Annotated in this window: 52 protein-coding genes, 1 tRNA gene and 11 pseudogenes (1 of these 64 running past the window's edge); 29 read left to right on the top strand and 35 right to left on the bottom strand. The window is 68.8% G+C overall.

Features of this window, described 5'->3' with window-relative positions; all coding sequences use genetic code 11:
- Window positions 1–501 carry the 3' end of an FAD-dependent monooxygenase gene (locus OG729_RS00320; protein WP_405803481.1) on the top strand. 1062 nt of this gene lie to the left of the window's left edge, so only the last 501 of its 1563 coding nucleotides appear in the window; the start codon falls outside the window, past its left edge; it ends in the stop codon at window positions 499–501.
- Window positions 502–843: 342 nt separating this feature from the next.
- A pseudogene (locus OG729_RS00315) lies at window positions 844–1128 on the top strand (DNA polymerase III subunit alpha); the annotation flags it as partial.
- Here OG729_RS00315 and OG729_RS00310 read toward each other — a convergent pair.
- Window positions 1121–1582 (bottom strand): MarR family winged helix-turn-helix transcriptional regulator, encoded by a 462-nt coding sequence (locus OG729_RS00310; protein ID WP_405803479.1) that lies wholly within the window; start codon window positions 1580–1582, stop codon window positions 1121–1123. The pseudogene OG729_RS00315 and the gene OG729_RS00310 overlap by 8 nt on opposite strands.
- 138 nt (window positions 1583–1720) lie before the next feature.
- Here OG729_RS00310 and gap point away from each other — a divergent pair, with 138 nt between their 5' ends.
- The gene (gene gap, locus OG729_RS00305; RefSeq protein WP_405803478.1) at window positions 1721–2725 is read left to right on the top strand and encodes a type I glyceraldehyde-3-phosphate dehydrogenase; all 1005 of its coding nucleotides are present in this window, start codon (window positions 1721–1723) and stop codon (window positions 2723–2725) included.
- Window positions 2726–2760: 35 nt separating this feature from the next.
- On the opposite strand, the gene OG729_RS00300 is transcribed toward gap, so the two are convergent.
- Entirely contained in the window at window positions 2761–2883 is a 123-nt protein-coding gene (locus tag OG729_RS00300) for a hypothetical protein (RefSeq protein WP_405803477.1), read from the bottom strand.
- Between the two features lie 20 nt (window positions 2884–2903).
- Between OG729_RS00300 and OG729_RS00295 the strand changes: the two genes are divergently transcribed.
- The 14 genes and pseudogenes from OG729_RS00295 to OG729_RS00230 form a co-directional block, all read left to right on the top strand.
- Window positions 2904–3161, top strand: a complete 258-nt coding sequence (locus tag OG729_RS00295; protein ID WP_405803476.1) for a hypothetical protein — start codon at window positions 2904–2906, stop codon at window positions 3159–3161.
- 27 nt (window positions 3162–3188) lie between these two features.
- Entirely contained in the window at window positions 3189–4100 is a 912-nt protein-coding gene (locus tag OG729_RS00290) for a cytochrome P450 (RefSeq protein WP_405803474.1), read from the top strand.
- A gap of 137 nt (window positions 4101–4237) precedes the next feature.
- Window positions 4238–5089 (top strand): 1-deoxypentalenic acid 11-beta-hydroxylase, encoded by an 852-nt coding sequence (ptlH, locus tag OG729_RS00285; protein WP_405803472.1) that lies wholly within the window; start codon window positions 4238–4240, stop codon window positions 5087–5089.
- Window positions 5090–5146: 57 nt separating this feature from the next.
- On the top strand, window positions 5147–6601 hold the full coding sequence (locus OG729_RS00280; protein WP_405803470.1) for an MFS transporter: 1455 nt from the start codon (window positions 5147–5149) through the stop codon (window positions 6599–6601).
- A 127-nt stretch (window positions 6602–6728) separates the two neighbouring features.
- Window positions 6729–7529 (top strand): 1-deoxy-11-beta-hydroxypentalenate dehydrogenase, encoded by an 801-nt coding sequence (gene ptlF, locus OG729_RS00275; protein ID WP_405803468.1) that lies wholly within the window; start codon window positions 6729–6731, stop codon window positions 7527–7529.
- Window positions 7487–9301: a neopentalenolactone/pentalenolactone D synthase gene (ptlE, locus tag OG729_RS00270; protein ID WP_405803466.1), complete on the top strand. Its 1815-nt coding sequence runs from the start codon at window positions 7487–7489 to the stop codon at window positions 9299–9301. Before ptlF ends, ptlE begins: the two co-directional genes overlap by 43 nt.
- A 35-nt stretch (window positions 9302–9336) precedes the next feature.
- Window positions 9337–10236 carry a neopentalenolactone/pentalenolactone F synthase gene (gene ptlD / locus OG729_RS00265; protein ID WP_405803464.1) on the top strand — a complete coding sequence of 300 codons (900 nt, stop codon included), beginning with the start codon at window positions 9337–9339 and terminating at the stop codon, window positions 10234–10236.
- Window positions 10233–11246: a polyprenyl synthetase family protein gene (locus OG729_RS00260; protein WP_405803462.1), complete on the top strand. Its 1014-nt coding sequence runs from the start codon at window positions 10233–10235 to the stop codon at window positions 11244–11246. The genes ptlD and OG729_RS00260 overlap by 4 nt, the downstream gene beginning before the upstream one ends.
- Window positions 11247–11355: 109 nt before the next feature.
- Window positions 11356–12369, top strand: a complete 1014-nt coding sequence (gene ptlA, locus OG729_RS00255) for a pentalenene synthase (protein ID WP_405803460.1) — start codon at window positions 11356–11358, stop codon at window positions 12367–12369.
- Window positions 12370–12481: 112 nt separating this feature from the next.
- Window positions 12482–13876 (top strand): pentalenene oxygenase, encoded by a 1395-nt coding sequence (gene ptlI / locus OG729_RS00250; protein WP_405803458.1) that lies wholly within the window; start codon window positions 12482–12484, stop codon window positions 13874–13876.
- Window positions 13873–14871, top strand: coding sequence for a 4-hydroxy-3-methylbut-2-enyl diphosphate reductase (gene ispH, locus OG729_RS00245; RefSeq protein ID WP_405803456.1), 999 nt, complete (start codon window positions 13873–13875; stop codon window positions 14869–14871). Before ptlI ends, ispH begins: the two co-directional genes overlap by 4 nt.
- A gap of 29 nt (window positions 14872–14900) precedes the next feature.
- The gene (locus OG729_RS00240) at window positions 14901–15221 is read left to right on the top strand and encodes a transketolase C-terminal domain-containing protein (protein ID WP_405803454.1); all 321 of its coding nucleotides are present in this window, start codon (window positions 14901–14903) and stop codon (window positions 15219–15221) included.
- Window positions 15222–15420: 199 nt separating this feature from the next.
- A complete protein-coding gene (gene ispG / locus OG729_RS00235; protein WP_405803452.1) occupies window positions 15421–16590 on the top strand; it encodes a flavodoxin-dependent (E)-4-hydroxy-3-methylbut-2-enyl-diphosphate synthase in 1170 nt (389 codons plus the stop codon).
- Window positions 16587–17893: pseudogene (locus tag OG729_RS00230) on the top strand (2-oxoacid:acceptor oxidoreductase family protein); the annotation flags it as partial. The gene ispG and the pseudogene OG729_RS00230, both read left to right, overlap by 4 nt.
- A 124-nt stretch (window positions 17894–18017) precedes the next feature.
- Here the strand turns inward: OG729_RS00230 and OG729_RS00225 are convergent.
- A complete protein-coding gene (locus OG729_RS00225; protein WP_405803450.1) occupies window positions 18018–18566 on the bottom strand; it encodes a TetR/AcrR family transcriptional regulator in 549 nt (182 codons plus the stop codon).
- 102 nt (window positions 18567–18668) lie between these two features.
- On the opposite strand from OG729_RS00225, the gene OG729_RS00220 reads away from it, so the two are divergent.
- Window positions 18669–19181: a carboxymuconolactone decarboxylase family protein gene (locus OG729_RS00220; RefSeq protein ID WP_405803448.1), complete on the top strand. Its 513-nt coding sequence runs from the start codon at window positions 18669–18671 to the stop codon at window positions 19179–19181.
- Window positions 19178–19378 (top strand): hypothetical protein, encoded by a 201-nt coding sequence (locus OG729_RS00215; RefSeq protein WP_405803446.1) that lies wholly within the window; start codon window positions 19178–19180, stop codon window positions 19376–19378. The genes OG729_RS00220 and OG729_RS00215 overlap by 4 nt, the downstream gene beginning before the upstream one ends.
- A 293-nt stretch (window positions 19379–19671) precedes the next feature.
- Here the strand turns inward: OG729_RS00215 and OG729_RS00210 are convergent.
- Window positions 19672–19860: pseudogene (locus OG729_RS00210) on the bottom strand (DUF1524 domain-containing protein); the annotation flags it as partial.
- On the opposite strand from OG729_RS00210, the pseudogene OG729_RS00205 reads away from it, so the two are divergent.
- Both OG729_RS00205 and OG729_RS00200 read left to right on the top strand, forming a co-directional pair.
- Window positions 19858–20049 (top strand): annotated as a pseudogene (locus tag OG729_RS00205) (DUF6009 family protein); the annotation flags it as partial. The pseudogenes OG729_RS00210 and OG729_RS00205 sit on opposite strands and share 3 nt — an antisense overlap.
- A gap of 248 nt (window positions 20050–20297) precedes the next feature.
- Window positions 20298–21518 carry a hypothetical protein gene (locus OG729_RS00200; protein WP_405803444.1) on the top strand — a complete coding sequence of 407 codons (1221 nt, stop codon included), beginning with the start codon at window positions 20298–20300 and terminating at the stop codon, window positions 21516–21518.
- Window positions 21519–21548: 30 nt separating this feature from the next.
- Here OG729_RS00200 and OG729_RS00195 read toward each other — a convergent pair whose 3' ends face one another.
- Both OG729_RS00195 and OG729_RS00190 read right to left on the bottom strand, forming a co-directional pair.
- The gene (locus OG729_RS00195; RefSeq protein WP_405803442.1) at window positions 21549–21680 is read right to left on the bottom strand and encodes a hypothetical protein; all 132 of its coding nucleotides are present in this window, start codon (window positions 21678–21680) and stop codon (window positions 21549–21551) included.
- An 81-nt stretch (window positions 21681–21761) separates the two neighbouring features.
- A pseudogene (locus tag OG729_RS00190) lies at window positions 21762–22319 on the bottom strand (DUF1524 domain-containing protein); the annotation flags it as partial.
- 1198 nt (window positions 22320–23517) lie between these two features.
- Here OG729_RS00190 and OG729_RS00185 point away from each other — a divergent pair.
- A tRNA-Trp gene (locus tag OG729_RS00185) sits at window positions 23518–23595 on the top strand.
- Between the two features lie 112 nt (window positions 23596–23707).
- Here OG729_RS00185 and OG729_RS00180 read toward each other — a convergent pair.
- The 6 genes and pseudogenes from OG729_RS00180 to OG729_RS00155 all read right to left on the bottom strand — a co-directional run bounded on the left by OG729_RS00180 (window position 23708) and on the right by OG729_RS00155 (window position 30096).
- Entirely contained in the window at window positions 23708–25954 is a 2247-nt protein-coding gene (locus tag OG729_RS00180; RefSeq protein ID WP_405803440.1) for a hypothetical protein, read from the bottom strand.
- Window positions 25955–26014: 60 nt separating this feature from the next.
- A pseudogene (locus tag OG729_RS00175) lies at window positions 26015–27471 on the bottom strand (NF041680 family putative transposase).
- Between the two features lie 140 nt (window positions 27472–27611).
- The gene (locus tag OG729_RS00170) at window positions 27612–28223 is read right to left on the bottom strand and encodes a methyltransferase domain-containing protein (protein ID WP_405803438.1); all 612 of its coding nucleotides are present in this window, start codon (window positions 28221–28223) and stop codon (window positions 27612–27614) included.
- Window positions 28220–28867 carry a hypothetical protein gene (locus OG729_RS00165; protein WP_405803436.1) on the bottom strand — a complete coding sequence of 216 codons (648 nt, stop codon included), beginning with the start codon at window positions 28865–28867 and terminating at the stop codon, window positions 28220–28222. Before OG729_RS00165 ends, OG729_RS00170 begins: the two co-directional genes overlap by 4 nt.
- Window positions 28868–29233: 366 nt before the next feature.
- Window positions 29234–29734, bottom strand: coding sequence for a hypothetical protein (locus tag OG729_RS00160; protein WP_405803434.1), 501 nt, complete (start codon window positions 29732–29734; stop codon window positions 29234–29236).
- On the bottom strand, window positions 29728–30096 hold the full coding sequence (locus tag OG729_RS00155) for an ATP-binding protein (RefSeq protein ID WP_405803432.1): 369 nt from the start codon (window positions 30094–30096) through the stop codon (window positions 29728–29730). The genes OG729_RS00160 and OG729_RS00155 overlap by 7 nt, the downstream gene beginning before the upstream one ends.
- Before the next feature lie 181 nt (window positions 30097–30277).
- On the opposite strand from OG729_RS00155, the gene OG729_RS00150 reads away from it, so the two are divergent.
- Entirely contained in the window at window positions 30278–31630 is a 1353-nt protein-coding gene (locus tag OG729_RS00150; protein WP_405803430.1) for a transcriptional regulator, read from the top strand.
- On the opposite strand, the gene OG729_RS00145 is transcribed toward OG729_RS00150, so the two are convergent.
- A complete protein-coding gene (locus OG729_RS00145) occupies window positions 31573–31872 on the bottom strand; it encodes a hypothetical protein (protein ID WP_405803428.1) in 300 nt (99 codons plus the stop codon). The genes OG729_RS00150 and OG729_RS00145 overlap by 58 nt on opposite strands.
- Window positions 31869–32801: pseudogene (locus OG729_RS00140) on the bottom strand (conjugal transfer protein). Before OG729_RS00140 ends, OG729_RS00145 begins: the two are co-directional and overlap by 4 nt.
- A 711-nt stretch (window positions 32802–33512) precedes the next feature.
- On the opposite strand from OG729_RS00140, the gene OG729_RS00135 reads away from it, so the two are divergent.
- Genes OG729_RS00135 through OG729_RS00125 form a run of 3 tightly spaced genes read left to right on the top strand, consistent with a single transcriptional unit; the run spans window position 33513 to window position 36678 of the window.
- Window positions 33513–33920, top strand: coding sequence for a hypothetical protein (locus OG729_RS00135; protein ID WP_405803426.1), 408 nt, complete (start codon window positions 33513–33515; stop codon window positions 33918–33920).
- Window positions 33920–34966 (top strand): hypothetical protein, encoded by a 1047-nt coding sequence (locus tag OG729_RS00130; protein ID WP_405803424.1) that lies wholly within the window; start codon window positions 33920–33922, stop codon window positions 34964–34966. The genes OG729_RS00135 and OG729_RS00130 overlap by 1 nt, the downstream gene beginning before the upstream one ends.
- Window positions 34963–36678 (top strand): hypothetical protein, encoded by a 1716-nt coding sequence (locus tag OG729_RS00125; protein ID WP_405803422.1) that lies wholly within the window; start codon window positions 34963–34965, stop codon window positions 36676–36678. Before OG729_RS00130 ends, OG729_RS00125 begins: the two co-directional genes overlap by 4 nt.
- A 125-nt stretch (window positions 36679–36803) precedes the next feature.
- On the opposite strand, the gene OG729_RS00120 is transcribed toward OG729_RS00125, so the two are convergent.
- Complete coding sequence (locus OG729_RS00120; RefSeq protein ID WP_405803420.1) at window positions 36804–37913, bottom strand: IS110 family transposase; 1110 nt, start codon at window positions 37911–37913, stop codon at window positions 36804–36806.
- A gap of 226 nt (window positions 37914–38139) precedes the next feature.
- Window positions 38140–39059, bottom strand: a pseudogene (locus OG729_RS00115) (IS5 family transposase); the annotation flags it as partial.
- A 200-nt stretch (window positions 39060–39259) separates the two neighbouring features.
- Between OG729_RS00115 and OG729_RS00110 the strand changes: the two are divergent.
- Both OG729_RS00110 and OG729_RS00105 read left to right on the top strand, forming a co-directional pair.
- Window positions 39260–39346: pseudogene (locus OG729_RS00110) on the top strand (GntR family transcriptional regulator); the annotation flags it as partial.
- A gap of 92 nt (window positions 39347–39438) precedes the next feature.
- A complete protein-coding gene (locus tag OG729_RS00105; protein WP_405803418.1) occupies window positions 39439–40653 on the top strand; it encodes an IS30 family transposase in 1215 nt (404 codons plus the stop codon).
- A gap of 177 nt (window positions 40654–40830) precedes the next feature.
- Here the strand turns inward: OG729_RS00105 and OG729_RS00100 are convergent, their stop codons facing one another.
- The 6 genes from OG729_RS00100 to OG729_RS00075 all read right to left on the bottom strand — a co-directional run bounded on the left by OG729_RS00100 (window position 40831) and on the right by OG729_RS00075 (window position 47781).
- Window positions 40831–43728, bottom strand: coding sequence for a hypothetical protein (locus OG729_RS00100; RefSeq protein ID WP_405803416.1), 2898 nt, complete (start codon window positions 43726–43728; stop codon window positions 40831–40833).
- Between the two features lie 917 nt (window positions 43729–44645).
- Window positions 44646–45548 (bottom strand): replication-relaxation family protein, encoded by a 903-nt coding sequence (locus OG729_RS00095; protein WP_405803414.1) that lies wholly within the window; start codon window positions 45546–45548, stop codon window positions 44646–44648.
- A gap of 88 nt (window positions 45549–45636) precedes the next feature.
- Window positions 45637–45894, bottom strand: a complete 258-nt coding sequence (locus OG729_RS00090) for a hypothetical protein (protein WP_405803412.1) — start codon at window positions 45892–45894, stop codon at window positions 45637–45639.
- A 318-nt stretch (window positions 45895–46212) separates the two neighbouring features.
- Window positions 46213–46968: a hypothetical protein gene (locus OG729_RS00085; protein WP_405803410.1), complete on the bottom strand. Its 756-nt coding sequence runs from the start codon at window positions 46966–46968 to the stop codon at window positions 46213–46215.
- 127 nt (window positions 46969–47095) lie between these two features.
- On the bottom strand, window positions 47096–47440 hold the full coding sequence (locus OG729_RS00080) for a hypothetical protein (RefSeq protein WP_405803408.1): 345 nt from the start codon (window positions 47438–47440) through the stop codon (window positions 47096–47098).
- 41 nt (window positions 47441–47481) lie between these two features.
- Entirely contained in the window at window positions 47482–47781 is a 300-nt protein-coding gene (locus OG729_RS00075; RefSeq protein WP_405803406.1) for a hypothetical protein, read from the bottom strand.
- 108 nt (window positions 47782–47889) lie between these two features.
- Here OG729_RS00075 and OG729_RS00070 point away from each other — a divergent pair.
- Window positions 47890–48368: pseudogene (locus tag OG729_RS00070) on the top strand (HIT family protein).
- 29 nt (window positions 48369–48397) lie between these two features.
- On the opposite strand, the gene OG729_RS00065 reads toward OG729_RS00070, so the two are convergent.
- The 13 genes and pseudogenes from OG729_RS00065 to OG729_RS00005 form a co-directional block, all read right to left on the bottom strand.
- The gene (locus tag OG729_RS00065) at window positions 48398–48892 is read right to left on the bottom strand and encodes an integrase (protein ID WP_405803404.1); all 495 of its coding nucleotides are present in this window, start codon (window positions 48890–48892) and stop codon (window positions 48398–48400) included.
- On the bottom strand, window positions 48889–49350 hold the full coding sequence (locus OG729_RS00060; protein ID WP_405803402.1) for a nucleotidyltransferase domain-containing protein: 462 nt from the start codon (window positions 49348–49350) through the stop codon (window positions 48889–48891). The genes OG729_RS00065 and OG729_RS00060 overlap by 4 nt, the downstream gene beginning before the upstream one ends.
- Window positions 49351–49358: 8 nt before the next feature.
- The gene (locus OG729_RS00055; RefSeq protein ID WP_405803400.1) at window positions 49359–49583 is read right to left on the bottom strand and encodes a hypothetical protein; all 225 of its coding nucleotides are present in this window, start codon (window positions 49581–49583) and stop codon (window positions 49359–49361) included.
- Window positions 49584–49620: 37 nt separating this feature from the next.
- Window positions 49621–50193 (bottom strand): hypothetical protein, encoded by a 573-nt coding sequence (locus OG729_RS00050; protein WP_405803398.1) that lies wholly within the window; start codon window positions 50191–50193, stop codon window positions 49621–49623.
- A gap of 10 nt (window positions 50194–50203) precedes the next feature.
- Window positions 50204–50404 (bottom strand): hypothetical protein, encoded by a 201-nt coding sequence (locus OG729_RS00045; protein WP_405803396.1) that lies wholly within the window; start codon window positions 50402–50404, stop codon window positions 50204–50206.
- A 417-nt stretch (window positions 50405–50821) separates the two neighbouring features.
- Window positions 50822–51049: a hypothetical protein gene (locus OG729_RS00040; protein ID WP_405803394.1), complete on the bottom strand. Its 228-nt coding sequence runs from the start codon at window positions 51047–51049 to the stop codon at window positions 50822–50824.
- A gap of 203 nt (window positions 51050–51252) precedes the next feature.
- Complete coding sequence (locus OG729_RS00035; RefSeq protein ID WP_405803392.1) at window positions 51253–51495, bottom strand: hypothetical protein; 243 nt, start codon at window positions 51493–51495, stop codon at window positions 51253–51255.
- Between the two features lie 82 nt (window positions 51496–51577).
- Entirely contained in the window at window positions 51578–52195 is a 618-nt protein-coding gene (locus OG729_RS00030) for a hypothetical protein (RefSeq protein ID WP_405803390.1), read from the bottom strand.
- A 392-nt stretch (window positions 52196–52587) separates the two neighbouring features.
- Window positions 52588–52794, bottom strand: coding sequence for a hypothetical protein (locus tag OG729_RS00025; protein ID WP_405803388.1), 207 nt, complete (start codon window positions 52792–52794; stop codon window positions 52588–52590).
- The gene (locus tag OG729_RS00020) at window positions 52787–53149 is read right to left on the bottom strand and encodes a hypothetical protein (RefSeq protein WP_405803386.1); all 363 of its coding nucleotides are present in this window, start codon (window positions 53147–53149) and stop codon (window positions 52787–52789) included. Before OG729_RS00020 ends, OG729_RS00025 begins: the two co-directional genes overlap by 8 nt.
- A gap of 403 nt (window positions 53150–53552) precedes the next feature.
- Window positions 53553–54758, bottom strand: coding sequence for a DUF932 domain-containing protein (locus OG729_RS00015; protein ID WP_405803384.1), 1206 nt, complete (start codon window positions 54756–54758; stop codon window positions 53553–53555).
- A 386-nt stretch (window positions 54759–55144) separates the two neighbouring features.
- Window positions 55145–55267, bottom strand: a pseudogene (locus tag OG729_RS00010) (hypothetical protein); the annotation flags it as partial.
- 231 nt (window positions 55268–55498) lie between these two features.
- A complete protein-coding gene (locus tag OG729_RS00005; protein ID WP_405803382.1) occupies window positions 55499–55870 on the bottom strand; it encodes a hypothetical protein in 372 nt (123 codons plus the stop codon).
- Between the last annotated feature and the right edge of the window lie 1069 nt (window positions 55871–56939).

Here is a 56939-nt window from a genome sequence, read left to right as displayed (position 1 = left end):
GGCGCGTGGGTCCTGAACTGGACCCGGTCCCAGGTCGCGGCCATGCGCCCGGACCCGCAGTCCCGGGCCCTGCGCGAGATCGTCAGCGACCTGGCGGGGACGGTCGTGGGCACCACGTACCTCACCGCGCGGCTCAACGGTGCCGGGGTGCGGTACGAGCTGCCGGGCGAGCACCCGCTGACCGGCCGCAGCGCCCCGGACCTCGAACTCGCCGACGGCGTCCGCCTCGCGGACCACCTCCACGGCGGCCGGGCGCTCCTGCTCGACCTCACCGACGACCCGGAGCTCCGGGCCCTCGCCGCGGGGTACGCCGGCCGCGTCGACACTCTGACGGCCGGCTGCCCGTCCCGCCCGGAACTGGCGGCTGTCCTCGTCCGTCCGGACGGCTTCACGGCCTGGGCGGCCGACACGGGGGCGCAGGCGTCGACTTCAACGGTCGGGCTGGCGGAGGCGCTGGAGGAGTGGTTCGGAGTGCCGGAGGGCGCGGTGACGCCGGGCTGATCCGCCGCTTCGGGTGGGGCGTGAACTGTGCCCCCTGCCCCTTGTGTTCGTGGTCTTCCACGATGGCCCGGGAATCCGGCCGCCGGGCATCGTGGGAGCCGCGTCGGGCAGCGCCGGCAAGGCCCCCGCACCGGCCGTGGTGCGAGTGCGGACCGGCGCCGCCGATCGTCTTGCCCCGCTTGCGGGAGGCCTCGTGGCCTTCGAGGACGCGGTCGCGGACGTACTCGTGTTTGATCGTCCCCAGGCGAATAGCGCAAGGTCGGAATACTGCCTTTTCACCAGTGGACCCGCAACACCGCCGAGGCAGTCATCGGCTCGATTACGGGCAGCCTCATCCGGCCGGAGACGGGCATGGGCACACCGCGCTTCCCTGAACCGGAAGTCGTCGGTGCCGTCGGGGGAGCGGCGGAGGCATCCCGGCTGCTGCGCGAGCGGTGCGAGGCGGGCATGGTCCGCCGCTGCCTGGATCGCGACACCGCGGCGCTCCAGCGCCTGGAGGAGGAGCTCGCCGTCATCGCCGAGCTCCGCTATGACACCTACTTCCTGACTGTCGCCCAAGTCGTAGCCGATGTACGGGAGATGGGCATCCGCGTCGCCCCCCGTGGCTCTGGCGCGGGCCCTACCGTCCGGCTTCGGCCCCGAGTTCCGCTAGGCGGGTCAGGGCGGGAAGAGCCGCGGCGATCGCCTGTCGTTCCGCGGGCGTCAGTTGGGCGATCAGCGGGATCAGGTGACGGCCCCGGTCCTCGTGCCGGGCCTGGCCGATCTTTCGGCCGCTGTCGGTGATGTGGACGAGGACGGCGCGTCCATCCGCCGGGTCGGGGCGGCGTTCCACGAGACCGTCGCGCTCGAGCCGGGTGACCAGCTGAGTGAGCCCCGGCTGGCTGATCTGCTCGGTTTTGGCGAGTTCGGTCAGCCGCTTCGGACCGCTGACGGCCAGTGTGTCCAGCACGGACAGTGTCGTGAACGACAGCTTCTGCACCGCGGGAAGCCGGATGTAGTAGCGGTTGAAGTTCTCGATCGCCCTGGTGAGGTCACCGACATCCAAGTCGGTGTTGTTTTCGGCCCGCTGAGTAGAAGTCACTCTGGAAATGTATCGCAGACTTATATAAGCTCCTGATCGATTGCGTGCCGGCGCCTCGTCCAGGCGCACGGTTTGCATTGCACCTCGGCGCAACGGCGCGTCACTGGACTTGTAGAGCGCTAGGTGAGGAACACACCAATGACTGTGCGAATCGGCATCAACGGCTTCGGGCGCATCGGTCGCAACGTCTTCCGCGCGGCGGCCGCGCGGACTTCGGAGCTGGAGATCGTCGCCGTCAACGACCTGGGCGACGTGCCCACGATGGCCCACCTGCTCGCTTATGACTCAATTCTGGGGCGCTTCCCCGAGGAGATCACCGCCGAGCCGGGCGCGATCCGCGTGGGTGACCGGACGATCAAGGTCCTCGCCGAGCGCGACCCCGGCGCCCTGCCCTGGGGCGCCCTGGGAGTGGACATCGTGATCGAGTCCACCGGCATCTTCACCGACGCCGCGAAGGCGCGCTCACACGTCGAAGGCGGAGCGAAGAAGGTCATCATTGCTGCTCCGGCCAGCGGCGAGGACATCACGGTGGTGATGGGCGTCAACGACGGTGCCTACGATCCCGAGCGCCACACCATCGTCTCCAATGCCTCCTGCACCACCAACTGTCTCGCCGTACTGGCCAAGGTGCTGCACGACGCCGTCGGCATCGACACCGGCATGATGACCACGGTCCACGCCTACACGCAGGACCAGAACCTCCAGGACGCCCCGCACAAGGACCTGCGCCGGGCCCGGGCCGCGGCCCTGAACATCGTGCCCACATCCAGTGGCGCCGCCCAGGCCATCGGCCTGGTCCTGCCGGACCTCGCGGGCCGGCTGGACGCCTTCGCCCTGCGGGTGCCCGTCCCGACCGGCTCGGTCACCGACCTCACGGTCGTCACCCGCCGCGGCACGACCGTGGACGAGGTGAAGGAGGCGTACGCGGCCGCGGCCTCGGGACCGTACAAGGGCTTGCTGTCCTACGTGGACGCGCCACTGGTCAGCACCGACATCGTGGGCGACCTGGCCTCCTGTGTCTTCGACGCCGGGCTCACCCGGGTGTCCGGCCCGCAGGTCAAGGTCGTCGGCTGGTACGACAACGAGTGGGGCTACTCAAACCGCCTTATCGACGTGGCACTGCTCATCGGGTCGTCTTTGTAGTTTCTCGCCGACCCGGCGTCTGCACCACCCGCACGTCAGCAACGGTCGTCCGCCGAAGCGGCGGCCGCCGCTTCGGCGCGCCCGTAGACCGGCGCGCAGCGCACGCCGACGCCACCGATGCCGTCGGCGTGGCCGGATGCCCGACGAATCCCATGCACGACGCACGAGGACAGACCAAATGAAGGAACTTCCGAGGTTACCGTTCGACAACCCAGCCGTGCTCGGCATCGCGCCCCAGATGCGCGCACTGCAGCAGGAGGGGCCGATCACCGGGGTGCGGACCGCCGGTGAAGATGCCTGGCTGGTCACCCGCTACGGCGAGGTGAGGAAACTACTCGCCGACCGCCGACTCGGTCTCAGCAATCCCAACCCGGAGCAGTCGGCCAAGAGCGCGGCCAGGAATTTCATGATGGCGCTGATGGCCGGAGACGACTAGGACACCGAGGCCACCAACCATCCGCAGATGCGCGAGCTGCTTGTGCCCCGGTTCTCCACGCGCCGGATGCGCCTGATGAAGACCCGGATCGAGCACCACGTGGACGACCTGCTCGACCAGTTGGCCGCCGGCACTGCGCCGGTCGACCTGCACCACACGCTCTCGTTTCCGTTGCCGACCATGGTGGTCTGCGATCTGCTTGGCGTGCCGTTGGCCGACCGGGAGCGCTTCGGGCAGTGGGCGAGAGGCACATTCGACCAGAGCGACAACCAGCATTCGGCGAACACCTTTCAACAGGTTGTCGACTACATGACGGAACTGGTGGCGCGCAAGCGAATCGAGCCGGGCGACGACATCCTGTCCGAGCTGATCGCCGAGAAAGACGGCGCACTGTCCGATGCGGACATTGCCCAATTGGGTAACGCCGTGCTGTTGTTCGGCTACGAGACCACCATTGTGCGCATCGACCTGGGCGTCCTGCTGCTGCTGCGCAATCCGGCCCAGCGTGCCCTGCTGGCCGAGAATCCCGAACTCGCGCCGGCCGCGGTCGAGGAGATCCTGCGCCTGGGCGTTGGTGGCAAGGGATCCAACGCGCTAATACCCCGCTACGCGCACAGCGACATCACCGTCGGCGAGACAGTGATCCGGACCGGAGACGCGGTGATGTTGGCCATCGGCGCGGCCAACATTGACGGCCGGGCGTTCCCCGACAGCGACCTGTTCGACCTGGCCCGGGTCAAGCCCAAGTCGCACCTGGCATTCGGGCACGGCACCCGGCACTGCATCGGCCGCGTGCTAGCCCGGATCGAGCTGACCGCGGTGTTCGAGCGGCTGTTCCGCAGACTGCCCAACCTGCAGCTCGCGGTACCCGAGGAGTCGCTGCGCTGGCAGGAGCACCGGATCACCGGCGGGTTCGATGAACTCCCCGTTTCCTTCTAAGTGGCATTGCACGAGCGAAAACACAGCCGTCCACCGTTCATGGTCGTAGGTGGCATATGCCGCAAGATCGAAGCCGTCGCCCCGCCCGGATGTTTGACGCTCCTTCCCCCCACGCACAGTCACGAGGACAAGGGACCATGACGGACACATTCAGCGACTACGTCGACTGCACGCCTCTTCTCGACGACCGTGAGGCCCTCGACCGGTTCTACGACGAGCACGGCTACCTCTATCTGCGCGGCGCTCTGGACCGTGAACTCGCGCGGACCGCCGCCGAGCAGATGCTCGAGGGCCTGATCGCACTCGGCCACGCCGCCCCCGGCACCACGCTCGACACCCTCACCATAGAGTCCTTCGAGGCGGTCGACGAGGTGGCGATGCACGACTACGTCAAGTACGACGACCTGTGGAACCACCCCTCGACCCTCAAGGTCTGGGAGAAGGTCTTCGGCGAGCCCGTCTTCGTCTTCAAGTCGACGACGATCCGCTACTACCCCTCCGCCGCGGGCTCCGCGGAGCCGAGCTTCCTGACGCCGCTGCACCAGGACGGTTTCTACATCGGCCCGAACAAGGACTTCCGCACCGCCTGGATGCCGCTGCTCGCGACGACCCGCGGCATAGGCGGCGTCGCCGTCGCCGACGGCAGCCACAAGAAGGGCCCGCGCGAGCACGTCGTCACCGAGAACTTCCGCCGCTTCGGCCACGCCGTGCGCGGTATCCCGGCCGAGGAGTTCGGCGCGGACGAGCAGCTGCTGTTCTCGCCCATGGATCCGGGCGACGTGATCATCTTCCACGCCTTCATGTGTCACAAGTCCATCCCGAACGTCTCGTTGAACCCGGCCGGCATGCGGATGTCGATGGACACCCGCATCCAGCCCGCCTCCTCGCACCGCGGGTTCAACTCCCTGACCCCCTGGCCGGAGTCCGCGAAGGACGCCTCCAAGGGAATCCTGTCGAAGATCACCGGCACCCCCACCACCACCGAGTGACGTTGTTACCTCGTACCCGCCTCAACCGTCCCCCACAAACGTCTGGGTAGGCAGCGCATGACGAAACGCGAGGGCCTCCCCCCTCTGAAGGAGCCCAACGCGACACCGGAGCCCTCAGCCGGCACGGAACCGGCCGCCGCGGGGCTCAGTGGCATCGCCCTCGTGGTGGTGCTCACCGGATACGCCCTGTCCATCGTGGACGCCTCCATCGTCAATGTGGCGCTGAGCTCGATCAGTGACGACCTCCACGGCGGCCCCGCCGCACTGGAGCTGGTGGTGTCCGGCTACGGCCTCACCTACGCCCTCGGCCTGGTGCTGGGCGGACGGCTGGGCGACGCCTTCGGCAGACGGCGCCTGTACGCCTACGGGCTCGCGGCGTTCACCGTCACCTCGGCGCTGTGCGGACTCGCCCCGACCATCGAGTTCCTCGTCACGGCCCGGCTGCTGCAGGGTGCCGCCGCCGCCATGCTCGTACCGCAGGTGCTGGCGACGATCCAGGCGGTCACCGAGGGCCAGGCGCGCGCCCGTGCGATCGGCATGTACGGCGCGACCGCGGCCCTCGGCATGGTCATCGGGCAGATCCTGGGCGGGCTGCTGGTCTCGCTGGACGTCGCCGGGATCGGCTGGCGGATGGTCTTCGTGATCAATGTGCCGATCGGAGTGGCCGCGCTGCTGGCCGTCCGGCGCGTCCCCGCGACGAGGGCCGACGCGAAGCCGGGCTTCGACCCGCTGGGCACCGTGCTGTTCGGTGTCACCATGGTCTGTGTCCTGGCCGTGGTCGTGGCGGGCCCCGACCTCGGCTGGCCGCTGTGGCTGTGGTCGTTGCTCTTGGTCGCCGCGGTGGGAGCGCTGGCGCTGGTGCGGGCCGAACGCGGACTGGAGGCGCGGGGCGGCTCACCGCTGCTGTCCCCGTCGGTGCTGTCCCATCCGGGGATGCGCAGAGGACTGGCGGCGATGGTGCCGTTCTCGGCCGGCTTCGGCGCCTTCCTGTTCGTCTACGCGCTGATCGCGCAGGGTCACTTCGGCTTCGACGGGCTCGCCTCCGGCGGGGGGATGGCGCCGTTCGCCGTGGCGTTCTTCGTGGTGGCGCAGTTCACCGCGAGGATCGCGGCGGCCCTGGGCGGCCGGATCGTCACCCTGGGCGCTGTCGTCCAGGGCGCGAGCCTGCTGCTGCTGGCGCTGGTGCTCTGGCTGGGCTGGCCGCATCCCTCCCTGGCGCTCGTGCTCGTCGGGATCGCCCTCTTCGGCGTAGGCGCGGCGCTGATCGGCCCGACGCTGTTCCGGATGATCCTCGCCGATGTACCCCCCGCGCAGGCCGGCATGGGCAGCGGTGTGCTGGTGACCAGCCAGCAGATGGCGACCGCGCTGGGCGCGACCGTCGGCGGAACCCTCTATCTCTCCCTGGCCGGTTCGCTGTCGACGGTGTCGGCGGCCGTGCTTGTTCTCGCCCTGTTGGTGTGTTCCTCGGTGATCGTTCTCGTGATCAGCCTGAAGCTCCCCGACCCCAGCTGACACCCGCGCCCCTCGAACGGCGCGATCTGATCCAGACCTTCTCGCTGGCAACGGCGCGCCGTCCTTCGGCGTACCCGCGCGCAGAAGCGGAGACAGCCAAGTGCACTTACAGACAAGGACAGCCGTGGTGACCGGCGCGGCCAGCGGCATCGGCCTCGCCCTCAGCGCCCGCTTCGCACGGGCCGGCGCCGGCGTGGTCATGGCGGACGTCGAAGGCGACGCACTGCACCGCCGGGCCGCCGAACTCACCGCACAGGGCGCTCAGGTCACCGCCGTGACCGCCGAACTGACCGACCCGGACGCCGTCGAACGGCTCGCGGACACGGCGTTCGACCTGCTCGGCGACATCGACGTGGTGTGCAACAACGCCGGGGTCCTCGGCCCCGTGGGACAGCCCCTGTGGGAGGTGCCGCTGGAGCGGATGCGGCAGGTCTTCGAGGTGAACCACTGGGCGCACGTCCTGGTGGCCCGCGCCTTCGTCCCCCGGCTGCTGGAGCGCGGCCGGCCCGCCCATCTGATCCACACCGCCTCGATGTCCGCCTTCGTCGTCGGCGCGGGCAGCGCCGCCTACGCCGCCTCCAAGCACGCCGACCTCGCGGTCGCCCGCAGTCTGCGCGCCGATCTGCGGGGCACCGGGGTCCGGGTGTCGGTGCTGTGTCCCGGCCGGGTCGACACCCCCATGGTCCAAGGCCTGACGGCCCCGCGCGGCGCGGGCGGTGACACCTCGGTGAGCGCCGAGGACGTCGCCGGACTCGTGTGGGAGGCCCTCGGCTCCGACCGCTTCTATCTCTTCAGCAACTCCGACGCCCCGCTGCGGCTGCGCGATCAGTTCGACGACGTATGGCGTCATGTTTCCCTTCCGCCCCCTTCCCTTGAGGAGGAGCTGTGGCCCGTACCGAAAGCGACGACCGTAGCGATGAAACACTGACCATCGACCTGGAAGCGGTGAGGGAGAAATACCGGCAGGAACGCGACAAGCGCAGCGTCGGTCGCACCTACCAGTTCGCGCGCGGTGACTTCAGCCGCTACGCGCGAGACCCCTACACCGAGCGGCAGGAGCGCGAGCCGCTCACTGACGAGGTGGACGTCGCCGTCGTCGGCGCCGGCATCGGCGGCCTGCTGACCGGCGCCCATCTGCGCAAGGAGACCGGCCTGGGGCGCATCCGGCTGATCGACGAGGCCGGCGACGTCGGCGGCACCTGGTACTGGAACCGCTTCCCCGGCGTCCGGTGCGACGTCGAGAGCCACATCTACATGCCACTGCTCGAAGAGATCGGCACGATACCCACCGAGAAGTACTCCACCGGGCCCGAGATCTTCGCCCACCTCCAACAGATCGCCCACAGGTACGACCTCTACCGCGACGCCCTCTTCCAGACCACCGTCACCGAGCTGCGCTGGGACGAGGCCGCCGGGAAGTGGCTGGTGAGCACCGACCGCGGCGATCTGATCCGGGCCCGGTACGTGGCCATGTCGATCGGTCTGATGCACCGCCCCAAACTCCCCGGGCTGCCGGGCCTGGAGACGTTCGCCGGGCACTCCTTCCACACCAGCCGCTGGGACTTCGATTACACCGGCGGCGACAGCACCGGCGGCCTGACCAAACTGAAGGACAAGAAGGTCGGCGTCATCGGCACCGGCTCGACGACCATCCAGCTCGCCCCGCACCTCGCCGAGTGGGCCGAGCAGCTCGTCCTCTTCCAGCGCACCCCGGCCGCGGTCGACGTCCGCGGCAACCGGCCCACCCCGTCCGACTGGGCGGACAGCCTCGAACCGGGCTGGCAGCAGCGCCGGATGGAGAACTTCCACGCGCTGACCTCCGGCGTCCCGCAGGACGAGGACCTGGTCCAGGACCGCTGGACCCAGACCACGGCCAAGCTGGCCGCCGCGATCCTGCCCACCGGCGACACCGGGGGCGACCCGAAGGAGCGGGCGCTCGCGGCCGAGCGGGCGGACTTCCTCAAGATGGAGGAGCTGCGCGCCCGCATCGACAGCGTCGTCACCGACCCCGCGACCGCCGCCGCCCTCAAGCCGTACTACCGCGTGTACTGCAAGCGGCCCTGCTTCCACGACGGCTACCTCCAGACCTTCAACCGGCCCAACGTGACCCTGGTCGACACCCGGGGGCAGGGCGTGGAGCGGCTCACCCCGGCCGGGGTGGTCGCGAACGGCCGGGAGTACCCGGTCGACTGCCTGGTCTTCGCCACCGGCTACGAGCACGAGTTCGCCGTCCCGTACACCGACCGCGCCGGCTACGACATCGTCGGCCGCGACGGCGTGAAGCTGTCGGAGAAGTGGGCGGACGGGGCGCACACCCTGCACGGACTCCAGGTGAACGGCTTCCCCAACTGCTTCATCCTGTCCAAGGTCCAGGCCGGCCGGCACGTCAACATCGCCTACATGCTGGGCGAGCAGACGCGGCACCTCGCGCACATCGTCAAGTCCGTCGAGGAGCGCGGCCACCAGGTCGTGGAGGCCTCCGAGGCCGGCGAGAAGGAATGGGTCGAGGAGATCCTCCGGCTCGCCACCAACGACATCGACTTCCTCGAGAACTGCACGCCCGGCCTCTACAACAACGAGGGCGACCCGAGCGGACTGCCCCTGCTCAACTCCAGCTACGGCGGCGGCTCGGTGGAGTTCGTGAACATCCTCAGGCGCTGGCGCGCGGCGGGCGACCTCGCCGGTCTCGAACTGCGCTGACCACCCCCACCCTTCTGCGAAAGGCGGCAACGCCCATGGACGTAACGCCGATACCCGGCGCCGCTCTCGGCGCCGTCGTGCACGGCGCCCATGTCACCGGCGACACGGACAAGACCCAGTTCGAGGACATCTGGGCGGCGCTCGACGCGCATCTCGTACTCGTCCTCCGCGGCCACGAGACCCCCTCCTACGAGGAGTTCCTGGCCTTCGGCCGCCGCTTCGGGTACATCCCGAAGACCGGTCTGACCAGCGGAGCCCACCCCGACCACAACGAGATCCTGATCGTCTCCAACCTGGTGGAGGACGGCCGCAAGATCGGCGTCGGCGACGCCGAGTGGATGGGCTGGCACACCGACTACTCCTTCCGCCCCCGCGTCTCCCAGGTCGGCTTCCTGGAGGCCGTGGAAGTGCCGTCCTCCGGCGGCGGGGAGACCCTCTTCACCGACATGTACGCCCTGTACGAGTCGCTGTCGCCCGAGGAGCGCCGGCGCCTGCACTCCTACCGGGTCCGTCACGCCCTGCGCACCGGGTACGAGGAGACCATCGAGGAGGAGCTCCAGGGCGAGGTGTCCCTCGGCGAGAGCACCGCGCAGATCCAGCCCGAGGACGGCACCTCCACCATCCACCCGCTGATCGCCCGCAATCCGCGCACCGGCCGCCAGTCGGTCTACATCAGCACCCTGAACACCAAGCGGATCGTGGACCTCGCCCCCGACGACAGCCGCAAGCTGCTCGACGAACTGCTGGCGCACGCGGGCCAGCCCCAGTACACCTACGCGCACACCTGGCAGCCCGGGGACATCGTCATGTGGGACCAGCTCGGCACCGTCCACGCCAAGCAGGCCTTCGACCCGGCCGAACGGCGCATCATGCGCCAAGTCGTCAGTATCTTCGACGAGCCGACCGACCCCTGGCGCGCGGAGGTCGCCGCATGAGCACCGCCCCCGCCTGCCTCAGCCACAGCCGGGTCACGATCACCCCGGCGCTGCGCGCCGCCGTCGACCGGCTCGACCACCGCTCACGTCACCAGGCGGCCTACCACTTCGGCTGGATCACCGCCGGCGGCGCGCCCACCAGCGCCGAGGCTGGCAAGGCCGTACGGCCGGCGCTCGCGCTGCTGTCGGCCGAGGCGGTCGGCGCACCGCCGGAGGTCGCCCTGCCCGGCGCCGTCGCCGTGGAACTCGTGCACAACTTCTCCCTGGTGCACGACGATCTGATGGACGGCGACGAGGAGCGCCGCCACCGGCGCACGGTGTGGAAGCTGTGGGGTCCCTCCAGCGCCATCCTGACCGGTGACGCGATGCTGGCGCTCGCCCAGGAGGTGCTGCTGGACACCGGGCTGCCCACGGCGGCGCCCGCCGCCCGGCTGATGGCGCGCACCACCCGGCATCTGATCCGCGGCCAGGTCCAGGACCTGGCCTTCGAACAGCGCTCGCACGTCACGGTCGAGGAGTGCGTCGACATGGCCGCCGGCAAGACCGGCGCGCTGCTGTCGGCGAGCGCCGCGATCGGCGCCGTCCTCGCCGGGGCACCGGAGGCGACGGTGGACGCGCTGGCGCTCTACGGCGACCAGGTGGGCGTCGCCTTCCAGCTCGTCGACGACGTTCTCGGCATCTGGGGCGACCCGGCCGTCACCGGCAAGTCGGTCCACTCCGATCTGCGCTCCCGCAAGAAGTCCCTGCCGGTCAGCCACGCACTGAACCAGGACGGCCCGCTCAGCGACGAGCTGGCCGCCTGGCTCACCACCCCCGGCGAACCCGACGAGGAGGAACTGCGGCGCGTGGCCGGGCTGATCGAGGGCGCCGGCGGCCGGGACTGGGCGCTGGCCGAGGCCGCCCGGCGGATGGCGCTGGCCGAGGACGCGCTGCGCGGTTTCGAGCTGGACGCCGGCGCGCGGGACGAACTCCTCGCGCTCGGGCGGTTCGTCGTCGACCGCGAGGTCTGAGACCGGGCCGGCCCCGTACCCGTATTCCCCCTTCTGATCAGCGCAGCACTCCCGCCAGCGCACCACCATGACCGCTGCTTCTCCGCACCCCACTCCCAAGGATTCCCCCATGCCCCAGGACGTCGACTTCCACATACCCCTGCCGGGCCGGCAGAGCCCTGATCACGCCCGCGCCGACGCCGAGCAGCTCGTATGGCCGCGCTCGCTCGGGCTGATCAAGTCCGAGGCGGCGGCCGAGCGCCATCTGCGCGGCGGCTACGCCGACCTGGCCTCCCGCTTCTACCCCCACGCCACCGGCGCCGACCTGGACCTGGGCGTCGACCTGATGTCGTGGTTCTTCCTCTTCGACGACCTCTTCGACGGGCCGCGCGGCGAGAACCCGGAGGAGACCAAACAGCTCACCGACGCGGTCGCGGCGGCGCTGGACGGCCCCCTCCCCGACACCGCGCCCCCCATCGCCCACGGCTTCGCCGACATCTGGCGGCGCACCAGCGAGGGCATGACACCCGCCTGGTGCGCGCGCAGCGCCCGGCACTGGCGCAGCTACTTCGACGGCTACGTCGACGAGGCGGAGAGCCGCTTCTGGGACACGCCGTACAACTCCGCCGCCCAGTACCTGGCCGTGCGCCGGCAGACCATCGGGGTGCAGCCGACGGTCGACCTCGCCGAGCGCGCGGGCCGCTTCGAGGTGCCGCACCGGGTCTTCGACAGCGCCGTGCTCTCCGCGATGCTCCAGATCGCCGTCGACGTCAATCTGCTGCTCAACGACATCGCCTCGCTGGAGAAGGAAGAGGCCCGCGGCGAGCAGAACAACATGGTCATGATCCTGCGCCGGGAGCACGGCTGGTCCAAGGACCGCAGCGTCGCCCACATCCAGAGCGAGGTGCGCGTCCGCCTGGAGCAGTACCTCCTGCTGGAGTCCTGCCTGCCGCAGGTCGGCGACATCTACCGGCTCGACGAGGCCGAGCGCGAGGCCCTGGAGCGCTACCGCAACGACGCCGTGCGCACCGTGATCCGCGGTTCCCACGACTGGCACCGCTCCTCGGGCCGCTACGACGCCGAGTTCGCGCTCGCCGCCGGTGCCCAGGGCTACCTGGAGGAGCTCGGCAGCACCGCCCACTAGCAGCACCGCACACCAGCAACACGCACCCGCGCCCGGCCGTCGCGGCGGCACAGCTGTCAACGGACCAGAACAGCTGTCAACAGATCAGTAAAGACGGGAAGTTGAGAATCGAATGACCGAGCAGACCACCTTCTCGGCGGGAGCGGCGCCCGGGGCGCTCCCCGTCGTGGGACACGCCCTCCAGATGATGCGTCACCCCGTGAACTTCATGACCTCGCTGTCAGCCCACGGCGACCTGGTCGAGATCAAGATCGGCCCCACCACGGCCTACGTCCCGACCCACCCCGAACTGCTGCGGCACGTCCTGACCAACGACCGCACCTTCGACAAGGGCGGCGTCTTCTACGACCGCGCCCGTGACATCGCCGGCAACGGCCTGGTCACCTGCCCGTTCGCCGACCATCGCCGCCAGCGCCGGCTGATGCAGTCGGCGTTCACCCGCGGCCAGCTCAAGCGGTACGCCGAGGCCATGCACGCCGAGATCGAGGACACGGCGTCGCGCTGGCAGGACGGCATGGTCGTCGACGCCTTCCAGGAGATGTACGGCATGGCCCTGCGCACGGTCGGCCGCACCCTGTACTCCACACCCGTCAGCCCCGAGCTGGCGGCCAAGGTGGAACGTTCCTTCGACGTCGTGCTCAACGGCCTGTTCCGGCAGATGTTCCTGCCGGCCTCGATCCGCCGGCTGCCCCTGCCCTCCCAGCGCCGCTACAAGAGCAACCTGGACTTCCTGCACGAGACCACCCAGCAGCTCATCGACGACTACCGCAGCTCCGACACCGAGCACGACGACCTGCTCGCCGCGCTGATCGCCTCCCGCGACGACGACGGCGGCCGGCTCGGCGACAAGGAGATCCACGACCAGGTCATCACCGTCATGGCGGCCGGCACCGAGACCGTCGCCGGCACCCTCACCTGGGTCTTCTACCTCCTCTCCCAGCACCCGGAGATCGAGGCCGCGCTCTACGACGAGATCGACACCGTCCTCGACGGCCGCGCCCCGCAGTGGGACGACCTGCCGAACCTCTCCCTGGCCGACCGGATCATCTCCGAGACGCTGCGACTGCACCCGCCGGCCTGGCTGTTCACCCGCCTCACCGCCTCCCCGACCGAACTCGCGGGCCGACAGCTGCCCACCGGCTCCACCGTCGTCTTCAGCCCCGCCGCGGTCGCCCAGTACGAGGACGCCTTCGACAACCCCAAGAAGTTCGACCCCGACCGCTGGCTCCCGGACCGTATCGCGCCGGCCTCCCGCCACGCCTACGTGCCGTTCGGCACCGGCGCCCGCAAGTGCATCGGCGACCTCTACGCACGCACCGAGGCCACCCTGGGGCTCGCCACCATCCTCGGCCGCTGGCGGGTCACCTGCGAGCCCGGCATGGACATCCGCCCGGTCCCGCTGGCCACCGTCTACCACCCGCGCCGGCTGCGCCTGAGGCTGGACGCACGCACCCCGCGCCGGATGACCTCCGCCGTCCCCGCACCGGCCGGGGGTGACGCGACGTGAGCGAAGGGAACGTCGTCCTGGCCCAGCCGCGCGGCTTCTGCGCGGGCGTACGGCGCGCCATCGGCATCGTCGAGCGGGCGCTGGACCTGCACGGGGCGCCGGTGTACGTGCGCAAGGAGATCGTGCACAACCACTACATCGTCTCGGAGCTGCAAAAGCGCGGCGCGGTCTTCGTCGACAGCGAGGAGGAGGTCCCGCAGGGCGCGGTCTGCGTGTTCTCCGCGCACGGCGTCTCCCCCGGAGTGCGCTCTGCCGCCGCCGGCCGGCAGCTCGAAGTCATCGACGCCACCTGCCCGCTGGTCTCCAAGGTCCACCAGGAAGCGGTGCGCTTCGCCCGCGACGGCCGCACCATCCTCCTCGTCGGGCACGAGGGCCACGAGGAGATCGAGGGCGTCCTCGGCGAGGCCCCCGACCGGATCGTCGTCATCGAGACCGAGGACGACGTACGGCGCCTCGGCCTGCCCGACGACACCCCGGTCGCCGTCCTCACCCAGACCACCCTCTCGTTCGACGAGACCGAGCGCGTCGTCGAGGCCCTGCGCGCCCGCTTCACCGACCTGATCACCCCCGGCGACGACATCTGCTACGCCAGCCAGAACCGGCAGAACGCCGTCAAGGACCTCGCACGCGACAACGACCTGGTCCTGATCGTCGGCTCGCACAACTCCAGCAACTCGCTGCGCATGGTCGAGGTGGCCCGCGACCACGGCGCCGCCGCCCATCTGGTGCCCGACGAACAGCACCTCGAAGCGGCCTGGCTGAAGGACGTGTCGTCGGTCGGCATCAGCGCCGGGGCCAGCGCCCCCGAGATCCTCGTCGACGGGCTGGTCGCCCGGCTCGCCGAACTCGGCTTCGACCAGGTCGAGCTCCAGCGGGGCATCGCCGAGGACGTCGTGTTCTCCATGCCCGGCCGGCTGGCCGACCCGGTCACCGGCCGGGTCCCGCAGACACCGCTGGCCGGCGAGGTCTCGCCCGCACCCGGTGGGGTGCGATGAATCCACCACTGGAGAAAGAGGGTTGCGCCGTGCCACGCCTGGAGGAGATCCGGGGGCCGGAGGACCTGACCGGGCTCGCCCTCGACCACCTGCTGGTCGCCACGGTCGAGGACAGCGGCCGGGTCGGCGGCGTCGGGGCGCGCGTCGCCCAGGCGCTGAGCGACGCCAAGTCGGGCCTGCCGGTGCACGTCTTCGGTATCCCGGAGCGCTTCCTTGACCACGGCTCACGGGCCGACGTCCTGGAGGCCAGCGGCCTCACCCCCCGCCATCTCACCCACGCGCTGCTGGAGGCCCTGCCCTCCGGATGGCAGGCCCGGCAGGGAGCCACCGCCTCCCTCGCCGTCGGCTGACACCGGGCACCCCGACGGGCGGTCGGCGCCCACCCGCACGGTGACGACCCCGCCGACCGCCCGTGACCCAGCTGCCCGCGAGGCGCGCCCGCTCCCGCCGCCGCGCCTTATCTCCAGCACTTCCACAGCCCTCAACGGCACACAGTCATCAGCCACAACCTCGTCCGCCCGGACCGGCCGACCATCTTGGGGAACTGTCATGCCTGTCGCTCTCGGAGTGCCGACGGTGCCGCCGAGGCTGGCCCGACGACGTACCAGCCGTCAGATCCACGTAGGGACCGTACCCGTGGGCGGCGACGCCCCGGTCTCGGTCCAGTCCATGACCACGACCCGCACGTCCGACATCGGCGCGACCCTCCAGCAGATCGCCGAACTCACCGCGTCCGGCTGCCAGATCGTCCGCGTCGCCTGCCCCACCCAGGACGACGCCGACGCCCTGTCGACGATCGCGCGCAAGTCGCAGATCCCGGTGATCGCGGACATCCACTTCCAGCCGAAGTACGTGTTCGCCGCCATCGAGGCCGGCTGCGCGGCCGTGCGCGTCAACCCCGGCAACATCAAGCAGTTCGACGACAAAGTCCGTGAGATCGCGCGGGCCGCGAAGGATCACGGCACTCCGGTCCGTATCGGGGTCAACGCGGGTTCGCTCGACCGCCGGCTGCTGAAGAAGTACGGCAAGGCCACCCCGGAGGCGCTGGTCGAGAGCGCGCTGTGGGAGGCGTCGCTGTTCGAGGAGCACGACTTCCGGGACATCAAGATCTCCGTCAAGCACAACGACCCCGTCGTCATGGTCGAGGCGTACAAGCAGCTCGCGGCGCAGTGCGAATATCCGCTGCACCTCGGTGTGACGGAGGCGGGCCCCGCCTTCCAGGGCACCATCAAGTCGGCTGTCGCGTTCGGGGCGTTGCTGTCCCAGGGCATCGGTGACACCATCCGCGTCTCCTTGAGCGCGCCGCCCGCCGAGGAGGTCAAGGTCGGCCTCCAGATCCTGGAGTCCCTGAACCTCAAGCAGCGCGGTCTGGAGATCGTGTCCTGCCCGTCCTGCGGGCGCGCCCAGGTCGACGTGTACAAGCTGGCCGAAGAGGTCACGGCCGGTCTGAAGGGCATGGACATCCCGCTGCGCGTGGCCGTCATGGGGTGCGTGGTGAACGGCCCCGGGGAGGCCAGGGAAGCGGACCTCGGTGTCGCCTCCGGCAACGGCAAGGGGCAGATCTTCGTCAAGGGCGAGGTCGTCAGGACCGTCCCCGAGTCGAAGATCGTCGAGACGCTCATCGAGGAGGCGTTCAAGCTCGCCGAGCTGATGCGGCAGGACGAAGACGACGACTCTTCCGAGGCCGCCCCCTCCGCCGGGCAGGAGAGCGCCAAGTGAGCACACCGACCACCGTCAGACAGCTCGACCGGGTCGTGATCCGCTTCGCCGGAGATTCCGGCGACGGTACGCAGTTGACCGAAGACCGGTTCACGGCGGAGACGGTCGGCTTCGGCAACGACCTGTCGACGCTGCCGAACTTCCCCGCCGAGATTCGCGCCCCCGCAGGCACCCTGCCCGGTGTCTCGTCGTTCCAGCTGCACTTCGCCGACCACGACATCATCACACCGGGCGACGGCCCGGACGTCCTTGTCGCGATGAACCCGGCCGCGCTCAAGGCCAACCTGGCCGATCTGGCGCGCGGCGCCGAAGTCATCGTCGACACCGACGAGTTCACCCGGCGGCGCGCCCTCGCGAAGGTGGGCTGGAGCACCAGCCCGCTGGACGACGCCACGCTGGAGGCGTACCGGGTGCACCCGGTGGCGCTGACCACGCTGACCGTCGAGGCGCTCAAGGACTCGGGGCTCACCCGCAAGGACGCGGAGCGGGCGAAGAACATGTTGGCGCTGGGCCTGCTGTCCTGGATGTACCACCGGCCCACCGAGGGCACCGAGAAGTTTCTGCGCACCAAGTTCGCCAAGAAGCCGGAGCTGGCCGAGGCCAACGTGACCGCCTTCCGGGTGGGCTGGAACTACGGCGAGACCACCGAGTCGTTTGCCGTCTCCTACGAGGTCGCCCCGGCGAAGCGCGCCTTCACCCCGGGCCGCCACCGCAACATCTCCGGCAACCTGGCCCTCGCCGTGGTGGCCGCCGCCGAGCGCGCGCAGCTGCCGCTGTTCCTCGGCTCGTACCCGATCACCCCGGCCTCGGACGTCCTGTACGAACTGCCGCGGCACAAGAACTTCGGTGTGCGCACGTTCCAGGCGGAGGACGAGATCGCCGCATCGGCGCGGCCCTCGGTGCCGCCTTCGGCGGATCGCTGGCGGTGACGACGACGTCCGGGCCGGCGTGGCCCTCAAGTCGGAGACCATCGGTCTCGCCGTCTCACTCGAACTCCCCCTCCTGGTCGTCGACATCCAGCGCGGCGGCCCCTCGACCGGCCTGCCGACCAAGACCGAGCAGGCGGATCTCCTCCAGGCGATGTACGGCCGCAACGGCGAGGCCCCGGTGCCGGTGATCGCCCCGCACACCCCGGCCGACTGCTTCGACCCGGCCCCTGGAGGCGGCGCGGATCGCGCTGACCTACCGCACCCCGGTGTTTCTGCTCTCCGACGGCTACCTCGCCAACGGCTCCGAGCCCTGGCACATCCCCGACGTGGCCGGACTGCCCGATCTGCGCGTGGAGTTCGCCACCGCCCCGAACCGGCTGCACCCCGGTCATCAGCCGGTCAGAACGTCGGTTTCGAAGACCCCACCACCCGTTCACGCTAGTGGCGGTCCTGCTGGGTCACGCGGAACCTCATGGTGGTTTCGACGCCCCGCGCAGGTCACGCTACGTTGCCCAGCATGGCTGCCGCTACGGTGCGTGCTTCCGCGGCTGGAACCGTCGTGCGCTCCCGCAATGCGGTCACGATTGCCCCGTCCATCAGCAGGACGAACCGTCGTGCGAGTGCCTCGGCATCCTCGTGGCCGCCCTCGGCGAGCAGGCCTGCGACGTATGCCGTGACGCGTTCTTTGTGCTCGGCCGCGACCCGATACGCGGGGCTGTCCGCGTCGGCGGTTTCGGCCATGGTGTTGATGAAGGCGCAGCCGCGGAAGTCGGTGCGCGCGAAACGCTCGGCCAGAGCGTCGAAGACGTCCAGGGGCTTTCCGCCGAGCTCAGCCACTCGTTCGGCCAGCCAGGCGCGCCAGGCCTGGTCGCGTCGTTGCAGTACGGCCACGACCAGGTCGTCCTTGCCGGCGAAGTGCCGGTAGAAGGAGGCCCGGCCGACTCCGGACTCGGCCAGGATGCGCTCGACGCCGACGGCCCGGATGCCCTCGGCGTAGAAGAGTTCCTCGGCGGCGTCGAGGAGGCGTTCGCGTGCGTGGGTGGCCATGGGCCAAGCGTATCCCGATCTTGACGGTTACGGAACCAATCGGTACCGTCTCGCCCATGAGACGGAACCGATCGGTACCATCTGGAGGAATCTGTGTCCCGTATGCCCCAGCTCACTGAAGACCCCTCGGGGCTTCTCGAGCAGACCCGCCGCCAACTGGGCCGCCTGCCCAATCTCTATGCGGCGCTGGCCAACGGACCGGCTGCGCTTGCCGGTTATCTGGCCATGCGCGATCACCTCAGCCAGGGCGTCCTGGGCGCCCGGCTCCGCGAGCAGCTCGCGCTGCTGGTCGCGCAGGAGAACCACTGCACCTACTGCGTCAGCGCCCACACCCTGCGCGGCCAGAAGATAGGCCTGACCGACGACCAGCTGATCCGCACCCGCGAAGCCGCCGACGACACCGACCCCCACGCCGACGCGGTACTGCAGCTCGCTCACGAGATCATGCGTACCGGCGGCCGAGTCGAGGACCAGGCGCTGGCCGACGCCCGCCAGGCCGGGGTGAACGACGCCGAACTCGCCGAGATCGTCGCCCACATCGCGCTCAACACACTGTCCAACTACTTCAACCACCTCGCCCAGCCCGACCTGGACTTCCCGGAGGTACCCGCGTGAACCGCGACTGGCGCAAGGGCTCGATCGAGCTCGTGCCCGGCTACACCCTCACCGACGCCGACAACCGACCCATCGACCACGCCGAGGGCATCGACTTCGCGATCGAGGGCGGCTTCGTCAACATCCAACTCCCCGGCGTCCCCTACACCCAGCTCGTCTCGGCCCCGGCCGTACGGCTGATCACCTGCGCATCCTGACTCGGCGCAGGCACCAGCCTGTGGCGGTCGGCAGAGTTGGCTCCTGCTCGCAGCTCGTCGCTTCCATCCCCGTCGGGGACGCCTGATGGAGTGGCCCCCAATGTCTTGCCTGCGGCTCAGCCCCGGGACCTGGGGGAAGTCCGCTCCGCTGGGAGCGCCAGCGGGGCGGAACAGCAGCAGTGAGCTCGGTCGTTGGCCGACGATGCGTGACAGGGGGACCGGCTCGCTGCATCGCTGCGCTTGGCGAGCTGGGGGTGTCATCAGCCGTTGAGGACCGAGGACAGGGCGCTCTTTTCGGCTTGGTTGACGTTGTCGGTGACCGCGAGGAGTTGGGGTCGAGTGAGGTCGTTGGCGAGCGCCTGCCGCTTGGAGGTGGTCCAGTTGTCGGCTCCCGAATCCCAGGCTTCGGCGAGGGGGACGAGGTGGTCGACGTCGGAGGCGGGTTACCAGGTGGCTCCGTCGTAGGGGGCGTACCAGAGGACATTGGTCTCTACCGCTGCCGCGTCTTCTTCCTCCTGCCCCACGACCGCGACAACGACCCCAAGGGTCTCTGGGGGGAAGGTGCGCCAGGCGAAGCAGTCGACCCGCGCACCATCGACCCAAAGAGGGTCGGAGAGAAAACACCGCGCTCGCAGCGGGGGCCTGCTGCCATAGCGTCGGCCAGCTCGTAGTACGGCGCAGCAGCGCAGCAGGAGGGCGGGTGCTACGGCGGCCTTCCTTCAGCCGACTTGGCGTGGGCGGCCGTCCGGCAGGCAAATGTTCCGCGAGCGGCCTTCGTACATCGCGCCGCTGCGCCCCGGCTGCTCCGTGCCCGAGCGGCGATGACCTCCTGTCCTCCCTCCCGGCTGAAGACCGGCCTTGGTTCATCCTTCTGTGACCTTCGGGTGGGCAACCATAGGCGATCTTCACTTGTCGAACCGTGGTGATCAGACGCCCCTCCCTCCGTGCCATTGCCGCTGCTGTACTGCTGCTGCTCACCGCCTGCTCCCGCGGCCCGGCGGACCACGATCCGAAGCCGTCCCCGCATCCGGTGTTCTCCAAGCCGCTCGGTACCCAGCCGTACGCGGCGCTCCAGCAGACCCAGAACCCGGGCAGCGCGAGCTTCACGCAGAAGGTGACGTTCACCTCGAAGCGGGGGGATGCGGTCCAGACGACTGTGGGCAGCCTCAACTTCGCGGGCAAACGCGGGGCGGGCAAACGCGACTGGACGCTGCCGAGGACGCTCCCGGACAGGGTCAAGGATGCCCTGCTCGGAACGGCGAGGGAGGAAGGGCTCAGGGACTCGAGCGCGGTCATCGCCGTGGACCCGCAGACCGTCCACTACCGCTCTGCCTCGGCGAAGTACTGGCTGCGGTACGGAGCCAACGGCGATCACGTGGAGGGGCTCGACTCGATTGCAAAGCTGCGGGGCACGGAAGCGGCCCTCAGCGGCACGCTGCTGGAGACGGTGACCACAGCGAAGGCCACGGCGCAGCGGAGCACGCCCGGTGGCGGCCGCAGTTACCGCACCGAGTTCGGGCTCGATGCGGCATGGGGTCTCCTTTTCCCGGCGGACCTCAGCGAAGAGCTGGCTCCCGTCTGGAAGGTGGACCCGACCCGAGCCCCGGTGGTTATGACGCTGAGCGTGGACTCCAAGGGCCGGATCACCAGGGCCGAGGCCGACCTCTCGGCGCTCCTGCGGAAAGACAACGAAAGCGCGCTGGCCACGGTGACAGGCATCCACGCCGAGCTGGCACTCGCCGCCCATGGGTCCGCCAAGCCGGCCATGCCGACGTCGTCGGACATGATCTTGGACGCGGGGAAGGCCGTGATGGCCGACGAGGACACCAAGCCAGGGGACTGCATCGACTTCAACACAGGCGCACGCACAAATGCGCTGGTGGTGAGGGTTACCTGCAGCGGCCCGCACGACGCGCGGGTCTTCGCGCAGACGCCGCTCGGCGACGGCAGCTACCCGGGCAGGGAGGCGGCCGAGCACCGGGCGTTGGACGCATGTGGGGAAGCGTTCGACCGCGCTCCGTCGCGCTGGACCGACGAGGCGGTGCCGCGGGACCACTACTGGTCGTCCTGGCCTCTGGAGGCGGAGTGGAAGGCAAGCGCAGAGCCCGTGGCCACCTGCTACGTGGCGTCTCGTGCCTGACAGCCGGTCGACTGAACCGGCCTTCGTCGTTCATGCCTGACCGGCGTGGGCAGGGGTGGGCCGGTCGGACAGCACGCGGTCGATGGTCTGTTCGGTGAGCGGCTCCATGCTGATGTCGTGGGAGCGGGCGACCTCGTGGACGCTGTCGACGGCTTTGCGCACGCCGACAGTGTTTCCGGCGGCGGATTCGATTCCGTCCCGCCGGATGTCTTCCGGCGGGACGGAACCGCACCGCCAAGTCCGTCAGCAGCTGTTGAGGACCGTGGACAGGGCGTTCTTCTCGGCGGAGTCGACTGAGAGTCCGTAGTAGTACTTCACCTGGACCCAGGCGCGGGCGTAGGTGCAGCGGTAGGTCGTGCGGGAGAGCCACCAGGTGGCGGGGTCCTGGTCGCCTTTGGACTGGTTGACGTTGTCGGTGACGGCGAGGAGTTGGGGGCGGGTGAGGTCGTTGGCGAGCGTCTGCCGTTTGGAGGTGGTCCAGTTGTCGGCGCCGGAGTCCCAGGCTTCGGCGAGGGGGACGAGGTGGTCGATGTCGACGTCGGAGGCGGCGTGCCAGGTGGCGCCGTCGTAGGGGGAGTACCAGCCACCGCTGGTGGCGGCGCAGGCGGAGTCGGTGACCACGTTGGAGCCGTCGCGCTTGAGGACGGTCTCGCGGGTGTTGCAGGTGCCGCTGATGGTGATCCAGTGAGGGAACAGGTCACGGCTGTAGCCGGTGCGGGAGTGCTCGGTGGTGACGGTAAGGGAGGCCAGGTAGGAGCGGGCGGTTGAAGCGCTGACTGAGGTGGGCAGAGCGGCTTGCGCGGGGGTGGTACCGGAAGAGGGTCAGCGCGGTGGTGGAGATGGCCACCAGGGTGGCGCCGATGCCGTGACGGGCGTGTGTGCGCATGAGTATCGACTCCCGAGCCGGGGTTGACGGGCAGGGGGCGCCGCTCATCGTGGCCCGGAGGAGTGGATGCAGGTAGATCTCGCAGGGTGAAGTTCCCGTGACAATCCGTCAACAACTCGACCGGCGCGTCCTGACGCCGAAAGACGGATCGACTAAACTCCGCCGACAATCGGTGAAAGACCGCTGGGCAATCCCCGCAAAGCCGTCAGCGCCTGCCCGGTAAGCTGACCTCTTCGCCTGTCGGCGGAGTCACGTTGGAGAAGACCTCGATGGCTTCACAGCCGACCGGCCTGTTCCCGGTCTCGGATCCCGCGCGGCACAGCAAGGGTCGCCAAAAAATGCACGGCCTCGCCCTCTACACCACCCACGTCTGGGAAGCGGCCGCCACCAGCAAGACGTCGCTGTGCCGCGTACATTGCGGCCACCTCCCACGCCGCCTACCGCGACGCCGTCGGCGGCCACCTGGTGATCGAGACTCTGCTCGACACCTTCGCGTTCTTCCGCCGCTGCGACCCCACGCTGCCCCGATACCTCCCCGGGACCCAGGACCTGGAGTACTTTCCGCTGCTACACGACCCACGACCACGAGCGCCGCCATCCCGACCAGCCCAACCGCGCGCAGGTCGCAGCGGAGGTCCGCCGCCTGACGCAGGAGACCTCGCCGTACGGCAGCGGGCGGGAAAAACCAGCACGCCTTCGCCGTCGACGCCGTGACGGTGTACTGCGGCTGTACGAACCGCTCCTCGATCGGTACGTCGTTCACTGAGGCCGCCGACCAGATCGCCCGCGATACCGGGCTGGCTACCCGTACTTCGCGGTCGGCCCCGATGGCGCACTCCATGCCGTGACCCCGACGGGGATGGCCGCCTGAACGCCTACGAACCGACCTTGAGCGTTTTTCTCTGCCCAGCCCGCGGACCCCACGCCCAGGGACATGGCGGGGCTGGTGGCGGTTGGCCGTCCAAGACGCGTTCTGGTACCGCGGCCAGCGGCACGGTCCCGCGCTGCGCGATCTGTAGACGCGGCACACCTGCGGCGAGTCCAAGCGGCCGTTGCCTGGTGCGAAATCCCGTGGCGAGCCGGACTACGGCGATGCCAAACTCAGCCCACCGAAGGGGCGTAGCTCAGCCCGGCCAGAGCAGCGGATTCCAAACCCGCACGCCGCAGGTTCGAATCCTGCCGCCCCTGCCACAGCCCCCGCCGGCGCGGGGTAGCTGGCAGCGAATCCTCGCCGTCGTCCAGGTCGGGCACCGCCCTACGCACGCACGGCTGCTCGGTTTGCAGGCAGCCGCCTGCGCAGTCCTCAGTCGTTGTCGTGACGTAGTTCGTCTGCGGCTTGTTGTGCCGCCTCCGCTTCCGCGTTTCGTCCCGCGCGCGTCATGAGAGCGGCCAACTCGGCCAGGTTCCGGCTGGCCCGCATTCCGTCCGCACCGGAGAGACGTGCGTACTGCCGATAGCCTGCAATTGTGTCGGGCACCATGGAGACGGCCTCTTCGGTGCGGCTCTCATCGATCAACCGGGCGATCAGGTTGTGCTGCCCCTCCACCAACGAGATCTGATAGACGAGCCGGTCGGCCTCCTCCGGGGTGAACGCCCGGTACACATCCACCAGCGCCTGCAGCGCATCCACCGCTTCCCTGTTTCGGCGCGCGGGCTTCGCCATCAAGGTGGCCAACTCGGCCAGGTCCCGGCCAGCCCGCATTCCGTCCGCACCGGCCAGACGCGCGTACTGCCGATAGCCTGCAATTGTGTCGGGCACCATGGAGACGGCCTCTTCGGTGCGGCTCTCATCGATCAACCGGGCGATCAGGTTGTGCTGCCCCTCCACCAACGAGATCTGATAGACGAGCCGGTCGGCCTCCTCCGGGGTGAACGCCCGGTACACATCCACCAGCGCCTGAAACGCATCCACTGCTTCCGCGTTTCGGCCTGCGCGCGACAGAAGGATGCCCAACTCGGCGAGGTACCGCCCGACTTGCATGCCGTCCGCACCGGCAAGACGCGCATACTGCCGGTAGCCCGCGATCGTCTCGGCCACCAGGGAGATGGCCTGCTCCGTGTGGTTCTCATTGATCAATCGTGCGATCAGATTGTGCCGACCCTCCACAACCGCGGTCTGGGAAACCAGCCGGTTGGCTTCGAACGCATCCACTTGCGCCTGGAGCTGATCCAGTGGGGTCTCTCCACGGATGACGCGCCCCAGATTGGGCACGACATTCTGAAACTGGAGGAGTCCAGCGAACGGATCTTCAGGCTCGGGGGTGATTTTGAGCCTGGGCATCGGATAGAAGAGCTTCTTGAACACCTTCCGATGGTGCTCCACGCAGCTCAGATACTGATCGTAGGCACGGTTCCCGGTGACCAGGTGCCCGACTACCGGGACGACCACACTCTCGAACTCCACAAAGGGGGAGGGCGGAGGGGGGACGTTGCCCTCGAAGTTGAGGAACAGCCCGACGGTCAGCGCATAGTCCCCGTCCTCGCCATTCGTCGACAGGATCAGCCGCTTGATGCCGCCGACTTCCTCACGCCGGTACTTCACTGTGACCTGGCCCGTGGTCATGTGCTCGTCGCCCGGCCGCCGCACGTCTACTTGGAGCCTCAGCTCGTCCTGCTGTTTCGTGAGCTCCTGGCCCTCGACGCGCCACATCGGCTTCAGAGATTCGTAGTGAAAGCTCGGGATGAACGTGATCTCTCGGTCGTGGAACGTCGGGACGATGAAGATGAGCTCTGCGGGCCGGCACGGCTCGTAGGACGGCTCGAACCGCTCGATATTCCCCTGCCGCGGCTCGCCTGCGTGGTCCTGAACCTCGAGCGAGAGCGGCTCCTCCCGGGTGATCTGGAGGGACACCTCATAGCTCGGTTTACCGCAGCCAGCCGGCACTCCGACGCCGCTGACGATGCCAAGCGCCTGATTGCCGTTGGCCGTACCTAGAACATGCCTGGTGGACTTATTGTGCAGGTGATCCTGAAGTAGCTTCTTGAGGCTGAGATCGGTCTGATAGACGAAGGCCACGCCGCGGCAGTCCGGCCCGTTCATACCCTCAAGAGCCGCCTTAAGCAGCTCAAAGGCAACGGCGATACCAACCGCGGCCGTCGCACCGGCTGCGCCGGCTGCGGCCGTCTCCGCCATCTTCTTGGTGAGCTCCTCGAAGCCTGAATGTGTCACGGAGCTGAATCCGCCGCCGCCGCCGACGAAGGGCAACCCTTCGTTGATCCCCACCACAGCGATTCTTACCACGTCCGCCGGCTCGCCGAAGGGAACGGGGTCCAGAGTCCAGTCGGGGCGTTTTACCGGCGGGAAAAGGTCTAGGTTGAGTGTCTTTCCAGGCACGAAGGGGTAGTTGTCGACGAGGTCCGGCTCCGGAAGTTCGCGGCCACTGATCCGAAAATCGTGGTACCCGTTCGCGGTGTACGCGAGGAGGGCAAGCCGAATACCGTCCTGACGGCCCCAGTCGCTGTCCTCGGTAGACAGCACGGACTTGCACGTCACATTGCGAAGTCTGAACGAAAAGTCCATGGCCGCCACCTCGTGATCGAATACCGGCATTCGATCACAAGAAGGCTGTATCTGCCGGGTCCAAACGCCATTAGGCACTGAGCTTGTTTTTTATGGTTTGTGAACTTTGAGTTGATTACGTTCAGCGATGCTTTCAGGGCGCCTGGTCGTTTTGCCTACGTCGTAACGGGTGGCGGGTCGCCGGTTCTTCGAGCCAAGTGGGCGCCCTGGGCTGGGAGTTGAGGGTTTGGGTGCACGGGCCGGACTCTGCAGGTGAGGGCGGAGGTTCCTGAACCCCCGGCGGACGCGGGCCGGGGTGAGCCGGGCGGGCTCGGCCGGCTTCTCCCAGGGGCGGCGGAGATCGGACGCGGCCTCGCGGGTGAGCCGGAGCTGGGTGTGCGCCGCGATCACGAGCCACGTCCACCGGTCCGCGGCCTCGGGAGTACGGAGCCTGGGGCGGGTCCAGCCGAGCGTCTGCTTTACAAAACGGAAAGTATGTTCAAGATCGAAGCGTCTCAAGAACGCTTGCCATCGCAGGTCGACGTCCTCGCTGGTCATGCCGGTCTTGGAGGACCACAGCCACAGGGGCAGCGGGTCGTGCCCGCCGGGCAGGTGGTCCACCTGGAGGCGGATGAGGGTGCCCTCGATGATGGGGAGTCCGCAGTCGTGGTCGATCCACGCACTGCGGGTGGTGAGCCGGGGGTGGATACGGTCCCAGGCCATCGCCTTCGCGGTGCCGTAGCGGTCGGTGACCTGCACGGTCGCCGCGTCGGGCTCGCCCCAGGTATCGGGCCTGGCGAAGCGGAACTCCTTGCCGTGCTTCGGCGGTCGCCCACCCTGGGGATAGGACAGGGCGTACTCCTTGAGCGAGGGTGCCGGCCGTCGCATGACACGGTCCGCACGCATCCGTCCCTGCACCTCGACGGGCAGGCCGTCGAGGAGGTAGGCCATGCGCGGGGCGTCATAGCCGGCGTCGAAGACGACCAGGATGTCGTCGTCACCGGCTTCCCACTGGCCTTGGTCGATCAGGTCGGTGACCACGCGGCGGACCTGGGCTGCGGTGACTTCGCCGACATCGTCGTCGGGGCCGAGCCGGACCGCGTCGAGCAGCTGGCACCACGACGTGCGGCCCGTCTCCAGCGCGGCCACGAACGAGTACGGTCAGCCGGGAATGAACTGGTCGCTGGACGTCCCGAGCGTCCGTAGACATGGCAGAACAGGCGGTCCGGGCTGGTCGGCGCGTCGGGCCGCAGCCACGCGGAGACATCGACGGCCAGAACCAGACGCCCGTCGGCGGCCTTGGGCTGCGGCAGCATGGCCAACGCCTTGCGCAGCCTGTCCGCGTCGATGCGGCCCTGGCTGAGCGAGTCGTACATCGCGCCGTGCCCACGCCGGTGCTCGGCCAGCAGCGTCAGGTCGACCGGCGAGGTCACCGGGCCGTCCTCACAGAGCATCGCGTCGCAGAGCTCGAACAGCGTGTCACCGCGCCGGGTCAGACATGAGTAGAGGTCCTCCCGAAAGTGGGACGTGAAGTCGAACGCCTCGTGCCGGGCATCGTGATGCAGCAGACTCACCTCTGCGGCCTTCGTATGAGTGCGGTTCTGTGACGGAACGCATGCTCATGCGGGGGCCGTCCGCCTGTCCGGCGAATGCCCAGGTGAGTGACCCTGTGCGACGCACCGTTCGAAGCCAGAGGTTAAGTAACAAGCTAAGGGATGTGCCGCATGGAGCAGAACGCGAGCACGATGTCGTATGGGGCGCCCTCGGGGTATCCATTCAGCCCGTCGGCGGTGATGAGGGTCGGGGCGTACCCGGCTTCGGCCAGGGCCTTGCGGGCGCGTTCGGCTGCGGCGGGGTCGGTCTCGATTGCCGTGGTCTTGTCCTCGCCGAGGATCTCCGAGACGTAGGCGGTCGACAGGCCGGTGCCCGCCCCGATGATCAGAGCCCGCTTACCGCGGGCAGTTCCGGCCTGCTCGATCATCCACGTGATGAGTCCCGGCAAGGTCGAGGACGACGTTGGCGTTCCGCCGGTCACGGGGCTGGTTGCGTCTTCGGCGAGGGTGCCGTCGATCTGCGTTACCCATGTCGTGTTCTGGTACGTGAGGCGCAGCCACTCCTCTTCCGGCACAGAGTCGCGGCGAGCGGAGGTCCATACGGTTGTACCGGGGGGCTCGCTCGGCCTGTAGATCGCGCTGCCGAGGAACGTCTCGCGCGGCACGGTCTCGACGGCGCGGCGTGGCTCCGGGTCATGCAGCAGACCCTCGCCTGCGAGCTGCTCGGCGAGGCGGCGGCGTAGCGCGGGGGCGGTGTCAGCGGTCATGGAGTTGCGCCCTTCTGGAGGGTGTCGGCCAGTGCGCTTGTGATTGCGCGGGTGGTGGGCCCGTCGACGAACGCCCACTGTCCGTTCGGGTTGCATTCGAGGAACCACCATCGACCAGCGGTGTCGAGAGCGAAGTCGAAAGCGCCGAAAGTGAGCCCAAAGGCGTGCGTGTAGGCGTGCACGGCCTTGCGCACCTGATGGGGGATGGGAACGGGAGAGCAGGTGATCAGGAGCTGGTCCTGGCGCCAATCCACGTGGTCGCCGTCGATGTCGATACGGGTAGCGAACAGCTCGTTGCGGATAGCGGCGAGGCGGATGTCGGCGATCTTCGGTACGCAGGCTTGGAAGAGGTGAGGGCACAGGGCGATTGAGTCGTCGAGCTCGTCGGCCGCGACTGGACGGACCCAGACGGTTCGGTTTCTCCCGTCCTCGCCGGCGAGGTGCACCCCCTGCACCGGCTTGTAGACCACGGTTTCATGCTCGGCCGCGAACTTGTGGGCGTCCTCCGGAACGTTCGTGATCAGGGTCGGAGGAACGAACAGCCCGAGGCGGGCGGCTGTTGCAAGTTGACCGGGCTTGTACTCCGCGAGGCGATCACGCCCGGGGTGATTGACGCAGCGCACGAGTACGGCGGCGCTACCCACGATGCACCGCCGGAGCGTAGGGCGGGACGTACGGCCGTACGTGGCAGGCGTGACCGTCGATCGGCAGTAGTCGGGCGCGTACGTGCGCGGGAAGCGGTAGGCGGGCGTAGGACGGGGCCGAGGGAATGGCCGAAGTAGGCCGAATCGAGGGTGCGGGCCGCCTGCCGCGCTTCGATAACCGCCGGTGCGTGGCGCGTAGCGTCCGGGCGATGCCTGGCCCTAACCAGATCCGGAGGCAGGCGATAAGGTCGCGCATGCCGTCATCAGCTCCTAGCAATGTGTCAGCTGTTGGCGTCGCTGCCCGGCGGCCGTGTCCGCGGCCGTCGGGTCTTTGGGAGTAGTGGTGCGAGAGCCGGTTCGCGGTGGTCAGACGGGCGGGCCGCCTTCCCCGATGAACCTTCGGGCAAGCTCAGCCCGGGTCTTGCCGAGGAACAGCCGGCCGCGCTGCGCACCTTCCGATACGTACGGCCCGACGGCGGCGAACGGCGTCCTCGGTTGCAGGGGATCGAGGCCGACCGCGACCGCCACCGGCGCGCCGGCGGAGGCGAACCCCGACCACTCGGCGCTGACGGGCACGTGGAGTGCAGCCCGGCAACCGTCGAGGCTCAGGAGCGCGGATCGCCCGCGAACGACGAGTCGGGGACCGATGTCGGGAAGTCGAGCCGAAGGATCGGCGAGACTCAGAGCCGCAGCGAGGCCACGCATGTCGCCCTCAGTGGATTCGGGCCACTCGCTCTCTCGGCGGGCAGGCGGATGGGCGAGCAGCACGAAGGCAACCTGACCAGCCTCGGTGAGGTCGATCCAGAACCAGACACCAAGTGATGCCAGCAATCCGGCGGTCGGCGGGGTCGCGGTCTCCATCAGCATGGGATCACCCCGACTTGCATCCCGCCCTCGGTCGTTTTGAACTCCGTCCATACGGTCTTGCCGCACGAGTCGTGCGGCGTCACCCCCCATCCGTCCGCCAGCGACGTCACGATGAGCAGCCCCCGCCCATCGGTGTCGTCTTCACTCGGCTTACCGACACGGGGGTCACCCGTCCCCGTGTCGTGCACCTCGACGCGCAGGCACCCCTCGTCGAGGGAGACCTCGACAAGGAAGTCACTGTGCGCGCCATGGCGTACCGCGTTGGTCGCAAGCTCGGAGAGGCAAAGCACAGCGTCTTCGGAGCGGTCGGTAACCTCCCACTCCTCCAATACGCTGCCTAAGAAGGAACGCGCCTCGGGCACCGCGCCACCTGCTCGCGGGAACCGCTGCGCCACCGATCTCGGCATGAGTGCAACCCCCTTGCCTGCGCCATTGGTTCGAGCAACTAGGCAACCGCGGAGCCGAGAGCAGGGGTACCGTCGGAGAGGGTGTCAAAGGGTGTTACTTCCACCACCGCCCGTGGCTGAGGGGTAAGGGCTCAACATGAAGACGCCGAACAGTGATCTCGCGACGTGGCTTGCGTGGTCGGGCCTGAGCCGGACGGAGTTGGCGCGTCGCGTCAAAGCCGCAGCTCAGACGTGGGGGCAGCCTCACATTTCGCCGAACGCGTCGACCGTGCGGCGGTGGTTGGAGGGCGACATGCCTCGCTCACCACTGCCTGAGATTCTCGCCGACGTGATCTCGGCGGGAGTCGGCTATCGGGTCACGACCTACGACCTTGGGCTCGGTGAGAGCGGTTCCGCCGAACGCTCGCTCGTCTACAACGCGTCTTTCGCCGTTACCGTGGAAGCCGTCGCCGACTTGGGGAGAGCGGACGTGGACCGTCGAGCATTCTTGGCAGCGGCGCCCTTTGCTGCGGTGGCAGCGGTGGGTCCGTCGCGTGACTGGCTTCTCAACACCCTTGACCAGCAGCCCGAAGCGGGCCCTCGCGTCCGTCTTGAAGACGTGACCGCAGTGCGGAACATGTTCGGCGAGTTCCAGAAGATGGACGTACTACAGGGCGGCGGCTCGGGTCGGCTCATCCTCGCCGAGTACATGAATCAGCACGTGTTTCCGCTGCTGCGCCGGACGCACACCGAGGACGTGCGACACGCACTGTGCGAGGCTGCCGCCGAGCAGACGTACCTGCTCGGATGGATGGCCTACGACAACGGCGAGCACGGAACCGCGCAGCGGTATTTGATCCAGTCGCTACGCCTGGCCGAGGAGTCCAAGAACCGGGCGCTTGGGGCACATGTGCTCGCGGGAATGGCTGACCAAGCAACACTGCTTGGCAACCCCACTGAGGGGCGCAGGCTCGCGCAGGCCGGCCGCGCAGGGCTCGGTGCGAACATGTCGCCGGCGTGTCTCGCGGACCTGTGGGCGCTTGAAGCTCGCGCCTTGGCCAAGCTCGGCGAGAAGTCCGAAGCAGCACGCGCGGTTGCGCAGTCCGAGACGGCGTACGGTCGTGTTCGGCTGGAAGATGAGCAGGAGTGGGCAGCCTTCATCGACCCTGCCTATCTGCATGGTGAACACGCCAACACCTTCCGAGACCTGGGGCAGGCGGACGCGGCGGAGGTGCACGCGCGGCAGTCGATCGGCCATGCGCGCAAGCAGCGTCGCGCGCGGCGCGGTGCGATGTCGCAGGCGGCGCTCGCTGTCTCGCACTTGCAGCGCAGGGACTTGGAGGCGGCACACGCCGCCGGTCTCCGTACGCTCTCCCTGTCGCGACAGGTGAAGAGTTCTCGGTGCGTCGAGGCCGTGCAGGACCTGCAACGGCGGATGCAGCCGTTCGGGAATCACCGACTCGTCGCTGATTTCAGCGAGCGGGCGCGCGATCTGGTCGCCGCGGCGTAACGCCAAATTGCGCCCCCGCTCCGGCATTGTGCAGCGGGGGCGCGGTGCCCCAGCGCGGTGATCATCAGCAGCAAGGCGCCGATCCCGGCTTTGAGGCTGAATTTCTGGATCATGATGATGACGACGAGGCAGACCAGACCGGCCTGCAGAGCCTTGGTCGCCCAGTCTTTGAACATGTTGATCCACGAGTCGCCGAGGTCGTCGAGCTGCCCGGCGAGCATCAGGCTGTGCACCGTGTTCACCGGGTACCCCCCGCCTGGGCGGTTCCGGACTCCAGCGCCGCGATTTCCCACCGGCCGGAGCGGGCCTTCAACGCGACTTCGTATGCCAGCGGCCACCGCCCGCCCTCGTCCCGGGCTTCCACCTGGACGAGGATGCGGACCTTGGTGCCGTCGGCCGGCACCTGCTCGGCGGCCGCCGTCTCCTCGATTGCGTGTACCTGCTGCACCGCGAGGGTCGTGTACGGGGCGGGGGAGAGGGCCGACACTTTACGCCGGGCGCGAGGTAGCGACTCACTTCCCCGGCACCCGTCAGGTACGCGGCGAGGAACTCCCCGACGGCGGACGACAGATCACCCTCCGGGACGGTCACGCCGTACGGCGGCGTCGGCGCCTCGGCCCGGGCCGGGCCGGCGACCACGCCGGGCGCACCGGTCACCGTGAACGAGGCGCCTGCGTGGTCCGCGGCCACCGGGACGGCGTAGTACCGCACCGATCCGTCGGCGTATTGCGCAGCCACCGCCACCGACCAGGTGCCGCCCTCGCGCTGCGCACTGCGCACCGCGGTCACGGACTGAGGCTTCGAGGGCGTATCCGCGGCCGGGTCGGGCAGTTCGACGTCCGGCGCCATCGACTGCGCAAGCCGCGCCTGCGCACTCGTGGTGTCGTCCGCGCTGCTGCGCAGCCACGCGCTGACGAACAGCTGCGCATAGCCGCCCGGGTCGGCGGCGTGCGCCGTGGTGCGCACGGCGGTGGGCTTGGCTTCGGCGGCCGTGTCGACCGTGGTCGGGGTGGAGGTGATGGCGGCGCCCAGGGCGACGGGGCCGGCCGCGATGACGGTCCAGAGCGCCAGGCGTGAAAAGGCGTACGCGGCGCCGCATCGCCTCCAGCCGGGCGCCCGCCGCCATCGGAGCAGCGGTCTCGCTGCCTGAGGCCTGCTTGCCAGGAGACATGGTCAAACTCCCAGGTCAGAGTGTGTGATTGCTGACCTTGAGGAAACCCGGCGACCCCGACCCGACCCGACCACCGACCACGAGACCCCGACCACGGTCACGATGGGGATACGAAGCCCTGGTCGAGGTCATGGTCGGCCCGACCACGGCCCCGACCACGGGTTGGCCGTCGGTCGGTGGGAGCTCAACCTGTCGGCCACATCCCCCCGTCCGACGAGCGCAGTGACGCCCACATGCCACACCGCGGCCAGCCCCGTACCCCGTTGCGCAGACGGACTGCCCGGGTCGCGGCAGGCGCCTGCGCATTGCGGCACCCGGCTCTGCGCAAGAGGACAACGGGCGCCGCAGGCCGGACTGCGCATCCGCACTCCGCAACCTGACTGCGCACGAACCTCGACCGGTTGCGCAGACCGATTTGCGCACCACCCGGCCGGGGCTGCGCAATCGGCCTGCGCAACCACAGGCGCGCCGGTGCTGGGGACGCGTGGTCGGCCCGACCATGACCCCGACCACGCGCAGCTAGAGGGCTGCGTTGCCGGATCGTGACCGATGGTCGGGGCTGGTGGCCGTCAGCCTGGTCGGGGCCGGCGGGTGAGCTGACGAGATGGAACTCGCGTACGCCTCCGCACCCGTGCCCACCGGCCGCCCCACCCCGGTGGGCACGGTGCGCTGCCGTGGCCACCACACACGGCCTGCGCCAGGACCAGCGCGATGAGCGGCTTCTGGGCCGGGATCCGCCGCGGCGTGATGGCGGCTGATCAATTCACGCAGATCGCCAACGGGTTGTTCCGCGACAGCCGGATTTCCTACAGGGCGAAGGGGCTCTTCGGCTACATCAGCACCCACCGAAACGGCTGGCTGGTGACCATCGCCGCACTCGTCGCCCTGGGCCCCGACGGACGGGACGCAGTGCGGGCAGGGCTGAACGAGCTGGAGAAGTGCGGCTACCTGGTCCGCGATCGCCTGCGCCGCCCGAACGGCACCCTCGGAGAGATCGCTTACAGCATCACCGACCGCCCCGCCGCCCCGGACGTCCCGCTGACCGACCCGGCAACCGCACCCGCCTTCCAGGAGCCGGGCAGCGACCCGGGTTCGGCGCGGGGATCCGCCGGGGGGTGATGGCGGGAGATCAGTTCACGCAGATCGCCAGCGGGTTGTTCCGCGACAGCCGGATCTCCTTCAAGGCGAAGGGGCTCTTCGGCTACATCAGCACTCACCGGGAGGGCTGGCAGGTAACCGTCGCCAACCTGGCCCGGCACGGCCGCGAACGCGTGGACGCAGTGACCACCGGCCTGGTGGAACTGGAGAAGCACGGATTCCTGCTGCGCGACCGCGACCGCAACGCCGACGGCACGCTCGGGCAGGCGCTGTACTTCATCACCGACCTGCCTGCCCTGCAAAACCCCAGCTCACAACCAGAGTCGGGTTATCGAGGATTGGCTGAGCCAGGGTTGGCTGATCCCGGCACTAAGAACACCATCAGTAAGAAAACCACCAAGCAGAAGACCAACCCCTTCCGTCCGTGCGACCGCGGCGACGCCGCGCGCACGAGCGGAAGGGCGGGCCCCTCGGACGCGACAGCGTCCCTGGCACCGGCGCCTCCGGCAGACGAGATGCATCCGGGAATCCGGCTGCTGCTGGAGATCGGGGCGAGCCGTCCTGAACTGCTGCTGACCGGGAAAGCGCTGACCGATCAGGGCCGCGTGGCGACCGTGATGATGGACGCCGGCTGGAGTCCCGCGCAGCTGCGCCATGTCATCACCGACCGGCCCCTGCCGACCCCGGTGCGTACCTCGGTCGGTGCGATCATCGCCGCCCGGCTCCGCGCCGCCCAGGCCTACCCGCCGCCCGCCATCGCAGCGGACCACCACGACGCGCCCCCGTGGGACCAGCAGTTCACGTCGGCGACCACCGAGCGGTCATCGACAGCGTCTGCCGCCCGCACCGCGACCGAGGCCCTGACCTATCGGGCCCTCGTCGAATGCTCCGGCTGCGGCGTGCCCGGAACCGCCCCCGGCGAAGACCTCTGCCCGGCCTGCCTGTGCTGGCCGCTGTGCCAGACGTGCCCTGGCCCCACACCGCGGCGCGCCCACCCCGACGGTGACGGCAGCTGCACCACCTGCCATGCCGCGCTGACCCGCGAGAGCGAAGGAAGCAGATCATGACGGACACCCGGCACAACCCACCGCCCACCGCCACCGCCCCCTTGCGGCCCTTCGCCCACGACCCCATACGGTGGGAGGCGGAGCGAGACCTCGCTCTGCACACCGGGCATCTCCCGTACGACGACACCGGAGCCTCCACCACGGCTGGCGAGCCCTACCTGGTCCACGAACGCACCGGATGGGGATGGCTCGCCCGGACGGTTCCCGCCGATGGCAGCCTGCCCGAACTGCCCTATCGCATCGGTGTCCTCCCGCCCACCGCGACGCATGCGGACCGTCTGGCGGTGCGCTGGCTCACCCGGCGGCCCGCCCGGCGCATCGGCCTGGCGGCCTCGATCCCCGGGTCACTGCGCTACACCGCGGCCCTACTGGCTCTCATCGGCTGCGCCACGGCCCTGCACGCGATCGGCCACGGTGTTCCCGCCGGAATCGCCCTGCCCCTGGCGCTGCTGCCTCCGCTGCTCGCCGAGGATCTGCCCGACCGGCTCGACGTCCGCGCCCAACAGCATGTCCGGATCCTCCGAGACCCGTCCGCTGCCCGGTACTTGCAACGCCTGACCGCCGCGCACACATTTGTCCTCCAGGCCGCCGCCGGCCATGACCGCTACGAGCTGCGCCGCGCCGCCGAGATCGGCCAGCACGTCCTGTGGGACGCCGCCGGCCCCCTCCAGACCCAGGACACCCGCGCAGCCTCCATACAGCTCATCGACCGTGAGCGGCTGATGCTGCAGCTCGCCGCGCAGGTCGCCCAGATCATCAAGCCCCGCCGACCGGAGGCCGGTTCACCCGGCGCGGAACACCGTCGACCGACTTCCGCCCGGTCGGCAGATCCTCACCGGCCCTGCGCCGATCCGTACATCCGGCCCACAACCCGCAACCCGCTCGACGCCTCGCCCCCCAAGGAGCGTGACCCCATGCCCAAGCCGCACCCCACCCGCCCCGCCCAGACCGAGGGCATCTACCTGCTCTTCGCGCATGAGCCCTACTACCCATGCGGCACCCAGGAGATCAACACGACCGTCGTGGCCGCGGCGTCCCTGCTCCATCCGCACGTGCGGCAGCCCGACGGCGCGCAGATCCACAACCGCCTCACCCGCGGCCGCCGCCCGGGCGAGATCGTGCCCCTGGCCACGCTCACCCGCGAACTCGACCGCGGCGCCGGCTGGCCGAAGGTCGGCGACTGGGAACAGGTGACCGCGGACCTGCTGCGGCTGGTGCGCACCGGCGGCTGCGACGCGCTCAGCCTGGGCCTGCCCGAGATCGCGCGCGCCCTCGTCTGCAATGGCCCCGACAGCGAGGTGCGTGCCTTTGACCCGATGGCCGAACGGTTCACCGCCTACGGGCCCGCCGAACGCGCGGCCGTCCTGGTCCACGTCGGCGAGTACCTAGCCGGCGCGGCCGCACCGGCCCTGTGGGCCCGGCGACGGACTGCTGGAACCACTCGGTCAGCACGCATGAGACCGCGCGACCCACCCGCGGCCGCGACGCTGCTTCCCCGTACAAGAGGAGAGGACAAACGATGCTCGGCTATGAACCGCGTGCCGTGGGGGCTGTCCTTCGACGACTGCTGCGTCACCTGCCCCGCTGCAAGCGAGTTGGCGTGCCCGGGCGGCCTGGTCAGGCCGTGGGATGCCGTCTTGCGCCCTCGGGCTCTACTGTCCCTTGTCATCAAACCCAGTCGCCGTCTCATCGAACGCATGTCGCTGATGTGACGCTAGGGCGCGTATCGAGTCGTGATCATCGGGTGGTCCTGGTGAGGTCCTTGATCCAGATCATCGAGGCGCCCAGGTGGAGACCGGCGAGGTAGCTGTCGGGAGTCTTGATGCCCCTATGGATGTCAAGCAGCGACGCTGGCAGGTCCTGTCTGGTCAGCCGGAGTGTTCGCTGGGACGAGAAGTCGGTAGATCTCTCGTGCGACGTAGCGTTTGAGGCAGCGGATGATCTCGCGGCGTGTCTTGCCCTCGGTCAGACGTCGTTGCAGGTAGTCGCGGGTGCGGCCGTCCCAGCGTAGACGGCTGAGGACGAGCCGGTAGAGGGCGGCGTTCGCTTGGCGGTCGCCGCCACGGTTCAGCCTGCGGCGCTGTGTCTTACCGGAGGAAGCCTCGACTGGGCTGGTGCCGCATAAGGCTGCGAAGGACGCCTCGCTGACGAGTCGCTCGGGGTTGTCGCCAGCCGAGATGAGCAGGGCAGCGGCGCTGTCCGGGCCGACGCCACGGACTTCCAGCAGGCCCGGCGTGCTGACTTCGACTGCCTCGGCTATTCGCGTGTTGAGATCGTCGATCTCCTCGGTCAGGTGCCGAATGCGGCGAGCCAGCAGCCTCAAGGTGTGGCGGGCGGCCCCGGCCGGCCCTCTCGCGTGCTGGGGGTCGAGGTCTGCGCATTGCTTGAACAGGTGCGGATTGCTCAGTCCCGCCAGCGACTCGCGGAGGGCGGCGTCAGCTGAGACCAGGACGCTCTTGAGCTGGTTGATCGCCTGGGTCCTGGACTTGATCGCGGACCCCTTCGCCAGCTTGAACAGTCGGAGCATCTCGACTGGACCGTCGCCGGTCTTCGCCGCGGCGGTGGCGCGTCCGGTCAGCACGGCGCGGGCTGCGGCCTCGGCGTCGATGGCGTCGGTCTTGCCGTGGCGGCGTCGGGCGGCCTTGTCGGGCTGGTTGACCTCGGTTACCACGATGCCCTCGGCGCGCAGGTGACGGGTCAGGGCGGCTCCGTATGAGCCGGTGCATTCAACGCCGGCCCGCCGCAAGGCACCGAATGACCTTGCCCAGTCGAGGAGTTGCCGATAGCCATCGGCGGTCGCGGGGAAGCTGCGACCGTCCAGTGCGGCGCCGAGCACGGTGATGACGGCTGCGGCGTGGACGTCCTTGTGCGTGTCCACGCCGAGCAGGATGTCCTCGGCGTCCGCCGCGACGTGACATGGGGCGGTGGACTGCGTGATGCTAGTCAAGGTCGCCTATCTCCTGATCGCCTCGGGAACCGGTGGCCGTCGCCGGGCCGGGGGCGGTCAAGACTGTGACGGTGCCTGTCGCGAAGGCCCCTATCGGGACACGTCCCCTGCCCGGCGGCAGCGAGTACCGCCCCGAGCAGTGGCCGACAGATCAAACTCAAGGCACCAGGGCCAGTCGTATCGCGAGTCAGGCCACCGCCCGGAGCGGCACCCCAACATCCTCACAGTCGTATCGGGTGGCGATGCCTCGCCATGCTTTGAGCTTGTTGATCAGGCGTTCGATGGTGTTCCGCTCCTTGTAGAGATCGGCGTCGTGGCTGACGGGTCGGCCACCTCTGGAGCCCTTCTTCTTCCGGTTGGCGGCCTGGTCCTTCTTCTCCGGGATGACCGCCTTGATACGGCGTTTGCGCAGGTGGGCGCGGTTTCCGCGGGACGAGTACGCCTTGTCCCCGGCGACCGCGTCCGGCCGGATGCGGGGTCGGCCGACGGGCCCGCGTACCCGTACCTTCTTCAGGACGGGGATGAACTGCGGGCTGTCCGCTGCCTGGCCTGTGGTCAGGATGAACGCCAGCGGGCGGCACTTGCGGTCGGCGGCGAGGTGGACCTTGCTGGTCTGCCCGCCTCTGGAACGTCCGAGGAGGGCGGCCTTCAGCCGGAGTTTCCGCCGACGCCGGATGCGTCGTCGTTCTTCCAGCGCGGGATCACTTTCGGTCTCTTGCCCGTTTTGCTCTTCGAGGCCGCCCTCTTTGACCTGGCCTTCTCCTCCTCGGCCGCGGCTCTCTCCAGGGCGGTGACGACGTCCTCGTCGAGGTGCATCCCGGCCGCGTCGTGGTGGGCTCGGGCGGTGGTGGAGTCGATGCTGACCAGGGACAGGTCCACCTCACCCCGCTTCGCGGCTTCCGTGATCAGGCCCTCCAGCAGGGCCTCGAAGACGCCGGCGTCACGCCACTGCCGGAAGCGGTTGTGGACGTTCGACCAGGCGCCGAACTCCGTCGGCATCTCCCGCCACTACCCGCCCGTCTTGAACCGCCAGATCACGCCCTCGAACTGCTGCCGCAGTCGCTCGGGGTACGGGCCGTACTCGCCGATCGGCAGGTACGGCTCGATGAACTCCCAATCCGGATCGGTCAGTTGCACTCGCGTCACGTAAGACCGTCTATCGGACCGGACCGTGCCACGAAGGCACATCCCGCATATTGATCACGACTCGATACGCGCCAACTTGTCCGGCCGATCATGTCCGGAGCCAGATGGTGAGAGCTTCTGCGGTGGCGGCGCCGAGTAAACCGTCGTAGCCGGGTGGCCGTCCGCCGCGTGGGCCTTTTCGCTGGTGGGCGGCCTGGCTGTCGGTCTTCGTTGCGCTCCTCGAAGCCCTGATCGCCCAGGACCTCGCGGTCGTGGCGTCCCTGGTCCGCGAACACTTCGCCGGCGCCCCCTGCCCCTCGCCGTCGCGGAAAGGCCCCGTACACGCGCTGCAGGGCTTGGGTTCTAGGAGTCGTTGCAACACCCCAGTTCAAGGGGTGCGATGGACTTCGAGATCCGCGAGGACCGGCAGCCGCAGGGACGCAAGAAGCTCACTCGTGAGCGGGCGGCATACTTCCGGCTCGTGCAGCAGGGCGTAAGCAATACGGAAGCGTGCCGGATCGTCGGGATCAACCGGCGGACCGGGAAGCGCTGGCGATACGGACGCAACCCGTCCGGCGGGAACAAGGCGGCACCACCGATCCGTTCGGTGGTGCCGCCTTCCGTACCCTCGCGGTACCTGCGCGAGGCCGAGCGGATCCACATCGCCGACCGGCTGCGGGAGAAGGCCACGATCCGCGCGATCGCCGTCGAACTGGGACGCAGCCCCTCAACCATCAGCCGGGAGATCCGCCGCAACCGGCACCCGGGAAACGGGCAGTACCGGCCCTTCGCCGCCCAGGCCCGCGCCGATGGCCGCCGGCCCCGCCCCAAGCCGGGCAAGATCGGCCAGAACCCCGAACTGCGGGCCGCGATCCAGGCCGGCCTGGACGAACGGTGGAGCCCGGAGCAGATCTGCCACGCTCTGCGCAGGTACTTCCCCGACCGGCCGGAGATGCACGTGGTCCACGAAACCGTCTACCAGGCCCTCTACGTCCAAGGACGCGGAGAACTACGCAGACAGCTCGCCGGCGCCCTGCGCAGTGGCCGCGCCCGCCGCAAGCCCCACCGGCAGGCCAACTGCCGCCAGCCCCGCTTCACCGACCCGATGGTCATGATCAGCGACCGCCCGGCCGAGGCGGAAGACCGGGCGGTGCCCGGCCACTGGGAGGGCGACCTGATCATCGGCAAGGACAGCGCCTCAGCGATCGGCACCCTCGTCGAGCGAGCCACCCGCTACGTGATGCTGCTGCACCTGCCCGACGGGCGCGGCGCCGAGCAGGTCCGCGACGCCCTCCAAGAGACCGTGCAGCGGCTGCCTGCCCACCTGAAGCGGTCCCTGACCTGGGACCAGGGCAGCGAGATGGCCGCCCACAAGAGCTTCACGCTCGCTACCGACGTCCCCGTCTACTTCTGCGACCCGGCCAGTCCCTGGCAGCGCGGATCGAACGAGAACACCAACGGCCTGCTGCGGCAGTACTTCCCCAAGGGCACCGACCTGTCCGTCCACACCCGCGACCACCTCGACGTCGTCGCCGCCCAGCTCAACGGCCGGCCACGCAAAACGCTCGGCTGGGAAACCCCAGCCGAGCGCCTGCATAAACTCCTCGCGGCCTGAACAACCGACCACGTGTTGCAACGACCCCTAGAAACCGCCGGGCGTGTACGGGGCCTTGGATCCGCCTCGAAATGGTCGAGTGACCGACTACGGCCGGTGTCCGGGCTGTGATCGTCCACGGCGACCGGACTGGGTCGGCCGCGTTCGATCAGCCGCGAGAGCGGCTCTCCCGGGCTCTCACTGGTAGACCTCGATCCTGTTGGCGTTGATGTCGGTCAGTACTTCGATGATGCTGCTGTAGCGCGGTGAGGTGCTGGGATTCACCGGGAGAAGCAGGGTCTCCTGCGCGTAGATCACTGCCTCGCGCACGCTGTCCAGCCCCAGTGACTGGGCCGTCCTTGACATGATCGCCGTGGCGGCGTTGATGCGCCTGGTGGCCAGGTTGAAGTAGACGGCCAGAAGCTGCTTGCTCAGAACGCTCTTCGGCGCGTTGCTGTCGTTGAACTCTGCCGCGGCCTCGCTGATCGACAAGGCTCCGTTCCGGTCGGTGTCGTATCGCTGGTCGGTTGCCTGGATGCGGGCCAGGAACTCGGCGGTCCACAGTTCCTGATGGTTCTTCCAGAACCCTTGGGACAGCGGGTTGCGGGTGGGCGGCACGACGGTGATGGTGGTGCTGGCCGAGTCGGTGACCGGCGTGAAGGTGCACGCCCCTCCGGCGTTCCTGAAGCTCACGGACACGGTGTCGGTGTACGTCGTACCCGCCAGTGCCAGAAGCGTCGGCCGTGCTGTGAAGACGATCCTCAGATCGCCGGACCTGGCCGGCACCGTACCCACGTTCCAGACGAGGGTACGGGTCCCGTCGCCGTTGAGAGTCACCGAACTGGGCCTGGGGCCTGTGCCGAGGTCGAGCGCCTGGCTGTAGTAGACGCCGGCCGGCAGGGTATCGGTGACGGTGACGCCCGAGGCGTCGCCACTGCCCGTGTTCGCGTAGGTGATCGTGTACGTGATGGCCTCGCCCGCGTTGACGGTGGCCGTCGCCGACTTGTCCACAGTCAGCACCGGCGCGTGCACCGTGGTGGTGGCCTGCGCCGTGTTGTCGTCCGTGTACGGGTCGGGCACGCCGTCGGTGTCGGTTCCCGTGACGGTGACACGGTTGGTGAGCACCGTGCCGTCGGTCGTGTCGCACGGCACTTGATACGTGAAGCCCGGCGTGACGGTGGTCGCGGCGCCGTTGGCCAGGTCCGGCAGCGAGCGCTGCTGTGTGGTGCCGTCGGGCAGGGTGTCGGTGACGCCGATGTTGGTGGCGGTACCGGGTCCGAGGTCGGTCACGGTGGTCGTGTAGTTCACGGTTTCCCCGCCGGCTGCGTCGGGGCGGTCGGCCGACTTGGTGATCGCCAGGTCGGCCTTCTGTGACATGGCAAGCACCGTCTCCTCGGTCAGCTCCGGCGGCAGGTTCGGCCGTGCGCCGTCGGCGAACCACATCGCGTTGAGGCGGGGGTTGTACTGGATGTTGGCCCAGTCGTCGTGACCGTCCAGGGTCTGGCTGGGACTGGTGGCGCTGCATCCGAACTGGTTCTTGGGACCGATGGACGTGATGTAGTTGATGTCGGCGGGGACGTTCGTCTCCGTGTTGCCGTTGGTCCCGTTCCAGTCGATGGGTCCGCTCGTGGCGGGCGCGACCCGGAGTTTGCCGCCGACCCCGTACACGGTGTTTCGAGCGGGATCGGAGGGCGTGCCGTACAACCCGCTGTTCTCATTGAGGCCGGTCTCGTTGAGGACCGTGCCAGGTGTCGTCCCGAGGGCCGTCTGCTTGGTCGTGCTGCTGTAGTCGAGAGGCCTCGACGGGTCGTTGTCCGCGAACTGGAGCGTGTAGTTCATCACGCTGAGGTAGTTGGGCTTGCAGTTGGTGAAGTCGTCGCCACCGTGGCCCAGGCCCAGCGTGTGTCCGAACTCGTGCATGAAGGTGGCGGCCTCGGCGTTCTTCTTTCCGCCCAGGCTGGTGAACGAGGTGGCTGCCCAGGAGCCGAGCGTCACGATGAAGTCGTTGCCACCCCGCGGGGGACCCGTGAGGTCCCACTCCGAGTCGCCTGACGAGCCGGGGGCCTCGACGTAGCTGTTGCCGAAGATCATGTAGCGGTACACCTGGCGCTTCGCCAACAGGATGTTCGCGCAGTTCGGGCTGGACCGGTCGGCGGGGGTGCCGAAGAACCCGGTGCAGGGGCCTACCGGATTCCCGCTCTTGAGGTCGTTGAAGTCGTCCTGGGTGCCAGGGCCGTCGCTCTCGAAGCGGAGGGGGGCCACATTCGGCACGGACTCGCCTTCCACGGTGTGGAGGTTGATGCCCCGGTACTTGGTCTTGGTCGCGTCGGCGGGGTCGGGGTACTCGTCGACCGGCGCCTTGGCGAACGCGTTCACGACGTCGGTCAGGGCCCCCGGCTGCGGCTTGTCCGCGGCCATGTAGTCCGCTTCGACGAACAGGTCCTTGCGGTAGGGGACGGCGCCGTACGCCGCGTCCCCGAGGGGCAAGTCGGGGGTCCCGTCCTTGTCGAAGCCCAGTCCCTTGCCTGGGACTTCCCACGTGTTCATGATGCCGTCACCGTCGCTGTCGACGCTGTCCGCCAGACCGACGCAGAACGGGGTGGTGATGGTGAAGTACCCGCGGGCCGAATCCTCGCCGCTGCCTTCGCTCTCACCCGCCAGGGTCGGCACGTCCGCACCCTGTTGGGAGGTGAGTCCACCGCCGGTGAACGTGCAGGTGTTCAGGTCGAACCGGAGGTTCAGGTCGGCGCTTCCGGAATTCGTCCAGCGGATCGGGTCGTCCTGGGACAGGTCGTCCTGGTCCCACAGCTGCATCTGGATGTCGACGGGGTTGTGGCTGGTGTCCACCGTGGCCGTGCGGACCCAGTTGGTCCGGAAGTCGGACCCGTGTCCGCAGCAGTAGGTGTCCCTGCCGTCGAACAGTCCTTGGTGGTCGATCTCGAATTTCGGATAGTAGTCGTTGCCGCAGGCCTCACCGGCACCTTCGTCGCACGACAGCTCGACGACTCGGTAGAGGCTGATGGTGATGTCCTGCGTCGCGGCCTGAGCCGGCGTGGTGCCGGTGGTGGCCACCCCCGCCAGCACCAGCAGGAGCACGGCAAATAGACGGACGAACGATCTAACCCTCGGCATCCGGCGGTCTCCCTCAAGGGCGAGCAACAGTGGAGCGGATCGCTGGCAGGGATATTCGCACCGGGGGCCCGTTTCGACCGGGCAACACGCTCCGTCATCACCGGGGTGTCTGGCAGGGCGTCGCTGAGTCGGCGGTTCCTGAGGATGGTCTGATCGTCAGCTGAGTGGTGGTCTGAGGCCCGCGAGATGCTGGGGAGTCTGGGCACTCTGGTTCGTGACACGGAAGGACATGACCACGGCTTGTATTGCTGGGCCGCGTAGAAGTCAGCTTCGGAGCCAGATGGTGAGGGCTGCAGCAGTTGCGGTCCCGAGGTAGATGTAGCGGCGCTTGTCGCTACTTCCCGCTCACTTCTGACGATCGCCGCAAGCTCCTGCGGGCTGCCTACTGGCTACACCACGCAAGGATCGTCTTCAGCAGCTCGCACTCCGCGAGCTTCCAATCATTGGTCCAAGCGGTGGAGGCGCTCACGACTACTCCCCCTGGGCAGCCGAAGTGTCCGGCATGTGATCGAGTCGTCGGAGTGGGCCCGACCAGGCTGTTTCAGGACTTTGTGGCTAAGTAAGCGCCACCGACCGAGGATTCAGAGGATGAGCGCACCCACAAACTGCTCTACGACACACGCTCCCTGCTGATGCACGGCAACGGCCTTTTGGAAGTCGACGCGGAGACCGGCTTCGTGACGCCGACCCCGGCGCGGATCGCGGAGGGTCAGCTTCACGGAAAGGCTGCAGAGGTCTGTCGCGCTTCGGTCTTGGGGTGGCTGCGCTCGCACGCGCCTGATGGAGCTGCCTGGCTGGGCTGACCAGCGTCGACAGAGTTGGATGGCACGAACCGGCACCCGACTCGATTCGCTGGCGACCGGAACGCTCGCGCGGGGGATTCACAGCTCGGTCCATGGGCGGGGTTTGCCGTCGGCCAGTGGCACCCAGACGGCTTGGGCGGGGCCGTGTTGCTCGATGTCTTCCAGCAGGGCGGCTCCGAGCCGGACTTCGCGGGCGAGGGCTGTTACGAGCGGGTGCTGGGCGACCATGGCCTGCAGATCGCTGATCGGATTGTCCAGCCTGGTTCGGGAGGCGCCGGTGAGCACGAAGAGCACGCGGGGGAAGACCGGATACCAGCGGAGCCAGGCAGGGCCTGTGGCGGTCGGCCTGTGGCGGGTGACGGGCTGGGCTTCGTACTGGAACAGACGGGCGTACTCGATCGACTTCACGGCCAGCCGCTCGCTGCTCATGGTGGTGCGATCGGCTTCCGCGAACGCGCGGAGCTTTCGTCGGTGTTCGCTTTCGGCGGTGGTGTAGTACATGACGGCGTCGGCCGTAGTCTGTTCGCCTTCGCCGATGGAGTGAGACACCTCAGGGGTCCAGTCCCAGGGGCCGTGCTCGTGTCCGAGCCGGCGGGCGTCTGCGGCAAAGGCCAGGTGGGCGCGCACGACGGCGAGCGTGTGCGGGGTCTTGAGCGAGGCTGCCGTATCCGAGGTGATGGGGTAGGGCGGCCGTCCCCGCAGGACGGGCAGATCCCGGGTCAGGCGTGAGCCTTCCTGCGTGAGGTACCAGGCGTGGGTACGTGAGCGGTTGGCGTCCGGCAGTACCGTGCAGTCGACGAAGCTGTCGGAGCGGAGCTTGTTCAGGACGCGGGACAGCAGTTGCCGTGTGCCGTCCGGCCGCAGCATCCGGCGCAGCTGGCTGGTGGTGGCGATGCGGTGCTGGGCGAGCGCGGCCAGTACCTGGTGGCTCAGGGGTTCAGCGGGGCTGGGGGCCAAGCTCGTGGCCGGAGTGCTGGTCATGCGAAATCCTTTCGACGCACGCCTGCGGCCTGGGTGCTGAGCAATGGGCGGCTGCGCGCATGAGAACACGGGTCCCTCGATGTGCCGGTCACGCGATGGCGAGGCGTCGCATCGCGAGGGCGTCGTCGAGGTGGGCATCGCTCACGCTGTCGAGGGGGTCAGCCAACCGGTGATTGCCGCGAGCGGCTTCCTCGACCTGGGCCGCGCGGGCCGCAGGGGCGTCCTTCGGGGCAGTTCTCGCGAGATCGGCGGCGGTGGCGCTCGGGCTGCTCGTACCGCACGCTTCGCATGACGCGTGGTCGATGTGGGGGACGCCGCAGCCGTCGCATGTCCAAGCGCTGCTCATGGGGGTCTTCCTTCCGCGGGCCGTGGCGGTCTCCGTCAGAACCTTCGGTTGCTGATGAGGAAACCCGTGGTCCCCGACCAGATCCCCGACCATGAAGCCCCGACCATGGTCACGAACTCGAATCAGCCTCGTGGTCTGCACCGTGGTCGCCATCCATGACCCCGACCACGAGGCTTGGAGGGCGGCACCTAGAAGTTCGGCGATGGCCGGTCCGCAGCAGCATCTGCTGCTGCGGGGCGTGGTGGCGAGCCACGCCATGCCGGCCATCGTGCGACAGTCGGCCCGCAAGGGACCAACGCCCGTAACCGGCTGCCGCGTTCATGGGGCGGTGGGCGGATGTGCGCTCACCGCCGGGTTCTGCTTCTTGGACCGCTGGGCGGCCTGCTCGAGGATATGTCGGCGCGTCCACCGTCGGCGCCCGTTCTGGCGCCCGGCATTCTCGGCGAGCGCGTCCGGGGTTTTCAGCAGCGGCAGGTTGCCCTGGGACAGGCTGCTGGAGAAGGAGCCGACGCTCTTGTACCCCAGCAAGGCGGCCGCCTGCGTCGCTCCCAGAAGTTCGTCGGGATCGCCGTCGACGGGAACGTCGGGCAGGGGCGGTACCGCTTTGGCTCCCGCTCGTCTTCCGCGGCCGGGCCGGGTGGCCATCCAGTCCAGCAGAGTCTGCACGCGCCACAGCTGCCGGCGGTAGGGGTTTTCCGTGGTGCCCAACTCTTCGACGACGTCCGGGTCGGGGAAGTAACCCGGGTGGTCGCGTACGAAAGTGGTGACCTGGTTGGAGTTCTTGTAGCCGAGGAACCGCGAGGCATCCGCCGCGTTCAGCAACTCCTGCGGGTCGCGGGAGGGCGGTGTGTGTTCCTGGAGCCTTGCCGGCGTGCGGTGGGCGAACCACTCGGTGACCTGCGCGTGGTCCCACAGGCGGGCGCGGCCGCGCATGTCCGCGATCTCGGGAAAGGGCACGCCGGCCGCGTTTTCCGCGCGCTCGGTGTAGAGGCCGCTGATGCGCGCGGGCGTCAGGCCCTGTTCAGCCGCGATCTCGGCAGCGTCGGCCAGGCGAGGCTCACGGCGCGAGGTCATGGCAGAACCATCCGTCCTGTCGGAAGTGGGCCGGCCTGCCCGGCCCACAACGCAAATAATGGCAGGAGTTGCGGTTGGGGGTCCAGCCCGCGGTTCAAGGATTTTCCCGGACGGCCGCGCTCACGGCTCAATCCTCAGGGATCAAGCAGACGCCGCGGCGCGCGGCGTCCTCCGCCATCTCCGCGTACGCCATGGCGGCCGGCGTCATCTCCCACTCGGCCAAGGCCAGCAGCAGGATCACCTCGTCGCGGTCCTGCGATGCATCACAGGGCATACCGGCCGTGTCCGCGGCGAACATCAGCTCCGCAGTGGCCAGCCCGCCAAGGCGCGCTGCCACACTCCGATGCAGATCCTGCAGACCCTGCTGGTACAGCTCGTTCGCCTCGCTCAGGAGCAGCACCAGGTCCTCGCCGAGGCTGGCCGGTGCCGCCGCAGCGAGGTCGAGGATGCGCTGGGTCGTCGTCATCATCATTGAGTATCCCTCCGACAAGGGGGTGAAGGCCGGTGTGGTGGTCAGCTGCAGCCGTCGCACATGGCGCGGCCGCTGCCACGGGCCAGCTTGGGTTCCTTGCGGGGCTCCCTCTTCAGCGCTGCGCGCACGTGGACCTCGAGGGCGGTGAACTCCGGGCCGTCGTCCGGGCAGACGATGCCGGGGTCGGGCGCCCCGCAGATTTCGGCGTGGCGGATCAGATCGGTGATTCGCCAGCCGGCGCAGAAGCTGTCGTCGCGCACCTGCTCGATCTCGGCGTACAGGGCGGCCAGCCGCGGCCGCCGGCCGAGAGCGAGCAGTACGTCGCGTTTGGAGGCGAACACGCAGATCGAGCAGGAACAGCTTTTCCGAACTAACGAAGTGCCGGTCGGGCGCGGTGCTCCGAGACGCTGACCGAGGGTCGGGCGGTCGCGATCAAATAGGTTCTGGTCATGGTCGATGACTGGCGAATGGACCGGATCGGGAGTGCTCTGCGAGGTGAAAACCCGGCCGTGCTGCGGCGCTTGGACGCAGGGTTCGCAGTGATCGGCGATGTGCAGTTCCTGCCGGGCTACTCGGTGCTCCTGGTGGACGACCCGAAGGTGGAGAGACTGTCGGAACTGCCCAAGGCCAGGCGGCTGTCGTTTCTGTCCGACATGGACACTCTCGGAGAAGCAGTCGAGCGAGTATCCCGTCGCATGGACGCAGCCTTCCGGAGGGTCAATCTGGAGATCCTGGGCAACACCGATGGGTTCCTGCATGCGCACGTATGGCCGCGATTCGGGTGGGAGCCAACCGACTTGGTCAGCAAGCCGGTGTGGCTCTATCCCGTGACAGATGGACCGACGATCAGTTCGCACTCGGTCCGCAGCATGACCCACTGCGCAAGGCGATCGAGGACGAGTTGGACTGTCTGCGCTCGGCGCACTGACGGCGAGCCGACGAAGGAGATCGCCGAGGTCACTGGCCTTCTCCATGGATGATCGGCATGCCCAGGGTGACCGGGGTGCGGTTACGGGTTCGTGAGAGCCGGTCCAGCGAAGCGAGCTTGTTGCGGGCGGCTTCGAGGCTGATCTGAAGCCCTTGCACCTCACCGAGCCAGCCGTTGACGCGGGCCTCTTGGATACGGTCGCCGAGATTTCGGATGATCTCTTCCAGTCGTCGACGCTGTTGCGGGTCGACGCGGAGCACCGGACACCGGACGCAGGCATGCTCGTGCTGGCAGGGGGTGCCGTAGGGGCGCCCACAGGTTCCAAGCTCGACCTTGCGCAACTCGAAGTGCTTCTGGAACTCCTCCCACTCCTGCTCGGTGGGTTCCCGGTATTCCGCGGCCGGGCGGTCAGCGCGCCGGGTGTCGAGGAAGGCTCGGTAGGACTTGATCAGCTCCTCCTGGAAGACCGCTAATGGTGGAGTCGGGTATTGGAACTGTCCGAATGCCCCTGTCCGGGTGGTCACGGTCGGCAGGTCTGGATCAGAGAGGCAAGGACTCCTGCTGGGTCATGCAGAGAGTGGGCGCCGTCAGTGACGACGCGGCGTGTGCCAGGGTCGACGCGGTCTGTCCGTGCCCACTCCGGAGACCCGATGCCGATCTCAACTTCCAAACCTGAGACCGTGGCATACCGTCGTTCGGTGATGGGTCCCCACGATTGAGTTCGCACGAGTCCGCCGAGGGCGAGGTCGTTGGCCCAGGTGTTGTTGAAGTACTGGGTCTGGTCCGTCGTGAGCAGGACGATGTCGATGTCGGAGTCGGGGCGCGCGGCATTGCGGGCGTATGAACCGACAAGGAGCAGACCGACGATGTCCTGGCGGTTTGCGGCCCAGCGTGTGATTCCGTCGATGATCTCCTGCGCTTCGGCGGCCCGTTCCTGTGAGATCTCGGATTGCTGCGCTGATTGTTCGGCGCGGTGTGCCATGTGGGCTCCTAGATTTCTGGACGGCGGCTGATCTCGGCTGTGTAGGCACCCCAGTCTCCGGCAGCGGCCCGCTGCCACTTGACGGCGACGGTGATGTCGATGCCGAGGGTGCGGGCGAGGACTGCGGCGGGCAGCTCGGTGGCGAGTTGGAACAGAGCGGTCGACCGGGTCTCCGCCAGCCGGATGCCGAGCTTGCGGAGCCTGGGAACCCACCCCTGACCTGCTCTTCTCACTCCCGTGACGTCTGGGCGAACGCGGCCGGCATGGGGGTCACGGAGCCGGGGCGGCCGGATGCTTCGACCTGCACCCACTCCCCGGAGGGGCCGACGACTGCACAGATGCTGTCGACCCGGACGGGGCCGTGCTCCCCGGTCGGCCTGGTGTCGTGCTGCCAGAGATGATCCGGGTGCGCCGGTACTGCTCCTCGCCCCGGGCCCCGGGGAGTGCGCCGGCCACGGCCTCGGCGACGGCGCGACGGCTGCTTTCCTCCGCCTGCTGCTGGGCGGCGCGTTCGGCGGCCTGCTGCGCGGCCTCGGTGTGCAGCGGGTACAGCCGCCGGGTGACCTCGCGTGCCACATGGTGGGCGCTGCTGGCCGTGACCCTGATCGAGGGCGCGGTCATCTCGGTCTCGTCCGGCAGTGCGGCGTAGATCTTCAGCTGGTCGGGGCGGCGGTCGTCGGGCTGGCACAGGCGCACGGCGCGGCCGTCGTCGTCGATGATGAGTCCTCCCATACCGCGCTCGTAGCCGGTGAGCCGGTCCGTCCGGCAGTGCGTGCCCAGCTCCTGCGCCACCTCGTCGGCAAACGCGTCCAACAACTCCTGTGTGGTCAACTCCTGTGGCATGGCGGCCGCTTCACTCCTTCGGATGGCTGGTGGGCGTGCCCGGCGCGGGGCTGCTCGCGGGCTGGTCGCGGGTCTCGGCGTCGCGGCGGAAGTCTTCGGCGGTGTAGCCGGTGTCGCACGGCGGCTTGCACAACTGGCCTGGAGGCGCGCCGCACGTCTCGCACTGGTCGTCGAAGTCCTCGGGGCGCCACGGCCGCAGCGGGCCGGTCATGCGGGGAAGCCCCGGATGTGGTCGAGGACTGCCCGTGCGGACATGACCGGAGTCCGGTGCATCGGCTCGGTGCACTGGGCCTGCCAGATACTCGCGGGGCGGGACGGGGTGATCTGGTTGCAGGTGGCCGGGCTGATGCTCCACTCGCGGCCGTGCGCGTCGGTGGGGGGTGTAGGTCAAGAACTCGGGCTTGTCTTGACGGCCGTTGTCTGTCCAGGAAAGACCGGCAGCCGTGAGGGCGCGGCCCAACTGGTCGCAGCGCTCGCGGGTGATGTGACCGAAGGTTGCCAAGGTGCGGTCGGTCCCTTCTGTGACGGGCGGCGGTCTGGCGGCCGGTCAGGGTCGGCCGGACGGCTGGGGCTTGCGGTAGCGGTATCGGACGGTGCGACTGCTCGCGGTCACGGACTGCCGTGCTGGTCAGGGCGTGGTGGTCCACAGCGGGAGGCCGGTGCTGGAGCGGGTGGTGATGCCCGCGCGTACCGGAGCCTCGCGGTAGTCGGACACCCGCACGTAGCCGCCGCGTTCGGTGTCGATGCGGACGGTGTCGCCCTCCCACTCCCACCCGTTGATCAGTTCGGCGGGGAGGTTCTCGATGTCGTCGCTCTCCACCTGCATCGCCCAGGCGGTCAGCTCCTCGCCGTACACCTGCCGTCACTCGCGCAGGATGGTGAAGAGGTGGCCGAAGTCGTCGACCAGGGCCAGGGCGCGTGCCTTGTCGGGGGCCGGGGCACTCGGCGAAGCGGGGCTCGTCGGGGCGGGTGCGCTCACCGAGGCTCATCAGCCAACGCATGATCAGATCGTCTCCATCGTCGGGCGGGGCGGTGGGTGTCTGGGGGAGGGGCGGTGGCTCAGGGGCGCCCGGACGGCTGGGGCTTGCGGTAGCGGTACAGGAAGCGCGCGGCCCACTCGCGGCTGGCGAAGCCGGGGATGCCGCCGCCGCTGCCCGGGTGGTTGCCGGGATACTCGGCAACCCACTTGCAGCACTCCGCCTGGTACCAGGCGACGCCGTAGCTGGTGCCCCGGTCCTGGCGGTCCAGGACGCGGTAGCCGAGCGATCCGGAGTTGACGGTGAACGTGAACTGCTCCGGCACGGTGGCTCCTTCGGTCGGCCCGGGTACGAGAGGGGGCGCCCCTGACCTGCGGTTTCCTCGGCTTGGCTACGACGGCTCGGTGTCAGTTGGCGCTGACCAGGGCCCGGCGGCGCCCGCTTGGGCGGGCGCGCTGCTGGGCGCGCAGTGAGGCGGCCTCGTCGTGGGCGCGGCGGGCGTGTTCGTGCTCACGGGCGGCCTCGGTGAGGCAGTAGGGGCCCCACCACTGCTTGACGTCGACGGTGCGGGCCAGCGAGTTGGGGAACTGCGAATACGGGAGGTCGGCCAGCATCAGCAGCAGGACCGGGTGCGGGGAAGCGAGGAACCATCGTGCGACGGTCCACCAGGCGGTCACGGCGGCGCGCCGCGCGGGGTGGGCGGCGCGGGCTTCCCGCTCGTAGCGGGCGGCTTCAGCCTGGGCGTGGGCGGCTGACCAGGTGAGGAAGCGCAGCAGGGCGGGGGTGTCGCGCTGCCGGGAGGCGTTGAGGATCGCGGGCAGGTCGTCGCGCTGTGCGACATGGTCGGCGCAGGCTCGCACGACGGCGGTGAGCGTCTGTGCCGTCTTCTCCGACGGGTCGTGTCCGGCGGCGGACTCCATCGGGTAGACCGTCACCTGGGGGCGGTCGGTGTAGTCGTCGCGGTAGAGGGTCAGGCTGCCCCGGTAGCCGGTGCGGCTGCGGGAGAGCCGCGGCAGGGCGGTCATCGGGGGCGGTGACCTGGAAGGCGCTCACGGGGCCGAGACAGGCGCGGACGGCGGTGAACTGGTCCCAGTAGTGGGGGTGATGGGTGCCGGTGCCGGTGCCGGTGCCGGTGACGTGCACGCTGCCGCGCATCGCCCCGCCCAGCTCGAACGGCGTCGTCCGTGCGGGGGCCGGCCGTGGCGCGCACGGGGCCGGCGGGCGTCTCGATGGTCAGGCTCGGGCCGGTCATGGGCTGCGACTCCTCGGGCGTCGACTGGGCGAGCTGGGGGCCTGCCGCCCCGCGCCCGCCGAAGGGGAGGGTGCAGGCGTCGGGGCGGCAGGTCTTCGGCCAGTGCTGCTCTGGCCGGTGCGGCCGTCCGCCCCCGGGCTGGGGGGCGGGAACGGCGTCTGCGGATTACTCCTGCGGCGGCTTGTGGCGGCGGAGGTTGTCCCGCTCGGTCAGGGAAACTTCCTTGCCGCACGGGCATTCGGCGTAGCGGCGGCCGTGCAGGTGGAAGAACTTCGGTCCGGTGTTCTTGGCGTTGACCGTGCGGAGGGTGCCGGGGACCGCAGTGGTGTTGGTGAAGTAGCCGTTTGCGGTGACGGCGGGATTGTCAGCCACGGGGGCTCTCCTCGTCGGTGTCGGGGATCTGGCGCAGGACCGGGGCGGGGTAGGCCTCGCGCAGGACGGCGGACACGTCGGGGCACGGGAAGACGGCGGCGTGGAGCTCGGCCGTGTCCATGGGGTGCAGCCACCCGGTCCGTACGGTCCAGCCGCACGCACAGGGGTTGGGCTCGGAGGCCGTGGTGGCGACCAAGACGGCGCTCCGCATGGAGCTGTCCTCCAGCGCGAATATCAGCAGTGCGCGCAGGGCGCAGAACTCGTCTTCGTCCAGGACGGCCAGGCGGAGCGGCTCGGTGCCGATGGAGAGATCGGCTCGGCTCGTGACGAACGCGTCGTCGGTCCGCTCGGCCACGAGGTTCAGCGTGTGTTGGCCGTCTCCGACTGCCTGCACACGGCGGTAAGGGCGGTCAGGGTGCGGCTCATGGCGGCTTCGATGGCGGCGTCGCCGGGGTGGGTGAGCTCCGGGCGTGAAGGCATGAGGGCTCCTTGCGAGGCGGGGCGGTGGGCGGTGGGCCTCGGAGGCCGGCCGCACTGCGCCCCTGGGCACAACGGGTGTCTTCTGGCGCGCGGTCTGCTCCGCAGACGCGTCGCGCTGCCTCTACGCGGCAGGGGCCGGGGCGGGCACGCTCCGCGCTCCCTGAGCGGGTGGGAACGCGCGCTCCGCGCTCTGGGGGAGGTTGGCCCGTGCGGGCCGGGCTCGGGGAGGTTCCCGGCCCGCACGGGGGTCTGTCAGCTGAGGCTGCCGATCTCGGGGCTCAGCGGGTGCGGAGCTGGAGCAGGCGCCGGTGGGCCTTGTTCTTGATCTCGTCGTCGGCGCCTTCGAGTACGGCCGTGGCGCGTGCGATTTCCTCGGTCATGGACTGCGGCGGGCGCCTGGGGGTGACGTGGTCGAGGTAGCCGGTGATGGCGCGCTCGGCCGCGTAGGCGGTCCGTCCGACGCGTTCGCTCTCGGTGCGGAACACGTCGTCGAGGGCGTCCAACCGGGCGGCGTGGTTGGTCCGCTTCCGGCTGGATGAGTCGTCGTCGAGGGGCCACAGGTCGGCGATCGCCTGGTGGAAGTCGGCGATAGCGATGTCTGTGCGGGCGAGCGCGGTCTCTTCGTCGGCGAACCGCTCGAAGTACTGGGAGGAGAGACCCAGGGTGCGGCGGGCTTCCTTGATCTGGCTGGTGGCTCCTGCGGTGTGTCGGACGGCCCAGCGGGTGACGGCGTCACGGACGGCGAACCGCTCGGTGTTGGCGCAGACAGGGCGCCACGGGGTGACGACGCACTGGAACTGGCCGTTGCCGGAGTGGTCGTTCATCACGGCGATGTACGGCACCACGACATCGTTGATGCCGTCGGCGTCCACGGTGACCGTCTCCGGGAGGCGGATGGAGATGAACACGCGCTTCCCGCCGCGCAGGAGTCCGGCGGACTCCCACACCACGTCGTAGCGGCTCACGAGTTCCTGGAGGAACTCGAACCCCGCCCGGTTCTGAATCGGTGTGTACCGGGAGCCGACTGCACCGAGAGCGGCGCCGCTGTCGGAGCGGACGGTGTGCTGTTGGTCGGCGTGCTCGCGCGTCTCACCCTGCCACTCGTACAGGGCGGGCACCGTGGTGACGTCGAAGTCGAGCCCGGACAGACGCAGTACCTCGTCAATGTCCGTGGTGCCGCCGGGGATGATCTGGCCGAGGCCGTGCCAGGCCGGGGAGGACGCGTACAGGGCGGTGGTGCCGTCCGCCTGCTCGTCGAGCCCGTGGTTGGCGATGATCTGTTCGATCTGCCCCTCGGTGTTGCGGGAGACGGTGAACGTCTCGCCCCGGTCCCAGCCGGTGAGGACTTCGTACTGGTCGGTGCCGATCATGCGGATCTCGCCCCGGTCCACACGGGCTTGGAAGGCGCGCTCGTGTTCGCGGACGGCTTCGACCTGTGCGGTCTTCTCGGCAGCGAACGCGGTGTTTACGTCGGTGATACTCACGGTTCCCCTTCGACGTTGGATTCTGCGGTTTCGGGGGGCGGGGCCGCCGCCCCCCGAACAACTCCAATATTAGTGTTTTTTTAGGGTGAGTGAACCCACCCCTGACCAGCACACTTAGACCAGCGTGCGGTACTCAGGCAGCGGCGTAAGGCTCGTGCGCCGCGCATTCGTGACCGCCGACACCGCCGCGACACCGCGCATCTCGCACAGGTCATAGCGCAACTCGGGGGCCTCTCCGAACGGGTCGGCGTGCGCGTGGATCGCCTGCACCCAGTAGGTACCGTGACGCTGCGTCAGGCTGCCGTGATACCTGACCTTCTGCCACAGCACCGGTCCGGCGTGCTGCGGGTCCAGACTCCGGGCCACAGCGATCACGAGTTGATCCGCTACCCGCCCGGACAGCAGCATGACGAACGCGTGCGCGACTGTAGCGCGGTCGACCGGCACATCGGCCATGGCCGGGCCGGTGTGACCGGTGCGCACCCCCAGGGCCCAACCCAGCTCGAAGAACGGCCGGACCATGTCCAACTGCTCTTGCGGCACCCTCAGGGCGTCCGGGTCGCTCTCGCTGCGGGCCAGCTGCCGCAGCGCGTAACGGGCCTGGTCCTGCTCGGCCTCCGTGAGCGGCGCTCCGACGTCCTCGGCCTGCTCTGCAATCCGCGTGTTCTCCATGGCTTCCCTTTTCCTCTCCGTGATAGCGGGTGGAAATGGACACCCCGGGAGGGGTGCCCCCGCGCGGACTACTTCAGAAAGCCGCGCGACCGGAGGAACTCGGCCGTGATGTGCGCGACTCCACGGGGCTTGTAGATCTGCAGGAATCGCCGCATCTCAACTTCGGTGCGCCCTTTCTCGTCCGGCTCGATGAATTCGTGCACGAGCCGGTAAGAGCCGTCACCCGTCGGCATTTCCAGCACAACCGGACCGACCTTGGTGTCAAAGCGAATTCCGGTGTAATTCGCGTCGGAGTTGTGCACGATCTTCGCTCCCGCGCGCTGGCACAGCAGGGGCAGGAAGTTTGCGACTGTACGGGCCTGGATTGCAAGGCCGTTCATGGGTGCATCCTTACCTCCGTGCACCCGGCGGACGATCCCGCCAGAGATTTGGATCTCCACGTCTTCCCCTTCGTTGGTTCCTTGCGGTTCCCGGGGGCCGCCCTCCAGGACTTCAAATAATAGTGTGTTTTGACGTCGGGCGGAAGACCTGTTGCGCCCCATGTTGCGGTAGATGTTGCGTCCTGATGTTGCGTCAGGTGTTGCGTCAGGTGTTGCGCGCCGTGGCGGCCGGCCTCCCAGCTACCCCAGGTCAACGGCCTGCAAGCGCGTGGTCGGCGTGCTGACATCCCCTCTGCTGCCACTGTCCCGCACCGGTAGAAGGATGAGTAAGGAATGGGGGGCGGGTGTGGTCGGACGGCCACCTCGGGGATCGGGCGCGGTCTGTGGGTTGGTTGCGCGTCGGCCGTGGGCCGTCGCGCTGGCTGGGTGTCCCTGGCGGGGTGTGTCGCCCCGTGTGGGGGCGTGTCGTGGGGGTGGAGCTGCTCGCCTGTCTCTCCACCCTTCTCCGCCTCCCGTACGCCCTGCCTCGCCCCCGGCTCCTCCTCCCGCCCCTTCCCCTTCCTCCTGTCCCTCTCTTCCTCCCGTGGGGGTCGGTCCTGCCGTAGCAGGCACACCCCCCGGGGAGGACTCGCCCCGAACTCCCTCATTTGTACGGCCCCGCCCCGTAGCGCGCCTCCGCAGCATGACTCCGTCCTCGATCTCAGCCTCTTCGTACTGTCAGGTCTGGCCTGACGCGCTCTCAGTCCTCGCCGGTTGTCTGCCTGTTCAGTTGCGGGACCCAGCGGGGCTGTGGGGCAGTGCCCTTCAAGCTGAGAGGGGGTCAGGATGAATTTCTGAATTAGTATCTGCGATGCAGAATTGAGTATGGGTCATATCGCGAAAGGCGATCCGCCCCCTAGCCAGCTTTCGGAATTCGCGGCTGATGATGTGTGTGTTTGTAAATTGGATTGACGGCTATTCACCCGACGATGCGAGCAAGCCTCTTCCTCTAACCTGCGCCTTTCTGAATTCGCGGAGCGAATTCTGTTCGGAAATGCGGAGCATTTCCGAATTTCTGCGTCACGGAGTGACGCAGCGTCAATTACCTTGCGGAGCAAGGTAATTGAACCGTCGCGTAGCGACGGCGCGT

The organism is Streptomyces sp. NBC_00210, from assembly GCF_045160975.1.
GTDB lineage: Bacteria > Actinomycetota > Actinomycetes > Streptomycetales > Streptomycetaceae > Streptomyces.
The sequence above is the reverse complement of the archived record's forward strand: the minus strand, read 5'-3'. Positions and strand labels throughout refer to the sequence as shown.

Bases quoted from the DNA above. Each gene is read 5' to 3' on its own strand.
- gap (WP_405803478.1), top strand. From the start codon at position 1,721: ATGACTGTGCGAATCGGCATCAACGGCTTCGGGCGCATCGGTCGCAAC.
- OG729_RS00295 (WP_405803476.1), top strand. From the start codon at position 2,904: ATGAAGGAACTTCCGAGGTTACCGTTCGACAACCCAGCCGTGCTCGGC.
- OG729_RS00290 (WP_405803474.1), top strand. From the start codon at position 3,189: ATGCGCGAGCTGCTTGTGCCCCGGTTCTCCACGCGCCGGATGCGCCTG.
- ptlH (WP_405803472.1), top strand. From the start codon at position 4,238: ATGACGGACACATTCAGCGACTACGTCGACTGCACGCCTCTTCTCGAC.
- OG729_RS00280 (WP_405803470.1), top strand. From the start codon at position 5,147: ATGACGAAACGCGAGGGCCTCCCCCCTCTGAAGGAGCCCAACGCGACA.
- ptlD (WP_405803464.1), top strand. From the start codon at position 9,337: ATGGACGTAACGCCGATACCCGGCGCCGCTCTCGGCGCCGTCGTGCAC.
- OG729_RS00260 (WP_405803462.1), top strand. From the start codon at position 10,233: ATGAGCACCGCCCCCGCCTGCCTCAGCCACAGCCGGGTCACGATCACC.
- ptlA (WP_405803460.1), top strand. From the start codon at position 11,356: ATGCCCCAGGACGTCGACTTCCACATACCCCTGCCGGGCCGGCAGAGC.
- ptlI (WP_405803458.1), top strand. From the start codon at position 12,482: ATGACCGAGCAGACCACCTTCTCGGCGGGAGCGGCGCCCGGGGCGCTC.
- ispG (WP_405803452.1), top strand. From the start codon at position 15,421: ATGCCTGTCGCTCTCGGAGTGCCGACGGTGCCGCCGAGGCTGGCCCGA.
- OG729_RS00225 (WP_405803450.1), bottom strand. From the start codon at position 18,566: ATGGCCACCCACGCACGCGAACGCCTCCTCGACGCCGCCGAGGAACTC.
- OG729_RS00220 (WP_405803448.1), top strand. From the start codon at position 18,669: ATGCCCCAGCTCACTGAAGACCCCTCGGGGCTTCTCGAGCAGACCCGC.
- OG729_RS00180 (WP_405803440.1), bottom strand. From the start codon at position 25,954: ATGCCGGTATTCGATCACGAGGTGGCGGCCATGGACTTTTCGTTCAGA.
- OG729_RS00170 (WP_405803438.1), bottom strand. From the start codon at position 28,223: ATGACCGCTGACACCGCCCCCGCGCTACGCCGCCGCCTCGCCGAGCAG.
- OG729_RS00160 (WP_405803434.1), bottom strand. From the start codon at position 29,734: ATGCTGATGGAGACCGCGACCCCGCCGACCGCCGGATTGCTGGCATCA.
- OG729_RS00150 (WP_405803430.1), top strand. From the start codon at position 30,278: ATGAAGACGCCGAACAGTGATCTCGCGACGTGGCTTGCGTGGTCGGGC.
- OG729_RS00135 (WP_405803426.1), top strand. From the start codon at position 33,513: ATGAGCGGCTTCTGGGCCGGGATCCGCCGCGGCGTGATGGCGGCTGAT.
- OG729_RS00130 (WP_405803424.1), top strand. From the start codon at position 33,920: ATGGCGGGAGATCAGTTCACGCAGATCGCCAGCGGGTTGTTCCGCGAC.
- OG729_RS00125 (WP_405803422.1), top strand. From the start codon at position 34,963: ATGACGGACACCCGGCACAACCCACCGCCCACCGCCACCGCCCCCTTG.
- OG729_RS00105 (WP_405803418.1), top strand. From the start codon at position 39,439: ATGGACTTCGAGATCCGCGAGGACCGGCAGCCGCAGGGACGCAAGAAG.
- OG729_RS00095 (WP_405803414.1), bottom strand. From the start codon at position 45,548: ATGACCAGCACTCCGGCCACGAGCTTGGCCCCCAGCCCCGCTGAACCC.
- OG729_RS00090 (WP_405803412.1), bottom strand. From the start codon at position 45,894: ATGAGCAGCGCTTGGACATGCGACGGCTGCGGCGTCCCCCACATCGAC.
- OG729_RS00085 (WP_405803410.1), bottom strand. From the start codon at position 46,968: ATGACCTCGCGCCGTGAGCCTCGCCTGGCCGACGCTGCCGAGATCGCG.
- OG729_RS00080 (WP_405803408.1), bottom strand. From the start codon at position 47,440: ATGATGATGACGACGACCCAGCGCATCCTCGACCTCGCTGCGGCGGCA.
- OG729_RS00060 (WP_405803402.1), bottom strand. From the start codon at position 49,350: ATGGCACACCGCGCCGAACAATCAGCGCAGCAATCCGAGATCTCACAG.
- OG729_RS00050 (WP_405803398.1), bottom strand. From the start codon at position 50,193: ATGCCACAGGAGTTGACCACACAGGAGTTGTTGGACGCGTTTGCCGAC.
- OG729_RS00045 (WP_405803396.1), bottom strand. From the start codon at position 50,404: ATGACCGGCCCGCTGCGGCCGTGGCGCCCCGAGGACTTCGACGACCAG.
- OG729_RS00030 (WP_405803390.1), bottom strand. From the start codon at position 52,195: ATGACCGCCCTGCCGCGGCTCTCCCGCAGCCGCACCGGCTACCGGGGC.